At 65.1% G+C, this 56,369-nt stretch carries 52 protein-coding genes (1 of these 52 cut by a window edge); 28 read left to right on the plus strand and 24 right to left on the minus strand.

The window, feature by feature from the left end; translation table 11 throughout:
* Together KYT87_RS27900 and KYT87_RS27905 are read right to left on the minus strand one after the other, a co-directional pair.
* Nucleotides 1-3,930 carry the beginning of a hemagglutinin repeat-containing protein gene (locus tag KYT87_RS27900; RefSeq protein WP_219991348.1) on the minus strand. 10,134 nt of this gene lie to the left of the window's left edge, so only the first 3,930 of its 14,064 coding nucleotides appear in the window; it begins with the start codon at nucleotides 3,928-3,930; the stop codon falls past the left edge of the window.
* A gap of 117 nt (nucleotides 3,931-4,047) precedes the next feature.
* Complete coding sequence (locus KYT87_RS27905) at nucleotides 4,048-5,760, minus strand: ShlB/FhaC/HecB family hemolysin secretion/activation protein (protein ID WP_219991349.1); 1,713 nt, start codon at nucleotides 5,758-5,760, stop codon at nucleotides 4,048-4,050.
* Nucleotides 5,761-6,136: 376 nt separating this feature from the next.
* Between KYT87_RS27905 and rimO the strand changes: the two genes are divergently transcribed.
* Complete coding sequence (rimO, locus tag KYT87_RS27910; RefSeq protein ID WP_046803110.1) at nucleotides 6,137-7,453, plus strand: 30S ribosomal protein S12 methylthiotransferase RimO; 1,317 nt, start codon at nucleotides 6,137-6,139, stop codon at nucleotides 7,451-7,453.
* 79 nt (nucleotides 7,454-7,532) lie between these two features.
* Here the strand turns inward: rimO and KYT87_RS27915 are convergent, their stop codons facing one another.
* A complete protein-coding gene (locus tag KYT87_RS27915) occupies nucleotides 7,533-8,084 on the minus strand; it encodes a bacterioferritin (RefSeq protein WP_046803109.1) in 552 nt (183 codons plus the stop codon).
* A gap of 230 nt (nucleotides 8,085-8,314) precedes the next feature.
* Here KYT87_RS27915 and KYT87_RS27920 point away from each other — a divergent pair, with 230 nt between their 5' ends.
* The 5 genes from KYT87_RS27920 (at nucleotide 8,315) to KYT87_RS27940 (ending at nucleotide 11,424) form a co-directional block, all read left to right on the plus strand.
* Nucleotides 8,315-8,902, plus strand: coding sequence for a TIGR00730 family Rossman fold protein (locus tag KYT87_RS27920; protein WP_219991350.1), 588 nt, complete (start codon nucleotides 8,315-8,317; stop codon nucleotides 8,900-8,902).
* A 42-nt stretch (nucleotides 8,903-8,944) separates the two neighbouring features.
* Nucleotides 8,945-9,511: a hypothetical protein gene (locus KYT87_RS27925; RefSeq protein ID WP_046803147.1), complete on the plus strand. Its 567-nt coding sequence runs from the start codon at nucleotides 8,945-8,947 to the stop codon at nucleotides 9,509-9,511.
* Between the two features lie 32 nt (nucleotides 9,512-9,543).
* Complete coding sequence (locus KYT87_RS27930; protein WP_046803107.1) at nucleotides 9,544-10,170, plus strand: HAD hydrolase-like protein; 627 nt, start codon at nucleotides 9,544-9,546, stop codon at nucleotides 10,168-10,170.
* 21 nt (nucleotides 10,171-10,191) lie between these two features.
* Nucleotides 10,192-10,818 (plus strand): pyridoxamine 5'-phosphate oxidase family protein, encoded by a 627-nt coding sequence (locus KYT87_RS27935; protein ID WP_219991351.1) that lies wholly within the window; start codon nucleotides 10,192-10,194, stop codon nucleotides 10,816-10,818.
* 84 nt (nucleotides 10,819-10,902) lie between these two features.
* Nucleotides 10,903-11,424 (plus strand): class IV adenylate cyclase, encoded by a 522-nt coding sequence (locus tag KYT87_RS27940; protein WP_046803146.1) that lies wholly within the window; start codon nucleotides 10,903-10,905, stop codon nucleotides 11,422-11,424.
* A 65-nt stretch (nucleotides 11,425-11,489) separates the two neighbouring features.
* Here the strand turns inward: KYT87_RS27940 and fmt are convergent, their stop codons facing one another.
* Together fmt and def are read right to left on the minus strand one after the other, a co-directional pair.
* Nucleotides 11,490-12,440, minus strand: a complete 951-nt coding sequence (gene fmt, locus KYT87_RS27945) for a methionyl-tRNA formyltransferase (protein WP_104142652.1) — start codon at nucleotides 12,438-12,440, stop codon at nucleotides 11,490-11,492.
* A 33-nt stretch (nucleotides 12,441-12,473) separates the two neighbouring features.
* Complete coding sequence (gene def, locus KYT87_RS27950) at nucleotides 12,474-12,986, minus strand: peptide deformylase (protein ID WP_046803104.1); 513 nt, start codon at nucleotides 12,984-12,986, stop codon at nucleotides 12,474-12,476.
* Nucleotides 12,987-13,210: 224 nt separating this feature from the next.
* On the opposite strand from def, the gene dprA reads away from it, so the two are divergent.
* From dprA to KYT87_RS27965, 3 genes are all read left to right on the plus strand, one after another.
* On the plus strand, nucleotides 13,211-14,323 hold the full coding sequence (dprA, locus tag KYT87_RS27955; RefSeq protein ID WP_219991352.1) for a DNA-processing protein DprA: 1,113 nt from the start codon (nucleotides 13,211-13,213) through the stop codon (nucleotides 14,321-14,323).
* Between the two features lie 122 nt (nucleotides 14,324-14,445).
* Nucleotides 14,446-15,354 (plus strand): hydroxymethylglutaryl-CoA lyase, encoded by a 909-nt coding sequence (locus KYT87_RS27960; protein ID WP_046803102.1) that lies wholly within the window; start codon nucleotides 14,446-14,448, stop codon nucleotides 15,352-15,354.
* Nucleotides 15,351-15,824, plus strand: a complete 474-nt coding sequence (locus tag KYT87_RS27965) for a hypothetical protein (protein WP_120157202.1) — start codon at nucleotides 15,351-15,353, stop codon at nucleotides 15,822-15,824. The genes KYT87_RS27960 and KYT87_RS27965 overlap by 4 nt, the downstream gene beginning before the upstream one ends.
* Before the next feature lie 51 nt (nucleotides 15,825-15,875).
* Here the strand turns inward: KYT87_RS27965 and KYT87_RS27970 are convergent, their stop codons facing one another.
* Nucleotides 15,876-16,892, minus strand: coding sequence for an amino acid ABC transporter substrate-binding protein (locus KYT87_RS27970; RefSeq protein WP_104142648.1), 1,017 nt, complete (start codon nucleotides 16,890-16,892; stop codon nucleotides 15,876-15,878).
* A gap of 153 nt (nucleotides 16,893-17,045) precedes the next feature.
* Nucleotides 17,046-18,287 carry a PLP-dependent aminotransferase family protein gene (locus KYT87_RS27975; protein ID WP_046803099.1) on the minus strand — a complete coding sequence of 414 codons (1,242 nt, stop codon included), beginning with the start codon at nucleotides 18,285-18,287 and terminating at the stop codon, nucleotides 17,046-17,048.
* A 200-nt stretch (nucleotides 18,288-18,487) separates the two neighbouring features.
* On the opposite strand from KYT87_RS27975, the gene KYT87_RS27980 reads away from it, so the two are divergent.
* Nucleotides 18,488-19,207, plus strand: coding sequence for a YggS family pyridoxal phosphate-dependent enzyme (locus tag KYT87_RS27980; RefSeq protein WP_219991353.1), 720 nt, complete (start codon nucleotides 18,488-18,490; stop codon nucleotides 19,205-19,207).
* Between the two features lie 159 nt (nucleotides 19,208-19,366).
* Nucleotides 19,367-20,335, plus strand: coding sequence for a tripartite tricarboxylate transporter substrate binding protein (locus tag KYT87_RS27985; protein WP_120157204.1), 969 nt, complete (start codon nucleotides 19,367-19,369; stop codon nucleotides 20,333-20,335).
* Between the two features lie 117 nt (nucleotides 20,336-20,452).
* On the opposite strand, the gene KYT87_RS27990 is transcribed toward KYT87_RS27985, so the two are convergent.
* Nucleotides 20,453-24,412 carry an FAD/FMN-binding oxidoreductase gene (locus tag KYT87_RS27990; RefSeq protein WP_219991354.1) on the minus strand — a complete coding sequence of 1,320 codons (3,960 nt, stop codon included), beginning with the start codon at nucleotides 24,410-24,412 and terminating at the stop codon, nucleotides 20,453-20,455.
* 132 nt (nucleotides 24,413-24,544) lie between these two features.
* Nucleotides 24,545-25,081: a YqaA family protein gene (locus KYT87_RS27995; RefSeq protein WP_104142643.1), complete on the minus strand. Its 537-nt coding sequence runs from the start codon at nucleotides 25,079-25,081 to the stop codon at nucleotides 24,545-24,547.
* A gap of 157 nt (nucleotides 25,082-25,238) precedes the next feature.
* Between KYT87_RS27995 and ilvA the strand changes: the two genes are divergently transcribed.
* Complete coding sequence (gene ilvA, locus KYT87_RS28000; RefSeq protein WP_046803094.1) at nucleotides 25,239-26,747, plus strand: threonine ammonia-lyase, biosynthetic; 1,509 nt, start codon at nucleotides 25,239-25,241, stop codon at nucleotides 26,745-26,747.
* Nucleotides 26,748-26,922: 175 nt separating this feature from the next.
* Here the strand turns inward: ilvA and KYT87_RS28005 are convergent, their stop codons facing one another.
* Both KYT87_RS28005 and KYT87_RS28010 read right to left on the minus strand, forming a co-directional pair.
* On the minus strand, nucleotides 26,923-28,035 hold the full coding sequence (locus KYT87_RS28005) for a porin (RefSeq protein ID WP_104142642.1): 1,113 nt from the start codon (nucleotides 28,033-28,035) through the stop codon (nucleotides 26,923-26,925).
* A gap of 468 nt (nucleotides 28,036-28,503) precedes the next feature.
* Nucleotides 28,504-28,887, minus strand: coding sequence for a DUF4148 domain-containing protein (locus KYT87_RS28010; protein ID WP_219991355.1), 384 nt, complete (start codon nucleotides 28,885-28,887; stop codon nucleotides 28,504-28,506).
* 403 nt (nucleotides 28,888-29,290) lie between these two features.
* Between KYT87_RS28010 and KYT87_RS28015 the strand changes: the two genes are divergently transcribed.
* Nucleotides 29,291-30,181, plus strand: coding sequence for a LysR family transcriptional regulator (locus KYT87_RS28015; protein WP_046803091.1), 891 nt, complete (start codon nucleotides 29,291-29,293; stop codon nucleotides 30,179-30,181).
* A 13-nt stretch (nucleotides 30,182-30,194) separates the two neighbouring features.
* Here KYT87_RS28015 and KYT87_RS28020 read toward each other — a convergent pair whose 3' ends face one another.
* The 8 genes from KYT87_RS28020 to purT form a co-directional block, all read right to left on the minus strand.
* Complete coding sequence (locus tag KYT87_RS28020; protein ID WP_046803090.1) at nucleotides 30,195-30,746, minus strand: adenine phosphoribosyltransferase; 552 nt, start codon at nucleotides 30,744-30,746, stop codon at nucleotides 30,195-30,197.
* 54 nt (nucleotides 30,747-30,800) lie between these two features.
* Nucleotides 30,801-32,498 (minus strand): thiol reductant ABC exporter subunit CydC, encoded by a 1,698-nt coding sequence (gene cydC / locus KYT87_RS28025; protein ID WP_219991356.1) that lies wholly within the window; start codon nucleotides 32,496-32,498, stop codon nucleotides 30,801-30,803.
* Nucleotides 32,495-34,345: a thiol reductant ABC exporter subunit CydD gene (gene cydD / locus KYT87_RS28030; protein ID WP_219991357.1), complete on the minus strand. Its 1,851-nt coding sequence runs from the start codon at nucleotides 34,343-34,345 to the stop codon at nucleotides 32,495-32,497. The genes cydC and cydD overlap by 4 nt, the downstream gene beginning before the upstream one ends.
* On the minus strand, nucleotides 34,342-34,467 hold the full coding sequence (gene cydX / locus KYT87_RS28035; protein ID WP_046803087.1) for a cytochrome bd-I oxidase subunit CydX: 126 nt from the start codon (nucleotides 34,465-34,467) through the stop codon (nucleotides 34,342-34,344). The genes cydD and cydX overlap by 4 nt, the downstream gene beginning before the upstream one ends.
* Nucleotides 34,468-34,480: 13 nt before the next feature.
* Entirely contained in the window at nucleotides 34,481-35,635 is a 1,155-nt protein-coding gene (gene cydB / locus KYT87_RS28040; RefSeq protein WP_104142637.1) for a cytochrome d ubiquinol oxidase subunit II, read from the minus strand.
* 14 nt (nucleotides 35,636-35,649) lie between these two features.
* Nucleotides 35,650-37,224 carry a cytochrome ubiquinol oxidase subunit I gene (locus KYT87_RS28045; RefSeq protein WP_046803085.1) on the minus strand — a complete coding sequence of 525 codons (1,575 nt, stop codon included), beginning with the start codon at nucleotides 37,222-37,224 and terminating at the stop codon, nucleotides 35,650-35,652.
* Between the two features lie 128 nt (nucleotides 37,225-37,352).
* Complete coding sequence (locus tag KYT87_RS28050; RefSeq protein ID WP_104142636.1) at nucleotides 37,353-37,898, minus strand: GbsR/MarR family transcriptional regulator; 546 nt, start codon at nucleotides 37,896-37,898, stop codon at nucleotides 37,353-37,355.
* Nucleotides 37,899-38,325: 427 nt separating this feature from the next.
* Nucleotides 38,326-39,543 (minus strand): formate-dependent phosphoribosylglycinamide formyltransferase, encoded by a 1,218-nt coding sequence (purT, locus tag KYT87_RS28055; RefSeq protein WP_219991358.1) that lies wholly within the window; start codon nucleotides 39,541-39,543, stop codon nucleotides 38,326-38,328.
* A gap of 105 nt (nucleotides 39,544-39,648) precedes the next feature.
* On the opposite strand from purT, the gene KYT87_RS28060 reads away from it, so the two are divergent.
* The 9 genes from KYT87_RS28060 (at nucleotide 39,649) to KYT87_RS28100 (ending at nucleotide 47,095) form a co-directional block, all read left to right on the plus strand.
* On the plus strand, nucleotides 39,649-40,638 hold the full coding sequence (locus tag KYT87_RS28060) for an SIS domain-containing protein (RefSeq protein WP_046803082.1): 990 nt from the start codon (nucleotides 39,649-39,651) through the stop codon (nucleotides 40,636-40,638).
* The gene (locus tag KYT87_RS28065) at nucleotides 40,635-41,243 is read left to right on the plus strand and encodes an HAD hydrolase family protein (RefSeq protein WP_082134343.1); all 609 of its coding nucleotides are present in this window, start codon (nucleotides 40,635-40,637) and stop codon (nucleotides 41,241-41,243) included. The genes KYT87_RS28060 and KYT87_RS28065 overlap by 4 nt, the downstream gene beginning before the upstream one ends.
* A 37-nt stretch (nucleotides 41,244-41,280) precedes the next feature.
* Nucleotides 41,281-41,913, plus strand: a complete 633-nt coding sequence (lptC, locus tag KYT87_RS28070) for an LPS export ABC transporter periplasmic protein LptC (RefSeq protein ID WP_046803080.1) — start codon at nucleotides 41,281-41,283, stop codon at nucleotides 41,911-41,913.
* Nucleotides 41,910-42,527 (plus strand): lipopolysaccharide transport periplasmic protein LptA, encoded by a 618-nt coding sequence (gene lptA / locus KYT87_RS28075; RefSeq protein ID WP_046803079.1) that lies wholly within the window; start codon nucleotides 41,910-41,912, stop codon nucleotides 42,525-42,527. Before lptC ends, lptA begins: the two co-directional genes overlap by 4 nt.
* A 33-nt stretch (nucleotides 42,528-42,560) precedes the next feature.
* Nucleotides 42,561-43,355 carry an LPS export ABC transporter ATP-binding protein gene (lptB, locus tag KYT87_RS28080; protein WP_046803078.1) on the plus strand — a complete coding sequence of 265 codons (795 nt, stop codon included), beginning with the start codon at nucleotides 42,561-42,563 and terminating at the stop codon, nucleotides 43,353-43,355.
* A gap of 222 nt (nucleotides 43,356-43,577) precedes the next feature.
* Complete coding sequence (hpf, locus tag KYT87_RS28085; protein ID WP_006216296.1) at nucleotides 43,578-43,916, plus strand: ribosome hibernation-promoting factor, HPF/YfiA family; 339 nt, start codon at nucleotides 43,578-43,580, stop codon at nucleotides 43,914-43,916.
* Between the two features lie 321 nt (nucleotides 43,917-44,237).
* Nucleotides 44,238-44,693, plus strand: a complete 456-nt coding sequence (locus KYT87_RS28090) for a PTS sugar transporter subunit IIA (RefSeq protein WP_046803077.1) — start codon at nucleotides 44,238-44,240, stop codon at nucleotides 44,691-44,693.
* 19 nt (nucleotides 44,694-44,712) lie between these two features.
* Nucleotides 44,713-45,639, plus strand: coding sequence for an HPr(Ser) kinase/phosphatase (hprK, locus tag KYT87_RS28095; protein WP_006216298.1), 927 nt, complete (start codon nucleotides 44,713-44,715; stop codon nucleotides 45,637-45,639).
* Nucleotides 45,640-45,661: 22 nt separating this feature from the next.
* Nucleotides 45,662-47,095 carry a PLP-dependent aminotransferase family protein gene (locus KYT87_RS28100; RefSeq protein WP_046803076.1) on the plus strand — a complete coding sequence of 478 codons (1,434 nt, stop codon included), beginning with the start codon at nucleotides 45,662-45,664 and terminating at the stop codon, nucleotides 47,093-47,095.
* A gap of 17 nt (nucleotides 47,096-47,112) precedes the next feature.
* Here the strand turns inward: KYT87_RS28100 and KYT87_RS28105 are convergent, their stop codons facing one another.
* Both KYT87_RS28105 and KYT87_RS28110 read right to left on the minus strand, forming a co-directional pair.
* On the minus strand, nucleotides 47,113-48,396 hold the full coding sequence (locus KYT87_RS28105; RefSeq protein WP_219991359.1) for a cytochrome c: 1,284 nt from the start codon (nucleotides 48,394-48,396) through the stop codon (nucleotides 47,113-47,115).
* Nucleotides 48,397-48,409: 13 nt separating this feature from the next.
* Nucleotides 48,410-49,168: a c-type cytochrome gene (locus KYT87_RS28110; RefSeq protein WP_219991360.1), complete on the minus strand. Its 759-nt coding sequence runs from the start codon at nucleotides 49,166-49,168 to the stop codon at nucleotides 48,410-48,412.
* A 187-nt stretch (nucleotides 49,169-49,355) separates the two neighbouring features.
* Here KYT87_RS28110 and rapZ point away from each other — a divergent pair, with 187 nt between their 5' ends.
* Both rapZ and KYT87_RS28120 read left to right on the plus strand, forming a co-directional pair.
* Entirely contained in the window at nucleotides 49,356-50,228 is an 873-nt protein-coding gene (gene rapZ / locus KYT87_RS28115; protein ID WP_046803145.1) for an RNase adapter RapZ, read from the plus strand.
* Nucleotides 50,225-51,187, plus strand: a complete 963-nt coding sequence (locus KYT87_RS28120; RefSeq protein ID WP_046803073.1) for a septal ring lytic transglycosylase RlpA family protein — start codon at nucleotides 50,225-50,227, stop codon at nucleotides 51,185-51,187. The genes rapZ and KYT87_RS28120 overlap by 4 nt, the downstream gene beginning before the upstream one ends.
* Before the next feature lie 20 nt (nucleotides 51,188-51,207).
* Here the strand turns inward: KYT87_RS28120 and KYT87_RS28125 are convergent, their stop codons facing one another.
* Both KYT87_RS28125 and rsmI read right to left on the minus strand, forming a co-directional pair.
* Nucleotides 51,208-51,792 (minus strand): methylated-DNA--[protein]-cysteine S-methyltransferase, encoded by a 585-nt coding sequence (locus KYT87_RS28125; RefSeq protein ID WP_046803072.1) that lies wholly within the window; start codon nucleotides 51,790-51,792, stop codon nucleotides 51,208-51,210.
* A gap of 4 nt (nucleotides 51,793-51,796) precedes the next feature.
* Nucleotides 51,797-52,732: a 16S rRNA (cytidine(1402)-2'-O)-methyltransferase gene (gene rsmI / locus KYT87_RS28130; RefSeq protein WP_219991361.1), complete on the minus strand. Its 936-nt coding sequence runs from the start codon at nucleotides 52,730-52,732 to the stop codon at nucleotides 51,797-51,799.
* Between the two features lie 65 nt (nucleotides 52,733-52,797).
* Here rsmI and KYT87_RS28135 point away from each other — a divergent pair, with 65 nt between their 5' ends.
* The 4 genes from KYT87_RS28135 (at nucleotide 52,798) to KYT87_RS28150 (ending at nucleotide 55,278) form a co-directional block, all read left to right on the plus strand.
* Nucleotides 52,798-53,352, plus strand: a complete 555-nt coding sequence (locus KYT87_RS28135; RefSeq protein WP_219991362.1) for a YraN family protein — start codon at nucleotides 52,798-52,800, stop codon at nucleotides 53,350-53,352.
* Between the two features lie 101 nt (nucleotides 53,353-53,453).
* Nucleotides 53,454-54,047 (plus strand): phosphoheptose isomerase, encoded by a 594-nt coding sequence (locus KYT87_RS28140; RefSeq protein WP_006216307.1) that lies wholly within the window; start codon nucleotides 53,454-53,456, stop codon nucleotides 54,045-54,047.
* Nucleotides 54,044-54,787, plus strand: a complete 744-nt coding sequence (locus tag KYT87_RS28145) for a BON domain-containing protein (RefSeq protein WP_046803069.1) — start codon at nucleotides 54,044-54,046, stop codon at nucleotides 54,785-54,787. Before KYT87_RS28140 ends, KYT87_RS28145 begins: the two co-directional genes overlap by 4 nt.
* Entirely contained in the window at nucleotides 54,784-55,278 is a 495-nt protein-coding gene (locus tag KYT87_RS28150) for a peroxiredoxin (protein WP_046803068.1), read from the plus strand. The genes KYT87_RS28145 and KYT87_RS28150 overlap by 4 nt, the downstream gene beginning before the upstream one ends.
* Before the next feature lie 166 nt (nucleotides 55,279-55,444).
* On the opposite strand, the gene KYT87_RS28155 is transcribed toward KYT87_RS28150, so the two are convergent.
* Nucleotides 55,445-56,233 carry a MetQ/NlpA family ABC transporter substrate-binding protein gene (locus tag KYT87_RS28155; protein ID WP_046803067.1) on the minus strand — a complete coding sequence of 263 codons (789 nt, stop codon included), beginning with the start codon at nucleotides 56,231-56,233 and terminating at the stop codon, nucleotides 55,445-55,447.
* Nucleotides 56,234-56,369: the final 136 nt, after the last annotated feature.

Raw genomic sequence — 56,369 nt, forward strand, 5'->3', positions numbered from 1 at the left:
GCCGCTTGCCGACGCGGTGCTGTCCACGCGAACGTCGCGGCCCGCAGCCAAATCGATGGCGCCGCGCGACCCCATCGTGCCCGCCGCGTGAAGGTCACTGCCCGCCTGCGCCGAAATGCCTGCCCCTTGCGTGCCGCTGGACGCGCCCAGCCGCAGCGCGTTGCCCGCGCTCATGGCCAGTGCGCCGTCATACGCTCGCGCCGTGCCATCGATGCGCAAGTCGCTACCCGCGTCCAACGTAATGCCCGCGTTGGCCAGCGCTTCGCCCGCCAAGGCCGAATCCTTGCCGGCCGACACGTTGATGGCGCCTTCCGATTGCAAGCGCGCAGCCGCGCTCGCCGTCACCTTGCCGACGGCATCAAGCAACAGGTTGCCGCCCGCCAACAGCTTGCCGTCTACCCAGGCGTCACGCGCGACCTGCGCCGTCAGCGCCGCCATGGACGACACCGTGCCCGCCGCGCTCAGTGCGCCGCCGACACGCAAGGCCACCGGCCCCGCCGCGTGCACGTGGCCACTGGCACCCATGGACAGGTCGCTGCCGGACGCCAGGGATACGGCGCCCTGCACCGCACCAACGGCGCCAGTGATATCCAACTTGCGCGCCGCGTCCACCTGCGTGCCCAGGTTGCTGCGCAGGCTACCTGCCAGCGCAACCTCTTCGCCGCCCGACAGGGACGCACCGCCCGTCGCTTCGAATGCGCCGGTAAGCTGGGCCGTGCCCGCCGCCCGCAGCGTCAGTTCGCCATCGGCCGCGAGCTTGCCGCCCAGCACTGCGCGATCACCCGCCGTCAGCAGCGCGGAGCCTTCGGCAAGAATTTCGCCCTGGGTATGAAGGTCACGCGACGCAGCCACTGCCACGCCTACCCCTTGCGCCTGGCTGCTTGCACCCAGGCGTAGATCCTTGCCGCTCTGGAGCTCAAGTGCGCCCCCGTAGGCCAGCGCTGCGCCGTCCACATTCAGATCGCGCACCGCGTGCATCGCCATGGAACCATCACTGACTGCCGTGCCCGCCAGATTCGCATCGCGGCCGGCGTTCAGCGTTGTGGTCGTGGTGGATTGCACTTGCGCGGCCGCGCCAATACCCAGGTCTTGACCGGCGCGCAATGACAGCGTGTCGCCGGACAGCAGTTGGCCGCCTATCGCAATGTCGCTCGCCGCCGTCAACCTCTGTGCATTCCTGCTGGACAGCGCCCCGTCTACCGTCAACGCGCCGCCGCTTTGGCCTAGCAATGTGCCGCCCGCCAACGCCTTGCCGTGCTTGCCGACCAACAGATCACCGCCCGCCAACAGTTCAAGCGCGCCTTGCGCCGCAGACGTTTCGCCGCCCAGGCGCAATGCGCCCCGGGCTTCGACACGGTTGCCTTCGTTGCTGCGCAGCGCGCCGGCAATCGCGATGCCTTGCCCCGCCGTGACGGCCACGCTGCGTTCCGCATCCACGCTTGCACCCTTCGCAATCGTGACGTCACCCGCGCCGTGCAAATCCAGCTTGCCCGTGGCTTGCGCCTGGCCGCCGACGCGCACGTCCCGGCCCGCCGCTACTGCCATGTCGCCCCGTGAAGCCATCGAGCCATCAGCGACCAAGTCGCCGCCCGCCAGCACGGATACGCCGTCGCCCTGCACGCGGCTGGTCTTGCCCAGCTGCAATGCGTTGTCGGCGTTCAATGCAACCGCGCCGGTGTAGGCGCGCGCCGCGCCGTCGATGCGCAGGTCACGCCCGGCGTTCAGCTTCAAGGTCGCATTGGTTTCGGCTTCGCCTGCCAAGGACAGATCCTGCCCGGCCAGCAGCGTCATTGCCCCTTCCGATTGCAGACGCGCGTTCGTGTCCGCCACCACATCGCCCGCCGCCTGAAGCCGCATGGGGCCGCCCGACAAGAGCTTGCCGCTGACCTTGGCGTCACGCGCTGCTTGGGCCGTCAATGCAGCCATGGACGACACCGTGCCCGCTGCGTTCAACGCCCCCTTGGCGTGCAACGCGACCGGACCGCGCGCTTGCACGCTGCCACTGCCGGTAACCGAAAGGTCAGCGCCCGACGCCAGCGTCACGGCGCCTTGGTCGGCGTCCGCCGCGCCGGAGACACTTAGCGCGCCACCCGTCCGCGCCTGTATGCCTTGCTTGCCACTCAGCGTGCCCGCCAGCAGCGCACTGCCGGCCGCCTTCACGTCAACGGTTTCCCCGGACACCATGTCACCGCCGACGCGGACATCTCCACCGGCGTCCACCACGATGCCCGCGCCTTGCGCGCGGCTGGTCTGACCCAAACGCAAATCGTTGCCGCTCTTTAGCGCCAAGCCGCCGCCGTAGGCCAGCGCGCTGCCGTCCATGCGCAGGTTTCGCCCTGCGCCGATCGACAGCGCGCCGTCCGTCAAGGCCGCGCCAACCAGATTGGCATCCACGCCTGCGCGCATCGTCATGCCCTTGGCCGACTGTGCCTGCGCGCCCGCTTCCGAGACCATGTTGGCGCCGGCTTGGGCCAACAGCGTGCCGGACGTGTATATCTGTCGCGGCAGCACCAGGTCGCGCCCCGCTTGAAGCGTGATGCCGGACTTGGCGGAGATGACGCCGGACGCTTGCGACGCGCCGCCGGCCGATGCGCCCGCTGCGAGCGCATCGACAATCGCGTTGGCGTTGGCGTTGGCGTTGCCAGTGCCATTGCCAGCGCCACTGCCGTCGCCGATGCCGATGCCGTTACCGATGCCGTTACCGTCGCCATTCCCCACACCCGGGCCCGGCTGAACACCGGCAAGCGGCAAGCCCGCCATCTTCAAGTTGCGGCCCGCCACCGCGATGATGTTCTGATCAGCCGTCAGCAAGTGACCCGACAGCGCCAGATCCTGGCCTGCCGTCACGCGCAACGCGTCTTGGGTACGCAGGCCCCCTTGCGAGCCAACAATCACGCCCTTTCCCGCCGTCACGTTCAACGACCCACCGGCCGCGACTGCGCCTTGAATGTCTGCATCGCGGCGCGCGGCCAACGTGGTCGCGCCCGCTGCCTGCGCCACGCCTTGCACGGCAAGGTCCCGGCCGCTATCCACGCGCAGCGCGCCGGCTGCTTGCACCGTGCCGCTGGGCGTAATGCGCACGTCTCCCGCCGCGTTCACATGCAGGTCGCCCGTCAGCGCCACCAGGTTGCCGCCGATGTTCACGCCCACCCCGGCTTCGGTGCCGATCAGCCGGATGCTGTTTGCATACATGCCGCCCAGCGCAGCCGTGTCCAACGCCACGTCGGGCTTGGCGCCTTGCCCGCTTTGCGCGGTGACGATGCCGGTGTCGTAGTCGACGCGCGCGGCGCCGGCCGTGACGTTAAGCCGATCCGCCCACACGCCGGCGTTGATTTCCAAGCTGCGGGCCAAGAGGTCGACCTGACCAAGGTTGGCGCCGTTCAAGCCGGCGCCATCCACGCGGATGTTGCCCGATGCGATGTCAAAGCCGATACGCCCGTCAGCACCAATCAGCGGACGGCCGGTCGTCAGCGTGGCGCGGTCGGCGTTCAAGAAGCCGCAGCCGTTGCAGGTGATGCCGGCGGGGTTGGCGACGATGACGTTGGCCCGGTTGCCGGCCACTTCCAGCGTGCCCAGCAATTGCGACGGGTTCGGCGCGGTCACCTGGTTAAGGATGGTGGTGGCGCGCTGGTTGCCCAGCATGATGTTGCCGCCCACCTGCCCTGCCAACTGGGTCTGGCTGGCGCCGCCGCTGTTGTTCAGCACCGCGCCGGAAGGTCCCACGTTGAACTGCGTGTAGCGGTTGTTGGACACCCCGCCCGCCGTGGGCGGCGCGATATTGATTACCGGCACGCCATTGGTTGCGCCGACAGAAGGCTTGGCGCCCGCAACGCTCTTGTCGACGGTTATCGGCAACGTCTGCGCCAGCACCGGCGACCAGACCTGCAAGAAAACGACGGACCAGACAATCATCGAACGAAGCTTGGACATCATGCGTACCCGGGTAACGTAAAGGTCGACGGCGGCGCAAGCGGCGCAGCACCGGGGCAAGCCCGGCGTCTTGTCGACCAGATCAATCAGGAAGGCCGGCGGAGCAATGCCGCGGGATCAGAACTCGAACATCACGGCTGCGGCGAACACGGTGGATGCCGTCTTTAACGATTCCGGCTTTTTCAACGGCCAGCCGGCAGACAGGTCATAGCTGGCATCGACATAGGGGATGGATAGGCGGCCGCGCAGCCCAGCCACCGCGCCCACCAACGTGCGCCCGGTCAGCCATCGCGCCGACTCGCCGCCCACGCGTCCGGCGTCCAGACCGGCATACAGTTGATGACCGGGGCCGCCAAGCAGCTTGTCCAGGCCCAGCGACAAATCGTTGCGCAGCGTCCAGCCGTCTTCGGCCGCCAGCGTCATCTGGCCGTCAAAGCCGCGCACCGCATAACGACTGCCGATGGTGAAGTAGTCCGACGGCACGACCGGTGTCTTGGCGTGCTGGATCTGCCAGCTGACGTGGTACGCCCAGGGCTGGTCCGCCAATTGAAACGGCAGGTAGAGCCCGGCATTGGCCAGCGCGATGGTGCTGCGGCCATTCCAGTCGGGGTCGCCGTAGACGAAGCCGGGTTGGTCGGACAGGCCGGCCAGCGTGCCGCGCAGGCCCACGCCGGCATCCAGCACCGCTCGGCCCACATAGTGACGGTGCGCCACGTTGATGTCGTAGCCCGTCACGTCGCGCCGCTGGACTTCAATGGCGACGTCGTTCAACGTGCTGCCGACGCGCTTGCGCAGCACGGCCATCGTCGCCGTGCCCTTGTAGTCGGTACCGCGATAGGGCACCACCGACACGCCCGCCTGCAACTGCTTGGTGGTGCCGCCGTAGACGATGGGTTCGTCAAAACCGGCCACGGTTTGGCGATAGGTGGATTTGCTGGCGCCGGCAAACGCCGTCCAGTAGCCAAAGGGGATGCTGTAGTTGATGGACGCGGCCCGCGTGTTCGAGTCCGCATCGCGCCAGCGCGCATTGCTGTTCCACGACACAGACAGCTGGTCATAAAGGAACAAGGGGGAATCCAGGGTCAGCCCGGCGTTGACCTGATACTTGCCGATGGCGTCCAGGCCGCCGTTGTCGCTGCCCACGTAGCCATGCCAACGCTTGCCCGTGCCCGGACGCAGAATGATGTCGGAGTCACCAAGTTCGGGGCCGGGCCCGACATCGATGGTGGCGTCCGCCTGGCCACGAAGCCGGCGGATATTTTCCAGCGCCTGGTCCAGATCGCGCTGATTCAGTTCGCTGCCAGGGCCGGTGGGCAAGGCGGTGCGCCACCATCCAACGGTATTGGCGTCTTGCACGCCCGAGATGCGGCCGGGCAGAAAGCGCAGCGTCAGCGCGCCTGACGCCAGCGATTGTTCAGGCACCACCACGCGTGCCGTGATCTGGCCATCCTGGATCAGCCAGGCGTTCAGATATTCCTGAAACGCCCGCAGCCCTTGTCCCCCGACGCATTGGCCGATGACAGCGCGAGCGGCTCCGGCCAAGGCTGAAGGGGGTGGCGCGTCGTCCCAGCTCAGGTCACCGATGACAAAGCAAGGCGATTCAACGGGCAGGTGCAGCTCGCTTTTGCTGCGCGCGGCATCGGGCGACAAGACATCCGGGCGCTCGGCCGAGCGGGCGCGCTGGGCGTCCAGCTCTTGCTCTTGCCTGCGTTCAATTTCGGAAGGGCGCGATACCGCCTCGGGCGGGGTCTGCGCGAAGGGTTCGGTAGGGCAGGCGCCCGCCGCGATCAATACCACTGCGGCGACTCGCCGGCACCAATAGGAATTCATAACGGTTTCGCGCCCGCGGCAAGCCGAAGGCGCGTTCTATCTCGTTGAAACTAAATGTTGAGGCAGTTTGCGTGACGAGATAGTCAAAAACAATGGAAACCGGCGCGAATAAGCAAAATCTGATTTTTACTAGAATTTGAACGCCGTATTAATGTCGTTGGCCGGCGTTATAAGATTTTAGTAACTATCTGATTTTTGACCGCTGAATTCGTGAACTCTTCGACGGCAATACGTGACCGACGCAAAGCAGCACGCACGCGACACGCCAGGCTATGAATGCGCCGCGTTTCCCCTAAAATAACGGCCCCCGCTCCGCCGCGCTAAAATTGCGCACGTTTTGATCATTGGCGCCGGCTCGCGCCCACCGAGGTATTCCATGTCTTCCCCCAAAGTCGGCTTCGTCAGCCTGGGCTGTCCTAAAGCCCTGGTCGACTCCGAACGCATCCTGACCCAACTGCGCACCGAAGGGTACGAAGTCACGCCCGAATACAACGACGCGGATGTTGTCGTCGTCAACACCTGTGGGTTCATCGACAGCGCCAAGGCCGAATCGCTTGAAGCGATTGGCGAAGCGCTGGCCGAGAATGGCAAGGTCATCGTGACCGGCTGTATGGGCGTCGAGGAATCGGTGATCCGCAAGGTGCATCCCAGCGTGCTTGCGGTGACGGGCCCCCAGCAATACGAAGAGGTGGTGCGCGCCGTGCATGATGCCGCGCCGCCCAAGCAGGACCACAACCCGTACCTGGACCTGGTGCCGCCGCAAGGCATCAAGCTGACGCCGCGCCACTACGCTTATCTGAAAATTTCGGAAGGCTGTAATCACCGCTGTAGCTTCTGCATCATTCCGTCGATGCGCGGCGACCTGGTCAGCCGTCCGGTGGGCGACGTGCTCAGCGAAGCCGAACGCCTGGTCAAGGCTGGCGTGAAGGAACTGCTGGTGATTTCGCAAGACACCAGCGCGTACGGCGTCGACGTCAAGTACCGCAGCGGTTTCTGGAACGGCCGCCCGGTCAAGACGCGCATGACGGAACTGTGCCTGGCGCTGTCCGAAATGGGCGTGTGGACGCGTCTGCACTATGTGTACCCGTACCCGCACGTGGACGAAGTGATTCCGCTGATGGCCGAGGGCAAGATCCTGCCGTACCTGGACATTCCGTTCCAGCACGCCAGCCCGCGCATTCTGAAGGCCATGAAGCGCCCGGCGTTTGAAGACAAGACGTTGGCGCGCATCAAGCGCTGGCGTGAAATCTGCCCCGATCTGACCATCCGTTCCACGTTCATCGTGGGCTTTCCCGGCGAGACCGAGGAAGACTTCCAGTATCTGCTGAACTGGATGCAGGAAGCGCAACTGGATCGCGTGGGCTGTTTCCAGTATTCGCCGGTGGAAGGCGCGCCCGCGAACCTGCTGGACAATCCCGTGCCCGACGACGTGAAGCAAGACCGCTGGGAACGCTTCATGGAATTGCAGCAGGGTATTTCCACCGCGCGCCTTGCCCGCAAGGTGGGCCGCGAGATCGACGTGCTGATCGATGAAGTGGACGAAGACGGCGCTATCGGCCGCAGCAGCGCGGACGCGCCGGAGATTGATGGCTGTGTGTACGTCAGTTCCGACAAGCCCTTGAAAGCGGGCGATCTGGTGCGCGTGCGCGTCACCGAGTCGGATGAATACGATCTGTGGGGCGAAGCCCTCTGAAAAAGCAAGGGCGCCTGAGTTTCAGGCGCCCTTGCTGTGTGGCCGATACCGCCTGGCCGATACCGTGTAGCGGCCAGTCTTACAGGAAGTCCGCCAGATCGTCGGCGTGTTCCTCTTCAACCGCCAGGATCTCTTCCAGCAAGCGGCGGGTGGTCGAGTCCTGTTCGCCGATGTATTCGATCATCTGGCGATAGCTGTCGATGGCGATGCGTTCGGCGATCAGGTTTTCCTTGATCATGTCTTGCAGGGATGACCCTTCGACGTATTCCGAATGGCTGCGCTCTAGCAGGCCCTTGGGAGACAGGTTCGGTTCGCCCCCCAGCTGAACGATGCGTTCAGCCAGACGGTCGGCGTGTTCCTGTTCTTGCGTGGCGTGTTCGGCGAATTCCGCCGCCACCGGCTCGGCGTTTAAGCCGCGAGCCATGAAGTAATGGCGCTTGTAGCGCAGCACACAGACCACTTCGGTGGCCAGCGCCTCGTTCAGCAGCTTCAGCACGGTTTCCCGGTCTGCGCGATAGGTGTCCGTAACAGCGCCTGATTCGATGTCCTGGCGCGCCTTGGCGCGGATCGCCTTCACGTCCATGTCGAATGGGCGGCTGGCCTTCTCGGGGGTTCGGGTCGTTTGTTCCATATCGTTCGCTCCTCTGTTAGTGAAAGCCCTACGACGCTGGATTTCCAGTCGTACCGAACGACTCAGTCTACCGATCGCAGCAGAAGTTGCTGTGTCCAAACATTGCTCCTGCCACCAATTTGCACGGCGCCCAAGCCCCAAAACGCGCCCGCTGACGTTCTCGTAAACTATCGACTTCCCGGAACGCCCGTGACGCAATCTGTAACGGGCCCGGCCATCACGAACCTGTTATGAACCTGAAGAACATCTGCGTATATTGCGGCTCGAACCCCGGCACCCGCCCGGACTACATCGAGCAGGCCCGCGTGCTGGCCCGCGAATTGGTCAAGCGCGACCTGGGACTGGTGTACGGCGGATCGGTCGTCGGCATCATGGGCGTGGTGGCCAACGAAGTGCTGGCCGCCGGCGGCCGCGTGATCGGCGTCATCCCCGAACTGCTGCAAAAGAAAGAACAGGCGCATCGTGGCCTGACCGAATTGCACCTGGTGCAGAACATGCACGAGCGCAAGGCAATGATGATTGAGAAGTCGGACGGCTTCATCGCATTGCCTGGCGGTGCGGGCACGCTGGAAGAGTTTTTTGAAGTGTGGACGTGGGCGCAGCTGAACATGCATCAGAAGCCCTGCGGCCTGTTGAATGTCGCGGGATACTACGACGCGTTGGTGCAGTTTGTGGATCACGCCGTCGACGAAGCCTTCGTCCGACCGCAGCATCGCGACATGCTGGTGGTCGAAGAAGACCCCGCCCTGCTGCTGGATCGCTATGCCATCTACGAGCCGCCCAACGTCTCGAAGTGGTTCGACCCCATCACGGCCTGATGGCCCTCTTGCCCTGTTGAGCCCATGACGCCCGTTCTTGAAATGACTTCCGATTCCTTATCCCCCGCCAGCACCGAGTCCGTGCTGCGCGACTATTTCCACGCCAAGGATGAGAACCGACCGCATCATCTGGCGCGGGCATTCGCGTCGGACGCGGTGCTGAAAATGGCCTTGCGCACGCAAGCCATCGCGTTTCCGCCCGAATCCCACGGGGTCGCGGCCATTGCGGACACCCTGGTGCGCAAGTTTGGCCAGACCTACGAAAACGTCTATACGTTCTACCTGTCGCGTCCCGCGCCCGACGCGCGCTTGCCCGACTACCAGTGCGACTGGATCGTTGGCATGACCGAAAAGGCCACCGGCAATGTGCGCGTAGGCTGCGGCCGCTACGACTGGAAATTCCAGGCGCAACCGTATCGCGCCACGGACCTGACCATCACCATCGAAACCATGGTCACGCTGCCGCCCGGCGACATGCCCGCCGTGTTCGGCTGGTTGCTGGGCCTGGACTACCCGTGGACCAATGCCGCGCGCGTGGTGGCCAGCGCGCCGCCGCTTGAAGCGCTGGCTCCGGTCGTGCACTATTTGCTTCACCCCAACGGCTTGTAGCCCCGCCAGAAGCCGGCAAACGGACTGATTACTTGAAATACGACATCGCTGCATTCGACTTTGACGGAACCTTGGCGGACACCATGCCCTGGTTCAATTCCATCCTGAACACGGTGGCCGACAAGTACGGCTTTCGCAAGATCGACCTGACCGAACGCGAAAACCTGCGTCACCGCGAGGCCTCGGAAATCCTGAAGTACCTGGGCATCCCGTTGTGGAAACTGCCGGCCATCATGACGCACGTGCGCACGCTGATGCAGGACATCGATCCCAGCGTGCACCTGTTCGATGGCATTGCCGACGCGGTGGCGCGGATCAAGGCAGGCGGCGTGCGCCTGGCGGTGATCAGTTCGAATTCCATTGAAAACGTGCAGCGCGTGCTGGGCGCGGACACCTGCGCGCTGTTCGACGACTATGAATGCGGCACCGACCTGTTCGGCAAGGCCGCCAAGATCGACCGCTTGATGCGGCGCCATGAAGTCGCCCCCGAACGCTTCCTGCTGGTGGGCGACGAAATGCGCGACATCGACGCCGCCCGCAAGGCCGGCGTGCGCGTAGGGTCGGTCGCCTGGGGTTATAACCATGTGGACGCCCTGCGCGAACGCAAACCCGACGAACTCTTTTTGACCGTAGCCGACCTGCCCGCCATCCTGGCCTGACCCTGCCGACCGGAACCCGCCATGCACATCGATCCCGCTCATCTCGTCACCGACGCCGCCGCGCTGCAAGCGTTGTACGGCGCGCCCGGCGAGGCCTCGCTGAAGAAGGAAGTGGATCACGTGCATCCGCATTACCGCGCGTTCATTGAAGCGGCGCCGTTTGCGATGTTGGCAACATCGGGGCCAGACGGATTGGACGCATCGCCGCGCGGCGATCCCGCCGGTTTTGTCGTGGTGGAAGACGAAAAAACGCTGCTGCTGCCCGACCGCCGGGGCAACAACCGCGTGGACAGCTTGCTGAACGTGTTGGCTGATCCGCGCGTGGCGCTGTTGTTCCTGGTGCCGGGCGTGGGTGAAACGCTGCGGGTGAACGGCACGGCGCGCGTCAGTGTCGACCCCGCGCTGCTTGAGCGTTTTGCGATGGACGGCAAGCAGCCGCGCTCGGTGCTGATCGTGGACGTGCAGACGGTGTACTTCCAGTGCTCGCGGGCGCTGCTGCGATCGCGCCTGTGGGACCCGGCCACGCAGGTGCCACGCAGCGCGCTGCCCAGCACCGGGCGCATTCTGTCTGACCTGACGGCCGGTACTTTCGATGGCGCGGCTTACGACCGCGACCTGCCCGCGCGGGTGGCGGATACGCTGTATTGATGCGGTATTGATGCGGTATTGATGCGGCGCGGTATCGGTGCGGTATCGGTGCCGTCTGCATTCACCTTGCGCGAGGGTAACGCCATGGCTCGCAACGTTGAAATCAAGGCACGGGTCGACAACCTGGCCGTGCTTGAACCCCTGGCCGCCGCGCTGTCGGGGCAGGAACCGGTGATTCTTGACCAGGACGACACCTTCTTCACGTGCACGCATGGGCGCCTGAAGCTGCGCGCCTTTGGCGACGGCACCGGCGAGCTCATTTTTTATCGTCGCTCGGACGAAGCCGGCCCCAAGGAGAGCTTCTACGCCATTTCACCGACCGATTCGCCCGACACCCTGCGCCAGACGCTGACGCTGGCCTACGGCGCAATCGGCCGCGTGAAAAAGCACCGCACCGTATTCATGGCCGGACGCACGCGCATCCATCTGGATCGGGTCGAGGGGCTGGGGGATTTTCTGGAACTGGAAGTGGTGCTGCGCGATGGCGAAAGCCTGGACGCCGGCAGCGAAGAAGCCCGCACGCTGATGGCGGGGCTGGGGGTCGCGCCCACGCAGTTGGTGGCGGGCGCTTATCTGGACTTGTTGGCGGCAACGCCGCGTCCGTGACCGGCGCGGCGCACAAGCCGGGGCGGTGATCCGCCCGGCGCGGCGCAGCGAGGCGCAAGCCGCCGTCAGGCCGGTTGCCAGCCCCGCACGAACACGTCCACGGGCTGGCGCTTGCCGCCGGCTTTTTGTAATTCCAGCAAGCGCAGCACGCCGTCGCCGGTGGCGATGTCGATGCCATCCGCCTCGGCGCGCAGCACGCTGCCGGGCTCGACCGCCGTGGCCGCCGACGCGTCTTCTAGCGCCTGCGCGCGCCAGACCTTGACGGGGTCGGGCAGGCCCGGCAGCCGGATGCTGGCGCCGGGCACGGGGTTGAACGCGCGCACGCGGCGCGCCAGCAATGCCGCGGGTTGCGTGCAGTCCAGCGCGGCTTCGGCTTTATCCAGCTTGGCGGCGTACGTCACGCCGGCCTCGGGTTGTTTGGTCGGCGTCAGGCCACCTTGTTCCAACGCGTTCAGCGCGTCCACAATCGCCTGCCCGCCCGCCAGCGCCAAGGCGTCGTGCAATTGCGCGGCGTTGGTCTCGGCCGAGATGGGCACCACGCGTTCCAGCAGCATGTCGCCCGTGTCCAGGCCCTGATCCATCTGCATGATGGTCACGCCCGTTTGGGCGTCGCCGGCTTCGATGGCGCGCTGGATGGGCGCTGCGCCGCGCCATCGGGGCAACAGGCTGGCGTGGATATTCAGGCAACCCAGGCGCGGCAAGTCCAGCACCCATTGCGGCAAAATCAACCCATACGCCGCCACCACCATGACGTCGGGCGCCACCTGTTCCAACAACGCGCGCGCGTCGGCGGCCTCGTCGGGATAGCGTCCGTCCAGCCTCAGGCTGCGCGGTTGGGCAACGGGTATGCCGGCGTCAAGCGCGGCCTGCTTGACCGGGCTGGGCGTCAGCTTCAAGCCGCGCCCGGCGGGCCGGTCAGGCTGGGTCATGACCAGGGCGATGTCGTGACCGGCGGCCCGCAAGGCGTCAAAGGCGATACGGGCAAATTCCGGCGTGCCGGCAAAAACTAGGCGCATGGGGTTCAGACCAAAAAGTCAAAAAAACGGGAATCAGTCGCGCAGCGCTTCGCGCTCGGCCTTCTTCAGCTTGGTCTTGATACGGTTCTGCTTCAAGTTGGACAGGTATTCGACGAAGACCTTGCCTTCCAGGTGGTCCAGCTCGTGCTGGACGCACACGGCCAGCAGGCCGTCGGCTTCGAATTCAAAGGGTTTGCCGTCGATGTCCAGCGCCTTGCACCGGATGCGCGAGGCGCGTTCGACTTCGTCGTAGATGCCGGGCACCGACAGACAGCCTTCTTCGTAGATTTTGTAGTCGTCGCTGCGCCAGGTGATCTCGGGGTTGATCAGCGCGAGCAGGTCGTTGCTGTCTTCGGACACGTCGATCACGACCACGCGTTCGTGCACGTCAACCTGGGTTGCGGCCAGGCCGACGCCCGGCGCGTCGTACATGGTTTCGGCCATGTCGCGTACCAGTTGACGGATGCGGTCGTCGACTTCGGCTACCGGCTTGGCTTTCTTGTGCAAGCGCGGGTCCGGATAGCGAAGGATAGGAAGTAAAGCCATTGAAAAGGGATCGCCAGTAATTGATGCGTAGGCAAGAGTTTAATTCATTAGAGTATTGATTTCTAATAGTTTTCGGCTAAATGGAGCATTACCAGAGCGCTGCGTCCCCGCTTCTTTGGCTGGCAGGCAAGCAGACAAGAGAGATCAAAACGCCACCCATGCATCGGCGCCTGTTGCGCCTTGCATGCGACACTTGCCACCCTTGACGCCATCGCGCCCGCCTCATGCCGCTTACGCATACGTCCGCCGAACTGTCCGCCTGGTTGCGGCTGTCCCTGGAACCCAACGTGGGTTCCGCTACCGCCTGTACGCTGCTGAGCGCGCTGGGCCTGCCCGAGCAGATCTACGCCCAGCGGGCGACTGCCCTCGCGCGCCACTTGCCCGATGCGCTGGCGCGCCAGCTGGCCGCCGCCATGCCGGCCGACATGGCGGCGCAGGTGAACGCCGCGCTGCAATGGGTGGATGCGCCCCACCGCCACATCGTGACGCTGGCGGACCCGACCTATCCCCAAAGCCTGCTGACCATCGCCGACCCGCCCATTCTGTTGTACGTGGTGGGCGATCCGGCCTATCTGCAAGGGCCATCGCTGGCCGTGGTGGGCGCGCGCAATGCCACGCCCGGCGGCCAGGAAACCGCGCGCGCGTTTGCCCGCCACCTGGCCGGCCACGGCTGGCGCGTCGTCAGCGGCCTGGCGCTGGGCATCGACGCGGCGGCGCACGAAGGCGCGCTGGACGCCGGCCCCGATGGCGCGGGCACCGTCGCCGTCATGGGCACCGGCATTGACCGCATCTACCCCGCCCGCCACCGCGACCTTGCCCACCGCATCGCCGGCAACGGCGCGCTGGTGTCTGAATTCCCCCTTGGCACGGGCGCCTTGCCGCCCCACTTCCCCAAACGCAACCGCATCGTGGCGGGCCTGGCTCGCGGCGTGCTGGTGGTGGAAGCGGCCAAGCAAAGCGGCTCGCTCATCACGGCGCGGCTGGCCGGCGAAAGCGGGCGCGAAGTGTTTGCCATCCCCGGCTCGATCCACTCGCCGTTGTCGCGCGGTTGCCATGCCTTGATTCGGCAGGGCGCAAAGCTGGTGGAAACCGCGGCTGACATTACCGATGAACTGGGCGGCGGGCCCACGCCCGCCAGTCGCCGCGCGCCGCCCCCGCCACCGTCATTGCCGGACCACCCCGTGCTGGATGCCATGGGTTACGACCCGCTGCACGTGGATGCCATCCAGACGCGATCAAACATCGCCATCGGCGACCTGCAGGCGCAGCTGGTTCAGCTGGAATTAGAGGGCCGGCTCGCCCGTCTGGATGACGGCCGCTACCAACGTTTGAAATAGGGTCATCCCATGGCCCGACACCCGGCCCCGCGCACAAGCCCGGCGCGCGGCGATGGCGCTAATATTGTCGATGGCGCCGCAGCGTTGCGCGACGCGTCACCCAAATCGAACCAGGAAGAGACATGGCTTTGCCCTCCCGCGTGAAGATCGTCGAAGTGTCGCCCCGCGACGGTCTGCAAAATGAAAAGGAATTCGTGCCGACCGACATCAAGGTCGAGCTGGTCAACCGCCTGTCCGCCGCGGGCTTCCCCAATGTGGAAGCCGCGTCGTTCGTGTCGCCCAAGTGGGTGCCGCAGATGGCCGACGGCGCGGACGTCATGGCGCGCATCGAACGCCGCCCGGGCACGATCTATTCCGTGCTGACGCCGAACATGAAGGGCTTTGAAGGCGCGCTGGCCGCCGGCGCGGATGAGATCGTCATCTTCGGCGCCGCCAGCGAAGCGTTTTCGCAAAAGAACATCAACTGCTCCATCGCGGAATCCATCGCCCGCTTCGAACCCGTGGTGCAAGCCGCGCGCGACGCCGGCATCCGCGTGCGCGGCAGCATCAGCTGCGCGCTGGGCTGTCCGTATCAAGGCGAGGTTCCGATTGCGTCGGTGGTGGACGTGGCGCAGCGCTACCTGGCAATGCAGGTGGATGAAATCGACGTGGCCGACACCATTGGCGTAGGCACGCCGCAGCGGGTGCGCGACGTGATGACGGCCGTCACCCGCGTGGTCGATCCGGCGCGCGTGTCCGGCCATTTCCATGACACCTACGGCCAGGCGCTGGCCAACATCCTGGCCGCGTTGGAAACCGGCATCTCGATCTTCCATACGTCGGTTGCCGGCCTGGGCGGCTGCCCCTACGCCAAGGGCGCCACGGGCAACGTCGCCACCGAAGACGTGCTGTACATGCTGCGCGGGCTGGACATCGACACGGGCGTGGACTTCGACGCCGTGGTCGATATCGGCCAGTGGATGTCGGCCAACCTGAACCGCAAGGGTTCCAGCCGCGCGGGCAATGCCATCGCGGCCAAACGGGCGGCATGACCTCGCCTGGCCCCGCCCCGACTCTTGAAGATCGCGCGGCCCTGCTGCGCGAGATCGGCCCGTTGCCGTTGTCGGGTCAGGCCTGGCCCGACTGGGTCCGCATTCTGGCCTGGGTGATCCTGGCGGTGCTGGGCGTGCAGGTGGTCACCACCGCGATTCGCGCGCCCGCGCAGCCGTTCGACACGGTGCTGGCGGTGGTCGTGGTGCTGTGCTTTGTGGGGCTGCTGTTCGTGTCCTGGCACATGCAGACGTCGATCACCACGATCGACGATCGTGGCCTGCGCCAATCCTGGTTCACGCGTCGCGAAGTGGCATGGGAAGACGTGCGCTATGCACGCTTTGTGCCCATGCTGTTTTCCAAGCGCCTGGTGATATTCACGCACCGAGGCAAACCCGTCATCATCCAGGGCGGCACGCGCGAACTGCGCGCGGCCTTTGTGAAGATCGCGCAGCTGTATCGGCGCGGATGACGGGCTGGGAAGGCAGGGTGCGGCGTTGCCGCAACCCTGTAACCCGGCCGATCAGCGGATCGGCAGCGCGTACATCAAGCCGCCTTGCGTCCATTGCGCATTCAGGCCGCGCTTGATCTTCAGCGGGCTGCCTTCGCCCACGTTCCGTTCAAAGCTCTCGCCATAATTGCCCACCTGCTTGACGATGTTGTAGGCCCATTTTTCGTCCAGGCCCAGGTTCGCGCCGCTGCCGGGCGTGACACCCAGAATGCGCTTGATGTTCGGGTTGGCGCTTTTTAGCTGCTCGTCCACGTTCTTGGACGTGACGCCGTATTCCTCGGCTTCGATCATTGCCGACAGCGACCAGCGCACGATGTTCAGCCACGTATCGTCACCCTGGCGCACGAATGGGCCCAGCGGTTCCTTGGAAATGATCTCGGGCAGCACGACGTAGTCGTCCGGATTTTGCAGCTTGGAGATACGGATCGACGCCAGGCCCGACGCGTCCGTCGAGAACACGTCGCAACGACCCGCCGCGAAGGCGTTGACCACTTCGTTGAACGTTTCGATCACCACCGGCTTGTACGTGACGTTGTTGGCGCGCGCCCAGTCGGCCAACGTGTTCTCGTTGGACGTGCCCGTTTGCAGGCAGATGGTTGCGCCGTTGATGTCCTTGGCGCTTTTCACGCCCAGCGACTTGGGCACCAGAAAGCCCTGGCCGTCGTAGAAATTGATGCCGGCGTGGATGATGCCCAGTGCCGTGTCGCGCTGCTGCGTGACGGTGGTGTTGCGGGTCAACACGTCCACTTCGCCGGACTGCAACGCGGTGAAGCGCTGCTGCGAATTCAGCGGCACCACCTTGATCTTGTTGGCATCGCCAAAAACCGCTGCGGCGATGGCGCGGCAAAGGTCCACGTCCAGCCCTTGCCACTTGCCTTGCGCGTCGGGCGCTGAAAAGCCGGCAAAGCCCGTGGTCGTGCCGCAAGCCACGGCGCCGCGCTGGCGCACGACGTCTACCGTTGCCGCTTGCGCGCCCTGCGCCGCCGCTACCAATAGCGCCGCGCCCACCAACCCTTTTGCAATGTTCATGACCTGGATTCCTGTTGTACCGGGCGCGCGGACGCGCCGAGGCAAGAAGCTTATAGACATGAAGCGCCCGCGCCAAATAACAAGCGCTTATTTAGGTATGCGCAGCGCCGCCCGCTGGTGGGGTTGCGCCGCGCCGCCCGGTTACCGGGTGCCCTACGCCGCCAACGAAATCGACACCGGCTCGTTCGCTTCGCACGCGTCCAGCGCGCGACCCAGGCGCACCATGCCCTGGGCAATTTGCGCTTCGTTCATGGTGGCAAACGACATGCGCATGGCAAACAGGTCGGCCTGTTCGACATTGGCGTAGAACGCCTTGCCGGGTACATAAACCACTTCGTGTTCAATCGCATACGGCAACAGGCGCGTGGCGTCCACATCGCCCGTCAGCCGCGCCCAGAAGAACATGCCGCCTTCGGGCTTGCTGAAGCTGACGCGGCCGTCCAGTTCGCGCGCCAACGCCTGGGCCATCGCGTCGCAGCGCAGGCCATAGGCGGCGCGAATGCGCGGCACGTGTTCGTCGTAGCGGCCGTTGGCCAGGTACTGCGCCACCACTTCCTGGATCCACGCCGACGAGGCCATATCGTCGGCCGCCTTGGCGCTGACGCAGCGGCGGCGGATTTCCGGCGGGGCGATCAGCCAGCCGATGCGCAGCGCGGGCGCCATGGTCTTGGACATGCTGGCCAGGTACACCGCCCAGTGGCGGGCTTCGCCTTCCGCCAGGGCCGCGATGGGCGGCACGGCTTCGCCGGCAAAGCGCAGTTCGCTGTACGGGTCGTCTTCAACGATCAGGAAGCGATGCTTGACCGCCAGTTCCAGCAAGCGCAGACGGCGCTGGCGCGAGATGGTGGCGCCGCAAGGGTTCGAGAACGAGGCCACGACGCAGACCATCTTCGGCTTGACCCGCGCGGCCAGTTCGTCCAACGCGTCCACGTCGATGCCGTCCGGGCCGGATGCCACGGTGTGCACGGTGGCGCCCGTGTAGCGCAACGCCTGCACGGAATTAGGGAACGCGGGCGATTCAATGATGGCGTGGTCGCCGGGTTGCAGCATCACGCGCGTCAGCAGCGCCAGCGCCTGCTGCGACCCGCCCGTCACAACCAGCTCGGTGTCGGCATTGCAGTGCAGGCCGCGTGCGGCGGACAGGCGCGCCAGCTCGTTACGCAGGCTGGCTTGGCCATCGATGTTGGAATATTGCAGGCAGGCGCCCAGCCGCGACATGACCTGGGTGGACGCCACCGACAAGCCTTCGACGTCAAACAGCTCCTGAGCGGGGTAGCCGCCGGCCAGCGAAATGGTGCCGGGACGCAACGCGTAGGGCATCAAGGACCGGATGGGGGAAGCGGGGGGATTCAGGAAAGGCGTGGCAAAGGCGTATTCTGGCGCAGCGCTGGACATGGCGGGAGACTGGGGAAGGTGGGAAACCGTGTCGCCCGCTGGGGCGGCGTCGGAGGGCATAGAACATTGAAATATAAACAAATCTCCGCAAATTCTAAGCCTGCGTATTACGCAGGGTCAACGACTGGCGCGCATCGTGTGGCGAAACGAGCGCGCGCAGTCCTACACTATGGGACATCCTGTTCCTGCAAGAGAGCTGCATGACCGTCGAAGACACCATGGCCGGGCGCATTGCCCACATCCACCAACGCATCTCCGACGCCTGCGCGCGGGCCGGGCGCAGCCCGGACAGCGTGGTGCTGCTGCCCGTCAGCAAGACCTTCGAGGTGGACGCGATCCGCGAAGCCATGGCGCTGGGCATGACGCGTTTTGGCGAGAACAAAACGCAGGAAATCCGACAGAAGGCGGCAGCGCTGGCCGGCCAGGGCCTGCAATGGGTGCTGATTGGCCATTTGCAGACGAACAAGGCCAAGGACGCCGCGCGCGACGCCACCGAAGTGCAATCGCTGGACCGCGTCGACCTGGCCGAAGCCTTGCATCGCCGCCTGCTGACCGAAGGCCGCACGCTGGACGTGCTGATCCAGGTGAAAACGTCTTCCGAGCCCAGCAAGTTCGGCATGGCGCCTCAAGACGTGTCGGCGTTCCTGCGGCGCATCGCGGCGGAATTTCCTACGTTGCATGTCAAGGGACTGATGACGCTGGCCGTCAACTCGCCCGATCCGGAACCAGTGCGGGCCTGCTTTCGCGCCCTGCGCACGCTGCGCGACAGCCTGCGCGCCGAAAACATCGAGGGCGTGTCGCTGGACCGCCTGTCGATGGGCATGAGTGGCGATTTCGAATTGGCTATCGAGGAAGGCTCGACCGAAGTGCGCATCGGCACGGCGATATTCGGCGCCCGTACCTACCCCGACCCACAGTAACGGGCCACGTGATGCGGGAGAACGGGGGGCCGGACGGCCCCCTTTTCGCGTCGAACGCGAGCATAATAGCGGCGCAAAAAATAGCGACGCGAACCGACGGCGCAGAACACGACCGCCCGCGTCGCGCTCAAACTTTGATCCCGCACGAGGAGACACCCCATGCAACATTCCGCACGGCGCCTGTTGGCGCTGGCCACCCTGTCGTTGGCCGCCGCCACGGCATCCGCCCAATCGTGGCCCACGCAACCCGTCCGCTGGATCGTGCCGTACCCAGCCGGCGGCGGCACCGATGTGGTGGCGCGTACGGTCGCCAGCAGCCTGGAAAAATCGTTGGGCCAGACCATCGTGGTGGAAAACCGCCCCGGCGCGGCCACCATCATCGGCGCCACCGCCATCGCCCAGGCCGACCCCACCGGCTACATGGTGGGCACGGCGGACTCGGGCACCCTGGCGTTCAACTCGTCGCTGTACGCCAAGTTGTCCTACGACCCGGCCAAGTTCACCTACATCGGCGGCATTGCCAAGTTTCCGCTGCTGCTGGCCGTGAACGTGAATTCGCCGTACAAGTCGGTGCAGGACGTGCTGGATGCCGCCAAGAAAGAGCCGGGTAAGCTGACCGCCGCATCGGCCGGCGCGGGTTCGCCGCACCATCTGGCGCTTGAACTGTTCAAGCAGCGCACCGGCGCCAACCTGCTGCACGTGCCCTACAAGGGCGCGGCCCCCGCCATTCAGGACCTGCTGGGCGGACAGGTGGACGTGATGTTCATCGACCTGGCCTCGGGCCTGCCCAACGTCAAGGCCGGCAAGCTGCGCGTGCTGGCCGCCGCCACGCCGGAACGCGTGTCGGTCTTGCCCGACACGCCGACCATGGCGGAACAGGGCGTGGCCAACTTCACGGCCTACGCCTGGCAAGGCCTGGTAGGCCCGGCCGGCGTGCCGGAAGCGGTGGTGAAAAAGCTGTCGGCCGATCTGGACGCCACGCTGAAAAGCGCCGCCGTGTCGCAAAAGATGCTGGACATGGGCGTGATCCCGATGCCGATGTCCGCGCAGGACTTCAAGGCCTATGCCGAACAAGAGCGCAGCGCCTGGGCCGACGTGATCAAGAAGGCCAATATCAAGCTGGAGTAATCCGCAATCCGTGATCTGCGATCCGTGATGCGTGGATTCGTGGATTCGGCAAGGCAATAAAAAACCCGCGTTCAGCGATGAACGCGGGTTTTTTCATGGGGCCAGGCGCTGGCCGCCTTACACCAGCACGCGCTCGATGCCGCCGGCGTTGGCGCGTTTCACGTAGTCTTCCATCCAGCCTTCGCCCAGGATGTGGCGGGCCATTTCGACAACGATGTAGTCGGCTTCCATCTTGACGTCGCCTTCATAGCGCGACAAGCCTTGCAAGCACGACGGGCAGGACGTCAGCACCTTCACGTCGCCCGCGAAGCCGTCACCACGCAGCGCGGCGTCGCCCTTGAGCAGCTCTTCCTGTTTGCGGAAGCGCACCTGCGTGGAAATGTCGGGCCGGCTGACCGCCAACGTGCCCGACTCCCCGCAGCAGCGGTCGCTCTTGATGGCGTCGTCGCCGACCAGGGCGCGAACCGTCTTCATCGGCTCTTGCAGCTTCATCGGGGTGTGGCAGGGGTCGTGATACATGTAGCGCACGCCCTTGGCGCCTTCCAGCTTGATGCCCTTTTCCAGCAGGTACTCGTGGATGTCGATCAGGCGGCAACCCGGGAAGATCTTGTCGAATTCATAGCCCGACAGCTGGTCGTAGCAGGTGCCGCAGCTGACCACCACGGTCTTGATGTCCAGGTAGTTCAGCGTGTTGGCGACCCGGTGGAACAGCACCCGGTTGTCGGTAATGATCTGCTCGGCCTTGTCGGTCATGCCGTTGCCGCGCTGGGGGTAGCCGCAGCACAGGTAGCCCGGCGGCAAGACGGTCTGCACGCCGGCGTGCCACAGCATGGCTTGCGTGGCCAGCCCCACTTGCGAGAACAGGCGTTCGGAACCGCAGCCGGGGAAATAGAACACGGCTTCGGTGTCGGCGGTCGTGGCCTTGGGGTCACGAATGATCGGCACGTAGTTGGCGTCTTCAATGTCCAGCAGCTTGCGCGCCGCCTGCTTGGGCAACCCGCCGGGCATCTTCTTGTTCACGAAGTGAATGACCTGCTCGCGCAGCGGCGGCTTGCCCACGGTGGCCGGCGGCTTGGCCGTCTGCTTTTTCACCAGGCCGGAGAACAGGTCGTGCGCCGCGCGCTGCACCTTGTAGCCCACGCCCACCATCGCCTTGCGCGTGGCGTTGATGGTGGCCGGGTCCTTGGCGTTCAGGAAGAACATGGCGCTGGCCGTGCCCGGGTTGAACGACTTGCGGCCCATGCGGCGCAGCACGGCGCGCATGTTCATCGACACGTCGCCAAAGTCGATATCGACCGGACAGGGGTTGTAGCACTTGTGGCAGACCGTGCAGTGGTCGGCCACGTCTTCGAATTCTTCCCAGTGCTTCAGGCTGACGCCGCGTCGAGTCTGCTCTTCGTACAGGAAGGCTTCCACCAGCAAGGAGGTGGCTAGGATCTTGTTGCGGGGCGAATACAGCAGGTTGGCGCGCGGCACGTGGGTGGCGCACACCGGCTTGCACTTGCCGCAACGCAGGCAGTCCTTGATGGATTCCGAGATGGCGCCGATGTCGCTTTGCTGCATGATCAGCGACTCGTGGCCCATCAGGTTGAAGCTGGGCGTCCAGGCGTGGCGCAGGTCGGCGCCCGGCATCAGCTTGCCGGCGTTGAAGTGGCCGTTGGGGTCGACGCGACGCTTGTAGTCCTGGAACGGCGCCAGTTCGGCTTCGGTCAGGAATTCGTACTTGGTCAGGCCGATGCCGTGTTCGCCCGAGATCACACCGTCCAGGTCGCGGGCGATCTGCATGATGCGGTCGACGGCCTGATGGGCCTCGCGCAGCATTTCGTAGTCGTCCGAGTTGACCGGGATGTTGGTGTGCACGTTGCCGTCGCCGGCGTGCATGTGCAGCGCAACGAACACGCGGCTTTTCAACACGCGGCCGTGGATGGCGATGAGTTCGTCGACGATCTTCTTGTACGACGCGCCCGAGAACGTGCGTTGCAGGCCGGCCAGCACTTCGGTCTTCCAGGACACGCGGATGGTGCGGTCCTGCACCACGTCGAACACGCGCGCGGTGGGCTGCGCGGCCAGGCGGTCGGTCAGCGTGGCTTGGACGTCGCCCAGGCCCAGTGCTTGCAGTTCGGGCAGCGCCTGCGCCAGCGGCAGGTCCAGGTTGTCCAGCAGCCATTGCCAGCGCTGGCGCACGCTGCCCAGCAGCTCAAGGGCCTGGCGCGTGCGGTCCGCCAGCACTTCGGCGCGGGTGCTTTCGATATCGGCGTCGTCGGCCTTGCCCACCGGCAGCGGCGTGCACAGGTAGGCATCCAGCGCGCCCAGCAGCTTGAGCTTGTTGCTGGTCGATAGTTCGATGTTGATGCGTTCGATGTGATCCGTGTATTCGCCCATGCGGGGCAGCGGGATCACCACGTCTTCGTTGATCTTGAAGGCGTTGGTGTGGCGCGCAATCGCGGCGGTGCGCGAGCGGTCCAGCCAGAACTTCTTGCGCGCCTCGGGGCTGACGGCCACGAAGCCTTCGCCATGGCGCGTGTTGGCCAGGCGCACGACTTCGCTGGCGGCAGCCGCCACGGCGTCGTCATCGTCGCCAACGATGTCACCGATCAGCACCATCTTGGGCAGCACGCCGCGCTTGCTCTTGGTGGCGTAGCCGACCGCGCGCAGATAGCGCTCGTCCAGGTGTTCCAGGCCGGCCAGGATGGCGCCGCGCGCCTTGCCTTCGCCGTCCAGATAGCCCTTGACCTCGACAATCGACGGGATGGCGTCGCGCGCCTGCCCGAAGAATTCCATACAGACCGTGCGCGTGTGGCGCGGCATGCGGTGCAGCACCCAGCGCGCCGACGTGATCAGGCCGTCGCAGCCTTCTTTCTGAATGCCGGGCAAGCCAGCCAGGAACTTGTCGGTAACGTCCTTGCCCAGGCCTTCCTTGCGGAACACCCGGCCCTTGATTTCAAGCAGCTCGGTTCTCAGCAGGCGCTCGCCGGGCTTGCCCTTGCCGTCGAACCACTTGAGTTCGAAGCGCGCCGTTTCCACGTCATGGATCTTGCCCATGTTGTGTTCCAGGCGGGTGACTTCCAGCCAGTTACCGTCCGGGTCCACCATGCGCCACCAGGCCAGGTTGTCTAGCGCGGTGCCCCACAGCACGGCCTTCTTGCCGCCCGCGTTCATGGCGATGTTGCCGCCCACGCACGAGGCTTCGGCCGAAGTCGGGTCCACGGCGAACACGAAACCGGCGGCCTCGGCCGCTTCGGAAACGCGCTTGGTGACGACGCCGGCGCCAGCATGGATGACGGCCACGGGCTCGGTCAGGCCCGGCAAGATACAGGACTCGACCTTGCCCAGCTTGTCGAATTTCTCGGTGTTGATGACGGCCGACTTCCAGGTCAGCGGGATGGCGCCGCCCGTGTAGCCGGTGCCGCCGCCGCGCGGCACGATGGTCAGGCCCAGTTCGATACAGGCAGTGACCAGCGCGGCGATTTCGTCTTCGGAATCGGGGGTCAGCACCACGAACGGGTATTCCACACGCCAGTCGGTGGCGTCCGTCACGTGGGATACGCGCGACAGGCCGTCGAACTTGATGTTGTCGCGCGCGGTGATGCGGCCCAGCACCTTCTGCGCCTGCTTGCGCATCATGGTGGTCTGGTCGAATTCGCCTTCGAAGGCGGCAATGGCGGAACGGGCGCGGGCCAGCAGGCCGACGACCTTTTCATCGCGATGCGGGTCGTGGCCTTCTTCCGTGGGCGAGCCCGGCTCGCGGCGGCGATCGATTTCACTCAGGCGGTGATGCAGCGCGTCGATGAGCTGCTTGCGGCGCTTGGGGTTGTCCAGCAGGTCATCCTGCAAGTACGGGTTGCGGCGCACCACCCAGATATCGCCCAGCACTTCGTACAGCATCCGCGCAGAGCGGCCGGTGCGGCGTTCGCCGCGCAGGTCGGACAGCAGGCTCCAGGCGTCATCGCCCAACAGCCGGCCGACAATCTCGCGGTCGGAAAACGACGTGTAGTTGTAGGGGATTTCGCGCAATCGCGCGGGAGCGGCGGGCGGCATCGCCCCGTTCAAGATGTGGCTAGCGAGTGGGGCGTTCATGGCGGCAAGAGGGGCCCATAAAAAATTATTTTATGCCATTGGCCGGACTTGACCCCTAATACCCTTAGGAAGCCGGCCAATGGCGCGGGGAAAACGATATCTACCGTCCCCGATTAAATTGAAAGTCGGTGCTTAGATCTGGCCTGGGAAGAACCACAGCAGGCTGGCCGTCATGGCCAGGTAGCGCAGGAATTTGCCGATGGCCATATAGAGCACGCACGGCCAGAACGACAAGCGCAACCAGCCGGCCACGGCGCACAGCGGATCGCCCACGGCGGGCAGCCACGACAAGAGCAGCGCGGGAGGACCCATGCGGTGCAGCCAGTCATGCGCGCGCTCGTTCCAGCGGCCGCGCATGCGCCCGCCCTCGGTGGCGTCCGGATGCGGGTGCGGGTGCTTTTCCTTCCACCGTTGCACGGCTTTTTCGGCGCCCACGCCCATCCAGTAGCTGATCGCCCCACCCACGGTGTTGCCGGCCGTGGCCACCAGGATGGCGGGCCAGAACATGTCGGGCGCCAACTTGATGAAGCCGAACACCGCCGGCTCGGAGCCCAGCGGCAGCAAGGTGGCGGATATCAGCGACACCGTGAAGATGGCGGACAGGCCCACCGAGGGCAGCGCCAACATTCCCAGCAACCAGTGAACAGCGGATAAGAGGCTTTCTTCCATGAGGAGCGAGTGTAGCCGCGCGCAGGGAAATGACGATCAGGAATCGAACCGGCCCGCGCGTCCACGTCGCGGCATCGCAACCAGAAACCTGTCGGGCGACGCGGCTTTCCCTGCAATAATCTCGCCCAATCCTCACTTTTGCTTCTGTGCGCGGCCCATGTCCACTGATTATCTGAAACGCATCCTGACTTCGAAGGTTTACGACGTGGCGGTGGAATCGCCGCTGGAGGTGGCGCCCCAGCTGTCCGCGCGCATGTCGAACACGGTGCTGCTCAAGCGTGAAGACACCCAGGCTGTGTTCAGCTTCAAGCTGCGCGGCGCCTATAACAAGATGGCCAACCTGCCGGCCGCCGCGCTGAACCGCGGCGTGATCGCAGCGTCGGCCGGCAACCATGCCCAGGGCGTGGCGCTGGCGGCCAGCCGGCTGGGCTGCCGCGCGGTCATCGTCATGCCCACGACCAGCCCCCAAGTGAAGGTGGACGCGGTGCGCCGCCTGGGTGGCGAAGTGGTGCTGGCCGGTGAAAGCTTCACCGATGCCTTCGCACACGCGCAAACCCTTGAGAAGAAAGAAAAGCTGACCTTCGTCCACCCCTTTGACGACCCCGACGTGATCGCGGGCCAGGGCACGGTGGGCATGGAAATTCTGCGCCAGCACCCCGGCCCCATCGACGCCATCTTCGTGGCCATCGGCGGCGGCGGATTGATCTCGGGCGTGGCGGCCTATATCAAGCAGTTGCGCCCCGAAATCAAGATCATCGGGGTGCAGACCGAAGACTCCGACGCCATGCTGCGCAGCGTGCGCGCCGGCCGCCGCGTGCAGCTCAATGACGTCGGGCTGTTCTCGGACGGCACCGCCGTCAAGATGGTGGGCGCCGAAACCTTCAAGCTGACGCGTCAATACGTGGACGACTTTGTCGTGGTCAACACGGATTCGATCTGCGCCGCGATCAAGGACGTCTTTCAGGACACGCGCAGCGTGTTGGAACCGGCGGGCGCCATGGCCGTGGCCGGCGCCAAGCAATACGCCGCCGAACACCACCTGAAGGGCAAGACGCTGGTAGCGATCGCCTGCGGCGCCAACATGAACTTCGACCGCCTGCGCTTTGTGGCTGAACGCGCCGAAGTCGGCGAAATGCGCGAAGCCGTCTTCGCCGTAACCATGCCCGAGCAACGCGGCAGCTTCCGCCGCTTCTGTGAACTGGTGGGCGAACGCAGCGTGACCGAGTTCAACTACCGGATTTCCGATGCGGACCGCGCGCATGTGTTCGTGGGCATCCAGGTGTCCTCGGCCGCCGAGCCCGACAAGATCGCCGCCAATTTCCGCCGCCACGGCTTTGACACGCTGGACCTGACGCACGACGAAATGGCCAAGACGCACTTGCGCCACATGGTGGGCGGCCGGTCGGCGCTGGCGCGCAACGAACTGCTGTACCGCTTTGAATTCCCCGAGCGCCCGGGCGCGCTGATGCGTTTTTTGAACGCGATGAATCCGGACTGGAACATCAGCCTGTTCCACTATCGCAACCAGGGCGCCGACTATGGCCGCATCCTGATCGGCATCCAGGTGCCGCCCGCCGACAAGAAACAGTTCCGCGCTTTTGTGGCCGAACTGGGCTATCCCCACTGGAACGAGACCGAGAACCCGGCCTACAAGCTGTTCCTGTAGACGACGCGCTACCCCGCAACACGCTGCCCACAATGCGAGAGGGCCTCCATCTGGAGGCCCTTCCCTTCTGTCCGTCAAAGACGCCCGGCCGAACCCCAAGGGGGGCTCGCTGTCACTCGGCGGCCTACGGAGATAAGCCGCGCATTCAGCAGGGTTCAGCCAGGCGTCCCGCCGATTAGAAGCGGTGGCGCAAGCCCACGGCGACGGCGGTGTCGCGTGCGTCGTGCTGGAACGCGTAGTTGTCGCCGTAGGAGGCGTACGCGTACAGGTTGGTGCGCTTGGTGAAGTCGTAGGTGTAGCCCAGGCTGTACACGTTGAACGTGGCGTCATCGCCCGTCAGCTTGTCGTTGCCGGGGGTGGCGCGCTGCCACGAACCGAAGATGGCGTGACGGCCCAACGGCACGGTGGCGCCGATCATGTACGAGTTGGCGCGAAAGCCATCGGCCAGCTTGAACGAACCCAGGTTGTTCATGCCTTCCGGCGTGGTGCCCATGTTCTGGCCCACGAACCAGCCGTCGCGCGTCTGGCCAAATGCGGCAGCCAGCTTCACGACTTCAAAGTCGTACGAACCACCCACGATGTATTCCTGGATGCGCGCGGCGCTCTTGCCGCCAACGCGATCGTTGGTCGGGTCGAAGCGGTCGTATGCGGCGGCCAGGTTCAGCGGGCCATTCACGTACTGCGCGCCAACGGTCAGCACGCGGTTGTTGTTGCCCGTGGCAAAGCCGGTCTGCGTGGTGTCGCTGACGGTGTCATCCGCGCTGAACGAATAGCCGACGCCGGCCTTGAAGCCGCCCAGGCTGGGCGTTTGATACAGCACCATGTTGTCCAGGCGCATCGTGTTGGCGCTGCCGAACGTCGTACCCATGTTGGCGGTGTTGTAGCTGATCGAGAACGGGTCGATGGAGCCAAAGTACTTCGAGGCCAGGTTCGTTTGACGACCGAATTCCAGGCGACCCCAGGAATCGCTGTCCAGGCCCACCGTGGCTTGACGACCGAACAGGCGGCCGTTCTGGGCCGACTTGCCGTTCATCGGGCCAAAGCCGCCTTCCAAAGTGAACACGGCGCGCAGGCCGTCGCCCAGGTCTTCCGTGCCGCGCAGGCCGAAGCGCGAGCCACTGCTCACGCCCTGCACGCCGCCGATACGGCTTTGCTTCACACCGTTGAACTTCACTTGTTCGTAGCCGATACCGGCGTCGATCAAGCCGTACAGCGTCACGGAGTCGGCGGCTTGCGCGGCACTGGCAAAGCCTGCCAGCAACGCGACGGCCAATAGCGTCTTCTTCATAACAGTTACCCCAAAATGGCGAGATGAAAAGGCATGCGCAACGGCCACGCCCAAACGGCGGGCCTGCTGCGTGCCGCTGCGATTCGCAAGCGGCGTCTGCACTGACGCTAGTGTCCGGCGTGCTGCAACGCGAAGTAACACGGATTTCGACGAACTACTTTCCATGGTTGGGATAATGCGGCCGCGACGGCGGTGCAGCGCAGTGCGGCGGTGCGCTTAAGGCCTTGAAAATAAATGCGAATGTTTGCTCGCCATTGAGTGGCGCGCCGCGCATCGATGTTCAATGCGCCAGAATTTCCCGACAGCACTTGTTGTGCGCACCGACCAGTTATGCGGCAAAAACGCCACACTGGACGGGGCTTTGGACGTGCCGACACGAATGACCGGCGAATAAAAAACCCCTTGGCGTCTCAAGGGGTTTTTTCGTGACCAGCGGGTACGGGTGGTGCAACAAATCGATCGGCGGGCTTACTTGCCCTTGGGCGGGTAGTCCAATTCGCCAAAGGTGTATTCGCCGCGCGCCTTGGCTTCGGCCAGTTCCTGGCGGACCTGCTCGCGCGTCTTGCCACCGGATTGCGACACGGTGGCGCGGGGCGGGTAGTCCAGTTCAGCGGTGGTGACTTGGCCGGCGGCCTTGGCGCTTTGCAGTTCTTGCTGAACCTGCTCGCGCGTCAGACCGGTTTGCTGCACCGTGGCGGGCGGGTAGTCCAGTTCACCAAACGTGACCTGGCCGGCGGCCTTGGCGGCTTGCAGTTCTTGTTGGACCTGTTCACGCGTCTTGCCATCGGCGTGGGCGGCGGTCATGCCAACCAGGGTTGCGGTAACCATGAGTGCGGTTGCTAGGGCTTTCATTGTGATGACTCCATCCTAAACCTTGCACAGCGTCCGGCGCCAGAATGGCAGCCGCGATGTGACTGTTTGATTGCTGGGACGAAGTATCTGGAAAATCCGGCTTAGTAAAAACCCTTAATTTGGTGAACATATTTGCACGGATGGGACAATCGCCTGATGCACTGGGCGGCAGCGGTGCAATATTTGAGCAATCGTGCCCGCAGTCTTGGGACGTCACAGCGGCGCAGGGCGTGGCAAGCCTTGCGGTCGTTCAGCTTGCCGCAAGCCGGCGGGGCAAAACCGGACAGCACGAACCAGGAAGCCGATATTCAGCGCAAGGAAATAGACATTTCAGCTGGCGGGACAATAAATCCATTTATCATACAAACCTGCCAGAAATGGAATTTACAGAGTCGAGGACCCCATGGATATCCAGCTTAACGACATCGCGCTTTTTGTCGAAGTCGCCAAGCGCAAGAACTTCAGCCACGCCGCCGAAGCCTTGAATATTCCAACGTCCACGCTGTCGCGCCGTGTCAGCGAACTGGAACGCAGCGTGGGGATGCGGTTGCTGAACCGCAGCACGCGCAAGATCGACCTGACCGAAGCCGGCGCGATCTATTTCGAACGCTGCCGCCATATTGTTGAAGAAGCACGCATTGCGCACGACCAGTTGCTGGACATGGCGGTGCAGCCCAAGGGGCGGTTGCGTATCTCGCTGCCAACCAGCCTGGCTCAGCTGTTCCTGCCGGCCGTCATCAGCGAATTTCGCGAGCAGCATCCCGATATCGAATGCGATTTCGATCTGAGCATGCGTCCGATCGACCCGATCAGCAATCCGTTCGACCTGATCCTGCGCTTTGGGCAGCAACCCGATTCCAGCCTGATTTCGCGCAAGATCGTGCTGATGGCGCACCAGTTGTACGCGTCGCCGGATTATCTGGCGCGCTATGGCGAACCGCGCGTGCCGGGTGACCTGACGCACCACGAATGCCTGCGCCCCACCATGCGCGAGGAATCGTCGTTCTGGATGCTGCATTCGGGAGACAAAGTGGAACGCGTGCAGGTATCGGGCAGGCTGTCAGCCAACAACGTCGGCATGTTGGGGCGGCTGGCCAGCCAGGGGCTGGGCATTACGCCGCTGCTGGTGTTCGACGCGATGGAACGCGCCATCAAGCAGTCTGGGCTGGTGCGGGTGCTGCCCGACTGGAGCCTCACGCCGCTGCCGTTGTTTGCGCTGCTGCCCTCGCGCATGTTGCCCGCCAAGACCAAGGCGTTTCTGGATTTCATCCAGCCCAGGCTGTCGGATTCCTAAGCGCGAGCGGCGGTTACGGCGTGGCCGCGCCGTACTGACAGACGGTGAAAAGCGGCGTGCCGGTTTCGGCCACTTTGGTCGAGCCGCCCAGATCGGGCAGGTCGATAATCGCGGCGGCCTCGACCACGTTGGCGCCCAGTCGCTGCAACAGCTTGATGGCCGCCAGCATGGTGCCGCCCGTGGCGATCAGGTCGTCGACCAGCAGCACGCGCTGGCCGGTGCGCACGGAGTCCGTGTGCATCTCGACGGCGGCATTGCCATATTCCAGCGAATATTCCTCGGCCACGGTGCGGAAAGGCAGCTTGCCCTTTTTGCGCACGGGCACAAAGCCCAGGTTCAGCTCGTAGGCCAGCACGCTGCCCACGATGAAGCCGCGCGCGTCGATGCCGGCCACCAGGTCAAGGCGTTGGCGCATATAGCGGTAGACGAACAGATCGATCAAAACCCGGAACGCCCGCGGGTCCTGCAGGACGGGCGTGATGTCGCGGAAGATGACACCAGGTTGGGGCCAGTCCGGAACGCTGCGGATGGTGCGCCGGATGGTCTCGGCGTTGTCGGTCTGCATGAAAGGCGGGCCTGAAGAATTGAAGCAAGGCGAACTATAACCCTGCCACCGCGCTTAAGCCAGGAATGCCGGCAGCGATGACAGGTCATGTAATTGACCATTGCACAATTGCAGGCTGCGGTGCACGGCGCCGGGGGGTAGCGCGGCGTGCGTCACCAGCACCACCGACCGGCCGGTCACCGCGCGTTCCAGGTCGTTGAAGAAGCTGGCCTGGGCGGCGGCGTCCAGCCCGGCGGTGGGTTCGTCCAGCACGATAAGGGCCGCCGGCGACAACAAGGCGCGCGCCAGACACAGGCGGCGCGCCTGCCCGGCCGACAACTGCGACCCCGTTTCGCCAACCCAGGTGTCCAGCCCTTCCGGCAGCGCGCGCACAAAGTCGCCCAGGCGGGCGGCATCCAGCGCGCGCCACAACGCCGCGTCATCGGCGTCGGCGTCGCCGATCAACAGATTGGTGCGCAGCGTGCCCAGGAATACGGGGGCATCTTGCGACAACAAGGCAATCCGGCGGTGCCAATCCCGCTGCGTGCACGCGCGGGCGTCGACGCCGCCAAAGCGCACCTGCCCGGCTTGCGGATCTTCCAGCCGCAGGATCAGGTGCAACAGCGTGGACTTGCCCGCGCCGCTGGCGCCCAGAATGGCCACGCGTTCACCCGGGTCGACATGCAACTGGATGCCGTCCAGCACGGTGGGACTGGGGTCCGCCGACCGCGCCGGGTAGCGAAACGTCACCCCGTCCAGCTCCAGCGCGCCGCTTTGGGGCAAGCCGCGCGGGTGGGCGGGGTCCTGCATGTCGGGTTGGGCCTGCGTGACTTCACGGATGCGCGCGGCGGCAGTCATGGCAGAGCCCATGCGTGACGCGCCTCGCATGATGGGGCCGGCCACCTCAAAAATGCCTATCACCGCCAGCAGTAGCCCGACCAGTACGGGGCCGTCGATACCGCCCGCTTCGTGGGTGCCCAGGCCGAACCACAGCAATGCCAGCACCGACACACCCGCGGCGACCTGCAAGAACCACTGACCGCGTGCGGCGACACGCGCCTGGCTGCGTCGAGCGCGCGCGCTGGCCTCGCACAGGTGCTGAAAATGTTCGGCGGTCTGCGCCTGCGTGTGCAGCGCGACCATATCGGCGTGACCTTCCACGGCGTCCAAGGTCGCCGCGCGCAGCCCGGCGGCGCTTTCCTGGGCGGCCGCGCCGGGTTTTTTCGCGGCGCGCAGCAGCCACAGCGGCACCAGCACGCAGGCGGTCAGCAAGGCCAGCGCAAACGTCAACGCCGCTGCCGGCACCCACATTCCCAAAACGGCGGTCAAGACGGCGCCGGCCAACACGGCCGTCGCCAAGGGTGCCAGCACAAAGAGGAATACCGTGTCCAATGCGTCGACGTCGCCCGTCATGCGCGCGACCAGATCGCCGCTGCGATAGCGGGCGAGTTGTCTCGGGGTCAAACGGATCAACGCGCCAAACACCATGGCGCGCAGGTCGGCCAACAGGCGCAGCGTGGCGGAATGCCCGACCACGCGATCGGCGTAGCGGGACACGATGCGCAGGAACGACAGGCCGCGCACCAGCGCGGACGGGGCAAACAGGTTGAACACACCGCCCGCCCCCGCCAAGGCCGCGCCCGTCAGGAACCAACCCGACACGCCCAGCAAGCCGACGCCGGCAGCAACGGTAGCCAACGCACAGAACAATGCGAGCAAAAGCCCGCTTTTTCGGCGTGCGTATAGCGGCAGCAGCAACAGCAGATTCTTCATGCGTCTTCCAAGCCGCCGTTGGCCAGCCGAAGCACCCGGCCGACGCGCGCGGCCACGGCCGGCGAATGCGTGGCCAGCAACAAGGTCCGGCCGCCGGCAAATTTCAGAATTTCCTCAAGCACGCGCGCCTGCGTCGTTTCGTCCAGATGCGCGGTGGGCTCGTCCAGCAGGATCAGCCCCGGGTCGCGCAGGAACAAGCGCGCCAGCGCCACGCGCTGCGCCTGCCCGCCTGACAAGCCATGGCCACGGCTGCCCAGCAGCGTATCCAGGCCTTGCGGCAAGGCGTCGGTAAACGTCAGCGCGCACGCGCGGCGCGCGGCTTCGTGCACGTCGGCATCGGACGCGGCCGGGCGGCCCAGGCGGATGTTGTCGGCGATGGACCCGGCCAATAGCTGGGGCGTCTGGCCGATCAACGCCACGCGCCCGCGCAAAGCGGCTTCGTCCCATGCCTCAAGCGGCCGACCGTCGACGAGGATGTGGCCCTGGTAGGGGCGCAGGCGGGCGATGGCCTCGATCAGCGTCGACTTGCCGATGCCGCTGGGACCCATCAACGCGGCGTGTTCGCCGGGCGCCAGCGTTAGCGAGGCATCAGACAGCACCGGTTGCGCGCGGCCCGGCGCCAGCACGGTCAGCGCAGACACCGACAGTGCCGCCGCCGACAAGTGCGATCGGGCGGTGGCGTAGGGGGGGCTTTGCGGTGGCGGTTGCGATGGCGAGTGCGGTTGCGAATGCGGCTGCGGCTGCGGCTGCGGTTGCAGTTGCAGTTGCGGTTGCGGTTGCCCTTGGACCCGCCCCGGTTCGGCGGCATCGTCCATGGGCAAGCCGTCGAACAGCACCGCGATTTGCGTCACGGCGGCCAGCGCGGTGGCGCGGTCGTGATAATGCGCGGCAAACTGGCGCAGCGGTGCGTAGACTTCGGGCGCCATCAGCAGGCAGAACAAGCCCGCCTGCAACGTCAGGGGCGACCAGCGCACATCCAGGAAGCCCAGGTACGTCAAGCCGATGTACACGGCCACGCCCGCCACGCCCAGCGCGGCGAAGAATTCCAGTACGGCGGACGACAGGAATGCGATGCGCAGCACCGACATCGTGCGCTGGCGCAGCGCGTCGCTGGCGGCCACGACCGAGGCGGCTTCGGCGTCGGCGCGGCCATACAGTTTCAGTGTCGACAAGCCGCGCAAGCGATCCGCGAAGAAGCCCGACAAGCGGGCAAAGGCGCGCAAATGGCGGCGGCTGGCGCCTTGCGCGCCCCACCCCACCAGCGCCATGAACAAGGGAATCAGCGGCGCCGTGATCAGCAGCACCAGGCCGGCCACCACGTCCACCGGCAGCAACACCACCGAAAACGCCACGGGCAATAACGCCGCGGCGGCCATGGCGGGCAGGTATTTGGCAAAGAAGCCGTCCAGGGCTTCCACCTGGTCCACGACCGCGCTGGCCAATTCGCCCGAGGCCTTGCCCCGGGTCCAGTAAGGCCCCTTGGCTACCATTCGTGAAAACAAGGACTGGCGCACGTGACGCTTGATGCGTTCAGCGGCATCGGCGCCGGCGCGTTCGCCCGCCCAGGTGATGGTGGCGCGCAGCAGCATCAACGCCGCGATAGCCAGGATGCTGGCCAGCAGTTGCTGGCGCGGCGCGTGCTGAACGATTGCGGCGTCCAGCACACGCGCGAGCAACCACGCCTGCACCACCAGCAACGCGCCGCTGACCAGCGGCGCGGCGCCGGCGAGCATCAAGCCGGGCCTGGCCGCCTTGGCCAGCGTCATCAACCACCGCGATTGTTCGCGCGGCGGCTTCTGCAAACTGGCCGACGGGTCATGCTCCAGGCTGCTGGCGCCGCCGCTCACTCGTCGTTACGGCTGACGCGCGGGTCGTGCGAGTGACCTTCGCGCAGCTCGAACCACATGGCGTTGAGGATGGCAAAAGCGCATGCCAGGCCCAGGCCGAGTATCCATGAGAAATACCACATGAGGCGGCTCCTTTTAGTACGAATTGGGCGTGCCGCCCACGGATTCATGGGTGACCTTGCCGCGCATGACGCGATACACCCAGGCGGTGTACAGCGTCACGATCGGCAGGAACACAGCCACGGCAATCACCATGATCCACAGCGTCAGGTGGCTGGACGAACCGTCCCAGATGGTCAGGCCGGCTTGCGGCTTGGTCGAGGACGGCATGACGAACGGGAACAGCGCAAAACCCACCGTCAGGATGACGCCCGTGATCGACAACGCCGATGCCAGGAACGCCAGCATGTTGGCGCGCGCCGTCAACAGCAGCACCACCAGCAGCGCGCCGCCCACGCCCAGCGCGGGCGCAATCCACATCAACGGCCACGTCGCGTAGTTGGCCATCCACGCACCGGACTGCACCGCCACGGTCTTGAGCATGGGGTCGGACGGGCCGCCCATGTTGACCGCGCTGGTGATGGTGTGGCCGCCTATACCGCCGGCCACCCAGAAACCACCCGCCACGAACAGCGCCGCGGTCAGCAGGCCGGCCAGCCGCCCCCAATTGCGGGCGCGCGAGGACACGGGATCGTCCGTGCGCCAGGCCAGCAGCACCGCGCCGTGCATGGCCAGCATCACCACGCTGAGCACGCCGGCCAGCAAGGCGAACGGCGCGAACAGCTGATAGAAGTGCCCTTCGTAGATGGGCCGCAACGTCACGGGGTCAAAGGTGAACGGCACGCCCAGGATGATGTTGCCCATCGCTACACCGAACACCAGCGAGGCCACCACGCCTGAAAAGCACAGCACGCCATCCCAGCTGTTGCGCCAGCGCGTGCCTTCCATCTTGCTGCGGTACTTGAAGCCCACGGGGCGCAGGATCAGCGCGATCAGCACCAGCATCATCGCCAGGTAGAAGCCGGAAAAGGATGCTGCGTACAACAACGGCCACGCGGCAAAGATGGCGCCGCCCGCCGTGATCAACCACACCTGGTTGCCTTCCCAGACCGGGCCGACAACGTTGATGACGATGCGGCGTTCGGCGTCCGTCTTGGCCACCACGGGCAGCAAGGCGGCCACGCCCAGGTCAAAGCCGTCCATGACGGCAAAACCGATCAGCAAGGCGCCCAGCAGCACCCACCAGATGACACGCAAGGTGCCGTAATCAAAAGGAATCAGGGTATCCATGTGCTTGTCTCCGCTTAGGCGCGCACGGCGGCGCGCACAGGATCGGCGGCGGCGTCGCTTGCCACCGGCCCATCGGATTTCGGACCCGCCTTGATGGCGTGCAACATGACCTTCACGCCGATGATCAGCAAGACGGTGTACAGCACCAGGAAAATGGCAAGGCTGATGGCCAGGTCGGCAATCGTCAGGCCGGATGCCGCGTAGTACGTCGGCAGCACGCCTTCAATCACCCAGGGCTGGCGGCCATACTCGGCCACGAACCAGCCGCTTTCAATGGCGACCCACGGCAGCGGCAAGCTCCACAGCGCCACCTTCAACAAGCCACGGCGACTGTCCAGGCGGCCGCGCGAGGCCAGCCAGAACGCCACGCCGAAGAACAGGATCAGGTACATGCCCACCGCGACCATGATGCGGAACGCCCAGAACAACGGCGCCACGTTTGGCACGGTGTCGATCGCGGCCTGCTTGATGTCGGCCTCGGTCACCTTGGTCATGTCTTCTTGATAGCGCTTGACCAGCAGCGCGTAGCCCAGGTCCGGCCAGGTCTTGTCAAAGACCATGCGCGCGTCCGTGTCCTTGGGGTTGGCGCGGATCTTCTGCAAGGCTTCATACGCCACCATGCCGTCGCGGATGCGGTTTTCGGCGCGCAGGATCAGGTCGTCGATGCCCAGCAGCGGCGTGGTCAGCGAACGCGTGCCGATGATGCCCATGACGTACGGGATCTCGATGGCGAAGTCGTTCTTGCGTTCGGCCTGGTTGGGTATCGCGATCAGGTTGAAGGACGCGGGCGCGGGCTCGGTATGCCACATGGATTCCATGGCCGCGATCTTCATCTTCTGATGCTCGGTGGTCAGGTAGCCGCTTTCGTCACCCAGCACCACCACCGACAGCGCGCCCGCCAGGCCGAAGCTGGCGGCCACGGCCATCGAGCGCTTGGCCAGGTCGGTATGACGGCCCTTCAGCAGGTACCAGGCGCTGATCGACATCACGAACATGGCGCCCGCGACGTAGCCGGCGCTGACCGTGTGCACGAACTTGGCCTGCGCCACCGGGTTGAAGATCACCGCGGCGAAGTCGGTCATCTCCATGCGCATGGTGTCGGGGTTGAAGATGGCGCCCACCGGATTCTGCATCCAGCCGTTGGCGATCAGGATCCACAGCGCCGAAAAGTTGGTGCCGAACGCCACCAGCCAGGTCACGACCAGGTGGCTGACCTTGGACATGCGGTTCCAGCCGAAGAAGAACAGGCCGACGAAGGTGGCTTCCAGGAAGAAGGCCATCAGCCCTTCCAGCGCAAGCGGCGCGCCGAAAATATCACCCACGTAGTGGCTGTAGTAGGACCAGTTCATGCCGAACTGGAACTCCATCACCACGCCGGTGGCCACGCCCAAGGCAAAGTTGATGCCGAACAGCGTGCCCCAGAACATCGTCATCCGTTTCCAGATGGGGCGACCGGTCATGACGTACACGCTTTCCATGATGGCCAGCATGAACGACAGGCCAAGCGTGAGGGGGACGAACAGGAAATGGTAAAGCGCGGTCGCGGCAAACTGGAATCGCGACAGGTTGACGACGTCTAGATCAATCATTGGGGCGCTCCCAAGCAGTCAAGACACCGTGGCAACCGGCGTGGTTCCCAGGCCGACTCTGGCGCCATGTTACGGGCGATGGATACAACTTCATAGCAGTTTCCTGAAAAATCGGGGCGCATGGCAGCTCAATCCTTGCCCCGCAATTTGCCGGCGAAGCCCAGCACTTTCTGCACTTGCGAACCCAGTCGCATGAGCTTCTGCACGGTCTCCGGGGGCAGGCGTTGAACCTCGTCGAACCATCCAGACGACAGTTCGATGAGTTCCAGCATTTCGGTCATGCGTTGTTGCGCGTAGGCGTCGTTGGGCCCCGACGGGGTCTCCAGGAGGGTGTCGCGCAGCAGGGTCATCGTGGGATTGATTTCGCGCTTGCGCTTTTCTTCCATCAGGATGCGGAAGATTTCCCAAACGTCTTTGGGCGTTTCGAAGTAATCGCGCCGGTCACCGACTTGGTGGACCAGCTTGACCAGGCGCCACGATTGCAACTCCTTCAGGCCCAGGCTGACGTTCGAGCGCGAAAAACCCAGCGTCTCGGCAATTTCGTCGGCATTCAGGGGATCCGGGTGCAGGAACAGCAGCGCGTAGATCTGGCCAACCGTGCGGTTCACACCCCAACGGCTGCCCATTTCGCCAAAGTGCAAGACGAAACGTTCGTTTTGAGGGGTAAGAACCATGTTTTTATTGCGCCGAAGGACTAGAGCGCGGCGATCTGGAGAAATCCAGTTACACCGCTTTCAGAAATTTCTGAAATTATCGAACAAACTGTGCGATTGCGCAAACCACAATATCGGCAGGGGCAAAGACGCAAGCGACGCTTCTTGGCTGGAATACGACGGGCTGAGATGACAAGGGGGGAAACGACCGGGTGGCAACCACGGTCAGGGGTGCGGGTGACAGGCAACGACAACAGCCACCGGCCTGAAGGGCGCGGCGGCTGTGAAGGTATGGAAAAACCTGCGGCTATTCAGGCTATCTAATAGAGCCTGCCCCGAGAGCCTGCCCGGACAGCCTGTCCTGAGAGCCTTCCCCAAGAGCCGGCACCGGGCCACATCAAGAGGCCCAGGCGTGGGGAAAGCCTGAGGAAATGGGATGCCCGAGCTTTTAGCCCGCCTTGACGGTCACGGCGGCGGAAACGCGCTTGGCCTTGGCGCGGGCGGCGGCCACGTCGTCGGCCACGGCCAGGCCCACGCCCATGCGGCGCTTGACGAAGGATTCGGGCTTGCCGAACAGCCGGATGTCGGTGCCCGGTTCGGCCAGCGCTTCAGCCACGTTGTGAAAGGACACGGCGGCGGCGTCCACGCCGCCATAGATCACGCTGCTGGCGCCGGGCTGGCGCAGGCTGGTGTCCACCGGCAGGCCCAGCAAGGCGCGGGCGTGTAGTTCAAATTCGTTCTGGGTCTGGGTAATCAGGGTGACCATGCCGGTGTCATGCGGACGCGGGCTGACTTCCGAGAACCAGACCTGGTCCCCCGCCACGAACAGCTCGACACCGAAGATGCCCAGGCCGCCCAGATCCGACGTGACGGCCAGCGCGATTTCTCGGGCGCGTTCCAGCGCGGCGGGCGACATGGGATGCGGCTGCCAGCTTTCAACGTAGTCACCGTCAACCTGCTTGTGGCCGATGGGCTCGCAATAACGGGTTTCGACCTTGCCGTCGGCGCCGCGCGCGCGCACCGTCAGCAGGGTGATTTCGTAGTCGAAGCGGATGAACCCTTCAACAATCGCCCGGCCCCCGCCTACCCGGCCGCCTTCCTGGGCATAGCGCCAGGACTGGGCGACGTCATCCGCGCTTTTGATGACGGATTGGCCCTTGCCGGACGAGGACATCACCGGCTTGATGACGCAGGGGTAGCCGATGCCGCCGTCAATGGCGGCGCGCAATTCTTCTTCGGTGTCGACAAAACGGTAGGGAGAAGTGGGCAGGCCCAGCGTCTCGGCCGCCAGGCGGCGGATGCCCTCGCGGTTCATGGTCAACTGGGCGGCGCGCGCGGTCGGCGTCACGCGGGCCACGCCCGCCGCTTCCAGCTCGACCAGCAAACTGGTGGCAATGGCCTCGATTTCGGGGACAATAACGTGCGGCCGTTCCTGCTGGATGATCTTTTTCAGGGCGTCCGCGTCGGTCATGGACACCACATGCGCACGGTGCGCCACCTGATGGCCCGGCGCGTCGGCGTACCGATCCACCGCAATGACTTCCACGCCCAGCCTTTGCAGGGCAATGATGACCTCTTTGCCCAATTCGCCCGAACCGAGCAGCATGACTCGGGTGGCCAGGGGGGACAGGGGCGTGCCAAGGACGGGGCTGGAAATGCTGGACATGGAGCGGGCCTGGATAAGAAGAATTGAAAGCCGTTGAAAAGAGCCGCCAGAATGCCATACGGCCCTGGCGGGGGCAAACCCGCCCACTGATATTAAAATCCCCGCATGACTGATCATCCCATCACTTCGTCCGATGCCGCGCTGGCATCCGCCCGCCGCACCTTGCAAGTCGAAAGCCAAGGCCTGCTGGACCTGTCCGCGCGGCTGGACGATTCGTTCTCGCAGGTTGTCGCGCTGCTGCTGGCCTGCCGGGGCCGCGTCGTGGTCACCGGCATCGGCAAGACCGGGCACATCGCCCGCAAGATCGCCGCGACCTTCGCCTCGACGGGCACGCCCGCCTTCTTCGTGCACGCCGCCGAAGCGGTGCACGGGGATCTGGGCATGATCACGAAAGACGACGTGGTCATCGCCATCTCTTATTCAGGGGCCGGGCAGGAATTGCTGACCATCCTGCCGGTGGCGCGCCGCATGGGCGCCAAGCTGGTGGCCATTACCGGCAACCCGCAATCCGAACTGGCGCAGTTGGCCGACGTGCATCTGGACGGCAGCGTGGCGCAGGAAGCCTGCCCCTTGAATCTGGCGCCCACCGCCAGCACCACGGCGGCGCTGGCGCTGGGCGATGCCCTGGCGGTTGCCTGCCTGGAAGCGCGCGGCTTCAGTCCACAGGATTTCGCGCGGTCCCACCCTGGTGGCGCGCTGGGCCGCCGCCTGCTGACGCTGGTGCGCGACGTGATGCGCCAGGGCAACGCCCTGCCCATCGTGCTTGCCGGCACGCCGGTGTCGCAAGCGCTTGAGGTGATGTCCGCCAAGGGCATGGGCATGACCGTCGTGACGGACGCGCAACACCGCCCGCTGGGCATCTTCACCGACGGCGACTTGCGCCGCCTGATTGCCCGGCACGGCGATATCCGCAGCTTGACCGTGGAGGCGGGCATGACCCGATCGCCACGCAGCATCCCCCCCGACGCATTGGCCGTCGAGGCCGCGCAGCAGATGGACGAGCTTCGTCTCAGCCAGATGCTGGTGTTGGACGCAGACGGCGCGCTGCTGGGCGCCTTGCACATGCATGATCTGATGGCCGCTAAAGTGGTATGACTATGACTCTTCCTGCTTCCGTGACTCACCCGGCCGAAGCGCTGGTTCTTGCCCGCATCCCCGCTACCGTGCGCGACCGCGCCGCCGCCGTGCGCCTGATGGTGTTCGACGTGGACGGCGTGTTGACCGACGGCAGCCTCTATTACGGTGAAGGCGGCGAACTGCAAAAGCGCTTTCACGCCCTGGACGGCCACGGCCTGCGCCTGTTGATGGAAGGTGGCCTGACGGTGGCGCTGATGACGGGCCGCTCGGGCCCCATCGTTGCCCGCCGCGCCGCCGAACTGGGCATCTCGGAAGTGATGCAGGGCGTGCGCGACAAGGGTTCAGCACTGGCAGAACTTGCGCAGCGCTCGGGTGTCCAACTGAATCAAACCGGCTACATGGGCGATGACATCATCGACCTGCCGGCCATGCAACGCGCGGGTTTCGCAGCCAGCGTGCCCAACGCGCCCGGCTATGTCAGCCAGGCCGCCCACTGGGTTTCCACGCAGGCCGGCGGCAGCGGCGCGGTGCGCGAATGCTGCGACCTGCTCTTGGCCTCCCAAGGACGCCTGGGCGCGTTCCTGGCGGCGCCCGGCCTGCTGGGCCCCGGCGCCATCCAATGACGGCCACGAACTTCGACACGCCCTGGCGGCGACACTGATGAAAGAACGTTTTCCTTCCCTGATTGCGCTGTTCCTGCTGCTGGTGCTGGTCACCAGCTCGTGGTGGGCCGCCGATTACGCACAGCGGGCGATCCAGGTCGACCCGCCGCGCCGCATCACCCACGAAATGGACGCCTGGTCGCGCGATTTCGTCATGCTGCGCACGGACCCGACGGGCCGTCCGATCAATCGGCTGGAAGGCGAATACGCCGAGCATTTCCCCGACGACGATTCGTATCACATCACCGCGCCCCGCGCGGTGGGCCAACGCGAAGCCAACCCCGTGACGGTAGGCGTCTCGAAAACCGCCGTGATGGAACAAGGCGGCAAGCGCATCGTCATGAATGGCGACGCGCACGTGCATCGCCAGCCCGACGCCAACAACGACGTGCTGGATGTACGCAGCCAGCAGTTGATCATCCTGCCCGACGAAGACGTGGTGTATACCGACCTGCCGGCGGAAGTGCTCAAGGGCCGCTCGCGCATGAACGGCAAGGGCATGCACTACAACAACAAGACGCGCCAATTGCAGGTGTCCGCGTCGACGGATGTTGAAATTGCCGGTTCCGAAGGCAAGCAACAGCGCCGCACCGAGATACCCGCCAACAACACTGACCAAAAGAAACCATGACCGACCTTCGGACTCTCTTTGCCCCGACGACTCGCCTGCTTGGCGCCGTCCTGCTGACGGCCTCGGTGTTTGCGCCCGCCCACGCGGCCGAGCCCGCCAAGCCGGCTGAAGAGCCCAGCACCCTGATCCTGTCGGACACGCTGCACTATGACGACGTAAAGAAACAAAGCGTTTTCACTGGCAACGTCAACATGACGCGCGGCCTGATGACGCTGACTTCCGACACGCTGGAAATGCACGAAGACGCACAGGGCGGGCAGTACGGCACGGCTACCGCCAACAAGGGCAAGGTCGTGACCATCCGGCAAGAGCGCCCCGAGACGTTCGAGCTGATCGAAGGCAAGGGCCTGCGCGCGGAATACGACGGCACCAAGAGCACGTTCGACCTGATCGGCCAGGCCGTTGTGGTCCGTTACGTCTGTGGCAAACCGTTCGACACGATTCGCGGCGAACGGGTACGCTACAACGAAAAAACCGGCACCTATGAAGCGCAGGGCGGTCCCAATTCCGCCGCTGCCGGCGGTCGCGTGCGTTCGGTTGCCGAACCTCGCGCCAAGTCCGATGCCGCCGTGGCCGAATGCCGCAAGCAGCAAGCCGCCAAGAAAGGACGCTAAAGCGTCCCCCATGCAACACCACTCGCAGCCACGATGAACCAACCTTCTGTGCCCACACCCGTGACCTCCGCCCCCTCGGGGGTCAAGCAGGGCAGCCTGCGCGCAACCGGCTTGCGCAAGACCTATAACGGCCGGACCGTGGTGCAGGATGTGTCCCTGTCCGTGGTCAGTGGCGAAGTGGTGGGCCTGCTGGGCCCGAACGGCGCCGGCAAGACCACCAGCTTCTACATGATCGTGGGCCTGGTGCCCGCGGACGCCGGACGCATCGAGATCGACGGCGCCGTGATCACGGCGATGCCGATCCACAAGCGCGCGCGCATGGGCCTGTCGTACCTGCCGCAGGACGCATCCGTGTTCCGCCGCCTGACCGTCGAGCAGAACATCCGCGCCGTGCTGGAATTGCAGTTGGGGCCCGATGGCCGCGCGCTGTCCACGGCCAAGATCAACGAGCAGATGGAATCGCTGCTTGAAGAGCTGCAAATCGGTCACATTCGCAGCAATGCCGCCATTTCGCTGTCGGGCGGCGAACGCCGCCGCGTGGAAATCGCACGCGCGCTGGCCACCAGCCCGCGCTTCATCCTGTTGGACGAACCCTTTGCCGGCGTGGACCCCATTGCCGTCATCGAGATCCAGCGCATCGTGCGGTTTCTGAAGGGCCGCGGCATCGGCGTGCTGATCACCGACCACAACGTGCGCGAAACGCTGGGCATCTGCGATCGCGCCTACATCATCAGTGAAGGCAAGGTGCTGACCGACGGTCACCCGGACGAAATCGTGGGCGATCCCGCCGTGCGCCGCGTGTACCTGGGCGAGCACTTCCGCATGTAACGGGCACCCTGGGGAAGACCCCTAGTCGCCTCTCGGGCGAAGGCAAATACGCCCTAGGGGTTCAGCCATAAAAATGCCATGTTCTTGCGCTAGGTCAGCTTGTTTTCTCGGCCCGAGTCTATACACTAGTACTAAACGCACCCACCAATCCAAGGAGAACGCCTAACGACCTCACCGCGCATTTTGCGCACCCATTTTTCTCTTTTAGAAGGAGAGCACACTATGAACCTGAGCATCTGCGGTCGTCACCTCGACGTCACCCCGGCAATCCGGGAATATGTCATGAACAAACTGGCGCGAGTGCTGCGGCATTTCGATCACGTCATCGATACCCAGGTCATGCTCTCAGTAGAGCCCCTGCGGCACAGAGCCGAAATCACCATGCGTCTAAGCGGTAAGGATATTCATTGTGAAGCGACCGATGAAAATCTCTACGCAGCCATAGACCTTCTTGCTGACAAAGTCGACCGTCAGGTCATCAAGCACAAGGACAAGGTACGAAGTCACTCAGCGGAGTCCGTGAAGCGGCAAGCGGCGAGCCTCTCGCCACCCCAGCAGTAATGCGCTTCATGATCACTCGCCCTGCGCGATAAGCTAAACAGCGATTGTAAAAATCCTGCCTAAGTCCCGGTGTCCCGCTAGACGTCAGTCCAGCCGGGGCATCGGCAAAACTCCCCGCTCTACCCCCTCTCCCGCATTCCCCAATCCCCCTGTTTTTGCCGTGCCTGGCCATGTCCACGGGCTGGACGCTGTGTGTGAACGCCCACAACGCGCCGCGATCAGACTATGCTGTCGCTCTTGCCACGCCGTTCGCCGCCTGTCCACCGGGCGGGGCGCCAGGCCAATTTATTGCACTGCGTCATATAACCATATAATGATCCGATGAATCATTTGTCGCGCATCCTACCCGCCGGCAACGTCGTGCTCGATATGCTCGCAACGAGCAAGAAACGGGCGTTCGAACAAGCTGGCCTTCTCTTTGAAAACAATCATGGCTTGGCACGCGCGCTCGTGTTCGACAGCCTGTTTGCCCGGGAACGTTTAGGCTCCACTGCCCTTGGGCAGGGCGTGGCCGTTCCGCATGGCCGCGTGAAGGGGCTTGAGCAGGCGTTGGCGGCGTTCATCCGCTTAAGCCAGCCGATCTCGTTCGACGCGCCCGACGGGCAACCGGTGTCGATGCTGCTGTGCCTGCTGGTGCCGGAAACGGCTACGCAACAGCACTTGGACATCCTGGCCGAATTGGCGCAGCTGATGTCGAACAAGGCATTGCGCGAGGCCCTGGCCACCGAACCCGACGCGGCCATCGTCCACCGCATGCTGACTACCGGCCAACTCTGACCCTCGCGGAAACGCTGCCATGCTCACGGTGCAGGAACTCGTCGACGACAACGCCGACAAAATCCCCTTTAACTGGATTTCGGGCCAAGGCGCCGCTGACCGCGCCATTCCCGATGACGGCATGGCGGCCGCCGATCTTGTCGGCCACCTGAACCTGATCCACCCGTCGCGCATCCAGGTGTTCGGCCAGGAAGAACTGGCGTATTACACGCGCTTCGACCTGCGGCGCCGCATGCACCACATGGACGAGCTGCTGATTGGCGGCGTGCCGGCCATCTTGCTGGCAGACGGCCTTACGCCGCCGCAAGACCTGGTGGACCAGTGCGACCAGCATCAGGTGCCGCTGTTGTCCACGCCGGTCGCTGCCGCGCAGCTGATCGACCTGCTGCGCATCTACCTGGGCAAGAAGCTGGCCCCCACCACCACCGTGCACGGCGTGTTTCTTGATGTGCTGGGCCTGGGCGTGTTGATTACCGGCGAGTCGGGCCTGGGCAAAAGCGAGCTGGCGCTGGAATTGATTTCACGCGGCCACGGCCTGGTGGCCGACGATGCGGTCGAGTTCTCGCGCACGGCGCCCAACATGATCGAAGGCCACTGCCCCCAGCTGCTGCAAAACCTGCTGGAAGTGCGCGGCCTGGGCCTGCTGGATATCCGCACCATCTTTGGCGAGACCTCGGTACGCCGCAAAATGCGCCTGAAGTTGATCGTGCATCTGGTGCGCGCCACCGCGCAAGACAAGTTCGAACGCCTGCCCCTGCAAGACATCACGCAAGACATGCTGGGCCTGCCCGTGCGCAAGGTGATGCTGCAAGTGGCCGCCGGCCGCAATCTGGCGGTGCTGGTCGAAGCTGCCGTGCGCAACACCATACTGAAGTTGCGCGGCATCGATACGCTGGGCGAATTCATGGAACGCCAGGCCATGGCGATCCTGCAAAGCAGCAAATGAACGCACGCGGTCTCGCGGCATCGTGAGCCTGTACGAAACCCTGGCCGACGAGATCGCCAAATCGATCCGAGACGGCGTCATGCGCGCGGGCGACAAGCTGCCCTCGGTGCGTGAAGCGTGCGCGGCGCGCGGGGTCAGCCCGTCCACGGTATTCCAGGCGTACTACCTGCTTGAAGCGCGCGGCCTGATCCGCGCGCAGCCACGTTCGGGCTACTACGTGCACGCCCCCGCCGAATCCCGGCCGCCTGAACCCGGCACATCCAGCCCGGACGGCGAGTCGACAGAACTGGCCATCAGCGAACGCATCTTCGACATCCTGGGTTCCGTGCGCAATCGCGACGTGACGCCGCTGGGGTCTGCCTTTCCGTCGCCCCTGCTGTTTCCGCTGCCCCGCTTGGCGCAGGCCATGGCCGCGCACCTGAAACGCCAGGACCCGCTGGATACTGTCGAAGATCTCAGCCCCGGCAATCCCGGCCTGCGGCGGCAGATCGCCTTGCGCTATCTGATTGGCGGCATGAACGTGCCGGCCAGCGACATCGTCGTTACCAACGGCGCGCTGGAAGCGTTGAACCTTTGCCTGCAAGCCGTCACGCAAGTGGGCGACACGGTGATGGTCGAAGCCCCAACGTTCTACGGCGCCTTGCAAGCCCTGGAGCGCCAGGGCCTGAAAGCGTTGGAAGTGCCGACGCATCCGCGCACGGGCGTGGACCTGGCCGCCATGGAGGCCGCCATCAAGCGGCACGCGCCCAGCGCCTGCTGGCTGATGACGCAATTCCAGAACCCGCTGGGCAGCCTGATGCCCGACGACAAGAAGCGTCAGTTGGTGGAAATGCTGGCGCGCCACGGCATTCCGTTGATCGAAGACGATGTTTACGGCGAACTCTATTACGGCGCCGCGCGGCCCGTGCCGGCAAAGGCCTACGACACCGAGGGGCTGGTGCTGCATTGCTCGTCGTTTTCCAAATGCCTGGCGCCCGGATACCGCATTGGTTGGGCGTCGGCGGGCCGCTACTCGCGACAGGTGCAGCGGCTGAAACTGTCGTCGACGCTGTCCGCGTCGGGCCCCGCGCAAGGCGCTATCGCCGAGTATCTTGAGCAAGGCGGATACGATCGCCATCTGCGCCGGTTGCGGCAAACGTTGCAGACGCAGCAAGACCGTATGGCCGACGCGATTGCACAAGAATTTCCCGCGGGCACGCGCGTGACGCGTCCGCAAGGCGGCTTCTTTTTGTGGGTGGAACTGCCGGCGGCGGTGGACGCGCTGGCCCTGCATCGCGATGCGCTGGCGCGCGGCATCAGCGTGGCGCCCGGCCCGATTTTTTCAGCCAGCAGCCAGTTCGCCAGCGCCCTGCGCTTGAATTACGGGCATCCCTGGGACGCCGCGCACGAAGACGCCATCCGCGTGCTGGGCGAACTGGCCCGCCAGGCTTGCGCGCGGGCCAGCGCGAAGCGATAGACCCGCGGCAATCGGCATCAGTTCAGCGTTGACGCCGCACGCGCGCGCTTGACGTCCAGCGCGGTCACGCTGCCCGCTTCATTGCCCCAGCTATTGCGGATGTAGGACACCAGCATGGCGATATCACTGTCGTTCAGGATCTGGCCGAACGGCGGCATGCCGTGCGGCCGGGGATTGGCTGCCGTGGCGGGTGCGTACCCGCCATCGAGCACCATGCGGATCACGTTGGTGGGCACAGGTGCCGTCACGGTCGGGTTGCCCGCCAACGCCGGCCAGGCCGTACCGCTGCCCTGCCCTTGCGGCTGGTGACACTTCGCGCATTGCTGGCTGTAGATCTTGCTGCCCAGTTCCATGGCCGCCGGCGCCGCCGCGGATTGCTGGCGAGGCGTAGAGGCCGGCGTGGCCGGCAAGGACTTGATGTATACGCCGATAGCCAGCGCATCGTCATCCGTCAGGTGCTGCGTGCTGCCCAACACCACTTCGGCCATCGGGCCGCTGGCGCTGGAATGCGCCGAGATACCTGTCTTGAGCAACGCGGCGATATCGGCCGCCGTCCAGCGGCCCATGCCGGTCTGCATGTCGTTGGTGAGCGGCGGCGCGTACCAATCCAGCACCGGGATCACGCCGCCCGTCAGCGCCTCGGACGTCTTGGTGGCGCCCAGACGATTGCGGGGGGTATGGCAGGCCGCGCAGTGCCCCAGCCCTTCAACCAGGTAGCGGCCGCGATTCCATTGCACCGACTGCCCCGCGTCGGCCTCTTGCACGCCGGGCTTGAAGTACAACGCGCGCCAGGCCGCCAATAGCTCGCGCTGGTCGTACGGAAACGCCATGTCGGCCGGCCGATTCGCTTGCTCGACCGGCGGCACGCTACGCAAGTAGGCGTACAAGGCATCGGCGTCCGCGCGGCTGACGCGGGTGTATTCCGTGTACGGAAACGCGGGATACAGCAAGGTGCCGTCCTTGGACTTTCCGTTGTGCAGCGCCTGCCAGAAATCGTCGACCGTCCACGAGCCGATGCCCGTCTTGTCGTCGGGCGTGATGTTGGGCCCGTAGACGGTGCCGAACGGCGTCGGTATGGGCGTGCCGCCCGCCAGCGCCTTGCCGCCCCGGCTGGTGTGGCAGGCCATGCAGTTGCCCACTTGCGCCAGGTAGCGCCCGCGGTCGATCAGCGTGGCCGCGTCGGTCGTGGTGGCGGCTGGACCCGTGCTGGTGTCATCGCGCGTGCCCAGCCAATACAGGCCGCCCACCGCAACGATCAGCGCAACGAGGACGAAGGTCAGAGTTTTCTTGAACAGTTTCATGGTGGCCCCCGTGTCAGCGTTGCGCCTGGCTGCCGCATTGCGCGGGCAAGGTCAGCGAGCCCGCGGCGTCGGGCACATAGGGCTCGATCACGGGTTGCGACGACAGCCACGCCGCCAGGGCGCCGATGTCGGTAGGGGTAAGCTTTTGGGCGATGTCGGCCATGCAATCAGGCGCCGCCGCGCGACGCAGCCCGTTCTTCCAGCTGCCGATCTGCGAACCGATGTAGTCGCGCGGCAGGCCGAGCAAGCCGGGAATGGCGGGCATCAAGCCGCCCAGCGCGGCGCCATGACAGGACGCACAGGCGGGCAAGCCGCGCGCCGCGTCGCCCTGCAAGGCCAGCACGCGGCCCGCTTCCAGCGTGGCGCTGGAGACGTCCGCGCGGGTGGGCGGCGGATACGGCACATGCTGCTGCGAAAAATACTGGGCCATCTCGCGCAGGTAGTCGTCGGGCAGGCCGACCAGCAGATGCGACATGGGCCGGTACTGGCGGCGCTCATCGCGAAAGTTCAGCAGCTGATGATAGAGGTAGTCTTGAGGCTTGCCGGCCAGGCGGGGGTAATAGCCGTCGGTGCCGGCCCGGCCCTGCGCGCCGTGGCAGGCCGTACAGGCCGCGACGCGTGCCGCCATGGTGTCGGGGCGCAGGCCATCGGGCGCTGCCGGCTGGGCCTCTGCAACGCTTGTCGTAAAGACAACAGCGGCAGCCGCGAGCACGCGGAAAATCGCCCTGAACCGCGGCAGTGAAACACTACGAATGGAAATGAGGGCTAACATCTACGTCGAATTCCTATCCCCCGAAAGCATGACGGCGGGGGTGTCGTAAGTGAATCGAACCAGTATCCGACCCGCAAGCTTACGCGACGGGGCAAGAAAGGGTACAGAACCAGATTCCCGAATTGCAGCCATATCAGATGCCATCCCGCCCGCATCGTCTCGGAAAAAGCGTGCCACAATCATGTCCATGTTGAAAGTCGTCCTTGTCACCGGCATCTCAGGTTCAGGCAAATCCGTTGCGCTTCGCATGCTGGAAGACGCCAGCTACACCTGCGTCGACAACCTGCCCGTGCGATTCCTGACGGAGTTCATCGCCAATGCGCGCGACGAAGGCCTGGAACGCGTGGCCGTGGCCATCGACGTGCGCTCGCCCGGCGAACTGGCTGAACTGCCAGATGTGGTGACCGCGCTGCGCGCCATGGGCACCAGCCTGCGCGTGGTTTTCCTGGACGCCAACACCTCGACACTGGTGCAGCGCTATTCCGAATCGCGCCGCCGCCATCCGCTGACCGACCGCCTGCAACGCGGCGGCACGCCGCCATCGCTCACTGACTGTATCGCGCTTGAACGCGAACTGCTGGCGCCGTTGCGGGAACAAGAACACGTCATCGATACGTCGGACCTGACGCCCGGCCAATTGCGTGCCTGGATCCGCGACCTGATCCAGGCCGACCGCGCGCCGCTGGTACTGACGTTCGAATCCTTCGCCTACAAACGCGGCGTGCCCGGCGATGCCGACCTGGTGTTTGACGTGCGCTGCCTGCCCAACCCCCACTACGACCGCAACCTGCGCCCCTTGACCGGCCGCGACGAACCCGTCGCCACCTGGCTGGCCGGGTACGAACAGGTGGGGCAGATGATCGACGACATCGCCGGCTTCTTGAACCGCTGGTTGCCGCTCTACACCCAAGACACTCGCAACTACCTGACCGTGGCGATCGGCTGCACGGGCGGCCAGCACCGTTCGGTCTATGTGGTCGAACAGCTGGCGCTGCGCTTTGCCGACCACGATCCCTTGCTGGTGCGCCACCGAAACCAACTGCCCACCGAATCCGCATGACCCTGCCCCGCCCGCTCCACCTGATCCTGATGTTGCTGCTGGCCATTGCCGTGGCCGGCTGCTCTTCTACCGGGGGTCGCAAAAAGGGCGGCGGGTACTACAAGGACGACGGGCCGGACGCCAATCCGCCGGCAAACCTGGACCAGGTGCCGGATGCGGTGCCGCGCATCGAACCCTATGCCAGCGGCGCGAACCGGCCCTACGTGGTGTTTGGCCAGCGCTACGTGCCCGACACCAGCGGCCAACCGTACAAGCAGCGCGGCATTGCGTCGTGGTACGGCAAGAAATTTCATGGCAATTCCACGTCCATCGGTGAGTCCTACGACATGTACGCCATGACGGCCGCGCACACGACGCTGCCGATTCCCAGTTATGCGCGCGTCACCAGCCTGGTCAACGGCAAGACGATCGTCGTGCGCGTGAATGACCGGGGGCCGTTCCACAGCGACCGCATCATGGATCTGTCGTACGTGGCGGCCTATAAGCTGGGCATCATCGGGCCGGGTAGCGGTCAGGTCGTAGTCGAGAGCATTCCGCAAGAAGAGATCCGCCGCCTGGCCTCGCAAGGCACGCCTGCCGCACCCCCGCCGGAACCGGCTTCGGCCACCGGCTCGCTGCCGATTCAGGCGCCCGTGTCCGCGGTGCCGGTCGCGCTGACGGCCGAACCGATCCCCGGCCCGGCGGCCGGATCAGCCCCGGTACGCCAAGCGCCGGCCGCCGGCATTGGCAGCGTGTATCTGCAAGTGGGCGCATTCAGCCAGCCCGGCAATGCGCAGTCGCTGGTGGCCCGCATCAATTCGCAGCTGAGTTCGGCGGGCGCCCCGCCCGCGCAGGTCGAGCAATCAAACAACCTGTATCGCGTTCGGATCGGCCCCTACCCCGACCGCCAAAGCGCCTTGAACGCGGTGCCGCTGGTGTCGGACCGCATCGGCATCCTGCCCAGCATCGCTACGCAGTAGACCCGTAAGCCCGGCCGCCCCTACCAGGGCAGCTCTGCCTGCCCGTCGCAAATCCGCCGAGCCCGCGCGGTGCGGCTGACGTAGCGGTTGCCTTCGTGCGCCAGCAGCGCCTGCTTGCGCGGCAGGCCGCCACCAAACCCCGTCAATGAGGTATCGGCGCCAATCACCCGGTGGCACGGGATGATGATGATGATGGGGTTGCGCCCCACCGCGCCGCCCACCGCCTGCGCCCCCTTGGGCCGCCCCACGGTCCGGGCAAGATCGCCATAGCTTGCAAGCTTGCCGAATTCCAGCGCGCATAGCGCGTGCCAGACCTTGTGCTGGAACGTGGTGCCGATGGGGTCCAGCGCCACGTCGAAGCCGCGGCGCTTGCCCGCGAACCATTCGTCCAGCTCACGCCGCGCCTGCTCCAGAATCGGGTCGGCATCGGCGTGCGTCCAGCCTTCAGAAGACGGCAGCAATTCCTGGTCGGTAAACCAGGCGCCACGCAGGCCCTTGGGGCTGGCGACCAGGCGCAATTCGCCCAGCGGGGTCTCGATGTCGCGGTACGCAAGCGGCTCCAGCGGGTCGGCCGGCTTGTTCGACACAATGGTTGAATACGCCATGGCTTTACTCCGCCGACTTCTTGCGCGACAGCGCCCGGTTGTACAACACGTCGCGCGCCTGGCCCGTGACCTTGGCGGCGACCCTGGCAGCATCGCGCACGGACATCGATTCCAGCAGCGCGTCCAGCAGCACGTCGGTGCGCGGGTCGGCGTCCTCGTCAATTTCCTGCGCCACTTCGGCATGGGCGATCAAGACGAATTCGCCTTGCTCGCGATGCGCGTCGGCGGCCAGCCAGGCGGCGGCTTCACCCATCGTCAGCGTGGCGATTTCTTCAAAGCGCTTGGTCAGTTCACGCGCCACCGTCAGTTGGCGGTCGGGCCCGCAGACTTCCAGCAGATCCGCCAGCGTGGCGGCCAGCCGATGCGGCGATTCGAACATCACCACGGGCGCGGGCAAGGCGCACCATGACCGTAGCCATCGCTGGCGAGCCACGGCCTTGGGCGGCGGGAAGCCCGCGAAGGCGTAGGCGGGGTTTTCATCGGTGGTGACGCCGCTGCCCATCAGCGCGGCGATGACCGCGCTGGGGCCGGGCACCGGCATCACGGCGAAGCCGGCTGCGCGCACGGCGCGCACAACACGGGCGCCGGGGTCGCTGACCGCGGGCGCGCCCGCATCCGACACCAACGCCACGCGCTGACCTTGGGCCAGGCGTTCGCAGATGGCTTGGGCGGCGGCGGCCTCGTTGTGGCGGTGCGCGGCCATCAGCGGCGTATTGACGCCCCAGGCGTCCAGCAGGGTGCGGCTGGCGCGCGTGTCTTCAGCGGCGATCACGTCGGCGCGTTGCAGGGCGTGCCAAGCCCGCAGCCCCAAGTCGCCCAGGTTGCCGATTGGCGTGGCCACGACGTACAGCGTCGAAGCGGGCCAATGCTGCCCGGCAACGCGATCCGCCACGCGGCTCCAGGCGTCGCCGGCGGGCGGGGGTGAGACATTTTGATTCATTGCAGCCTACTGACACGGAAAACCATGTCAGTGTAGCCGCCAACCTCGCCATACCAGGAGCCCGCATGACGGATGAGACCTTGCGCCTGGCCTGCGATCTGGCACTGGCTGCACGACACCGCGCGGACAAGCGCCGTCGTCGGGCGGGCTCTCGGCGCCCGGCTGCCGGGCGGCGCGCTGACCGAGGTGTCGACCGGGGTGTCGACCCGGGCGCCGACCCGCACGGCGGCATGCCCGCAGACACGCCGCAGCGCCGCTCGCCCATGCAGCGCAAGGGCGATCAGCACGAAGACGCGGCGTTGCGCTGGTTGCAGGCGCGCGGCCTGGTGCTGCTGGCGCGCAACCTGTGGACGCGCGCCGGCGAGCTGGACTTGGTGATGCGCGACGGCGGCACGCTGGTCTTTATCGAAGTGCGCGCGCGTGCCCTGTCCCGTTTTGGTGGCGCCGCCGCCAGCATCGGCCGCGCCAAGCAAGCCCGGCTGGCGCGCGCGGCGGCGCACTGGCTGCCCGAACTTGCCCGCCGCCATTTCCAGGGCGTGACGCCCCCCGCCCGCTTTGACGCGGTGGTGTTCGACGCCGGCCGGCCGCAATGGCTGCAAGACGCTTTTTCCCTTCCCTAGACACTGGCGGCGCCAGCGCGACCCGGGCCCGGTAACGGCCTGCCGCACAGTCGTTACGCCTGGACAGAACAGCGCGACTGCCGCGTGAGATAATCGCGCCCATGGATATGACCTCTCGTATGACGTCGCACTTTCGCGACGCCATGGCTGCGTGCGAACAAAGTATGAACGTCCTGGCGGAACCGCTGGCAGTGGCGGTCGACGTGCTGTTCGGCGCCCTGGCGAACAACGGCAAGATTCTGGCTTGCGGCAACGGCGGCTCGGCAGCCGACGCGCAGCATTTCATCGCCGAACTGGTGGGCCGCTTCGAACGCGAACGCCTGCCACTGGCCGGCATCGCGCTCAATACCGACACCTCGATCCTCACCGCCGTCGGCAACGACTACGGCTTTGACGAGATCTACGAACGCCAGGTCAACGCGTTCGGCCAAGCCGGCGACGTGCTGGTTGCAATTTCCACCAGCGGCAATTCGCCCAACGTCGTGCGCGCCATGGAAGCCGCCAGCTCGCGCGAAATGCACGTGCTGGCCCTGACCGGCAAGGGCGGCGGCGTCATGGGGGAACTCATCACGCCGATGGACGTCCATCTATGTGTTCCCAGCGACCGCACCATGCGGATCCAGGAAGTCCATATTCTGCTGCTGCACGCACTGTGCGACGGCATTGACGCTCTTTTGCTTGGAGACACCGAATGATTTCTGACGTCAGAACCGCGGTTCGCCCCCTGATGCTCGCCGCGGCGCTGTCCACCGCGGCGCTCTCGCTGACGGCCTGCGCGCCCCTGATCGTAGGCGGCGCGGCCGCCACCACGGCGGTCGTGGTCACGGACCGCCGCACTTCCGGTATCCAGCTTGAAGACCAGAACATGGCCTTCAAGGCGCAAAGCCAGATCTCGCAAAAGCTGGGCGACACCGCCCGCGTCAATGCCATGGCCTATGGCGGCCACCTGTTGCTGACGGGCGATGTGCCCACCGAGCAGGCCAAAGCCGAAGCGACCACCATCGCCCAGGGCATCGAGAACGTCAAACAGGTCATCAACCAGCTGAACGTCGGCCCCATCGCCTCGTTTGGCACGCGTTCGAACGACACGTGGCTGACCTCCAAGGTCAAGACCGCGCTGATCAACACCAAGTACGTGCCGTCGGGCACCATCGCCCTGACCACCGACCACAGCGTCGTCTACCTGATGGGCAAGGTCACCCAGGCCGAAGGCGAATACGCCGCCAACGCCACGGCGGATGTGGGCGGCGTGGCCAAGGTGGTTAAACTGTTCGAGACCATCAGCCGCGAAGAAGCCATCCGGCTGTCCAACAGCAGCACCCGGGACGCCTCCACAGAAACCAAAGCGCCTATCCAAAGCGGCGCCGGCGCAGCACCCAGCGACAACAACGCGGCCGGCACCAGCAATGGCGTTGAAGCCATGCCTATCAAATGAAAAAAGCCATCGTAGCCCTCGCCGTCCTGGTGGCGGTTGGTATCGGCGCCTGGTTCGTCTGGCGCCCTGCCCAGACCGCCCCCGACGTCTCGTTCACCACGCTGGAAGGCAAAACCTTCTCGATGCAGGACTTGCGCGGCAAGGTCGTGCTGGTCAAGTTCTGGGCGACCAGCTGCGTCACCTGCGTGAAGCAGATGCCGGAAACCATCGCCGCCTATAAGGAATACGCCGCCAAGGGCTACGAGGCCATCGCGGTCGCCATGAACTACGATCCGCCCAATTTCGTCTTGAACTTCGCGGACCAGCGCAAGCTGCCGTTCCCGGTGGCGCTGGACACCAAGGGCGACATCGCGCGCGCCTTTGGCGACATCCGGCTGACGCCCACGGCGTTCCTGATCGACAAGCAGGGGCACATCATTAAGCGCTATCTGGGCGAATACGATGTGGCTGAGTTCCACGCCACCGTGGAAAAGGCGCTGGCGGCGGGCTGATCGCCCGGCTCTGCGGCCTTCCCCGGCCTGAATAAAAAACCGCCCACGAGGGCGGTTTTTCATTGGCGCGGTTTCATTGGCGGTGGCTTGCTTGCGGCCAGCCGAACCCATTCGCTCGGCCGGCAAACCTGGAACCTGCAACAGAACCAGGAGCCGCCTCTCCGGCTTAGAACGCCGGAATGACCGCGCCCTTGTACTTTTCCTGGATGAATTTCTTCACATCCGCCGAGTGCAGCGCGTCGACCAGCTTCTTGATTCCCGGCGCGTCCTTGTTGTCGGAACGGGTGACCAGAATGTTGGCGTAAGGCGAATCGGCGCCTTCGATGAACAGCGCGTCCTTCGTGGGCACCAGGCCGGCTTCCAGCGCGTAGTTGGTGTTGATCAGCGCCAGATCCACGTCGTCCAGCGAACGCGGCAGCATGGCGGCTTCAAGTTCGCGGAATTTCAGCTTCTTGGGGTTGTCGACCACGTCGGCGGCCGTCGCCAGGATGTTGGACGCGTCCTTCAGCTTGATGATGCCCTGCTTTTGCAGCAGCACCAGCGCACGCCCACCGTTGGACGGATCGTTCGGGATAGCGACGGTGGCGCCGTCCTTGAGGTCGGCCAGGCTCTTGATTTTCTTGGAGTAACCGCCGAAGGGCTCGACGTGCACCAGCGCGACCGGCACCAGCGTGGCCTTGCGGTCTTTGTTGAACGTGTCCAGATACGGCTTGTGCTGGAAGAAATTGGCGTCCAGCTGCTTGTCCACCAATTGCAGGTTGGGTTGCACGTAATCGCTGAACACCTTGATGTCCAGCTCGACGCCCTGCTTGGCCAGCTGCGGCTTCACCACTTCCAGGATCTCGGCGTGCGGGACCTGCGTGGCGCCCACCACCACTTTTTCTGCATGGGCGGCGTTGGCTGCCACCAGGAAGGCCGATGCCGCCAGGGCGGCGCGGACGAAGTTCAAACGCATGGCTTGCCTCTTTTATGGAAATAAAATGGGGGCTGATACCCCGACCGGTGCGGATTTGCCCCCCTTTTGCGGGGGCTCGCGTCTCGAAAACGCCCCAATTTACCTGAATGCCGGTTATTTGTCGGGCATATGGACA

This window comes from Achromobacter sp. ES-001 (assembly GCF_019448355.1).
GTDB lineage: Bacteria > Pseudomonadota > Gammaproteobacteria > Burkholderiales > Burkholderiaceae_B > Achromobacter > Achromobacter spanius_B.

Coding starts and splice junctions, on each gene's coding strand:
- lptC (WP_046803080.1), top strand. CDS start 41,281: ATGAAAGAACGTTTTCCTTCCCTGATTGCGCTGTTCCTGCTGCTGGTG.
- KYT87_RS27975 (WP_046803099.1), bottom strand. CDS start 18,287: ATGTCCAGCGCTGCGCCAGAATACGCCTTTGCCACGCCTTTCCTGAAT.
- KYT87_RS28060 (WP_046803082.1), top strand. CDS start 39,649: ATGACTGATCATCCCATCACTTCGTCCGATGCCGCGCTGGCATCCGCC.
- KYT87_RS27915 (WP_046803109.1), bottom strand. CDS start 8,084: ATGGAACAAACGACCCGAACCCCCGAGAAGGCCAGCCGCCCATTCGAC.
- KYT87_RS28120 (WP_046803073.1), top strand. CDS start 50,225: ATGACCCTGCCCCGCCCGCTCCACCTGATCCTGATGTTGCTGCTGGCC.
- KYT87_RS28150 (WP_046803068.1), top strand. CDS start 54,784: ATGAAAAAAGCCATCGTAGCCCTCGCCGTCCTGGTGGCGGTTGGTATC.
- KYT87_RS27935 (WP_219991351.1), top strand. CDS start 10,192: ATGCACATCGATCCCGCTCATCTCGTCACCGACGCCGCCGCGCTGCAA.
- KYT87_RS28140 (WP_006216307.1), top strand. CDS start 53,454: ATGGATATGACCTCTCGTATGACGTCGCACTTTCGCGACGCCATGGCT.
- KYT87_RS28015 (WP_046803091.1), top strand. CDS start 29,291: ATGGATATCCAGCTTAACGACATCGCGCTTTTTGTCGAAGTCGCCAAG.
- KYT87_RS28155 (WP_046803067.1), bottom strand. CDS start 56,233: ATGCGTTTGAACTTCGTCCGCGCCGCCCTGGCGGCATCGGCCTTCCTG.
- def (WP_046803104.1), bottom strand. CDS start 12,986: ATGGCTTTACTTCCTATCCTTCGCTATCCGGACCCGCGCTTGCACAAG.
- rimO (WP_046803110.1), top strand. CDS start 6,137: ATGTCTTCCCCCAAAGTCGGCTTCGTCAGCCTGGGCTGTCCTAAAGCC.
- fmt (WP_104142652.1), bottom strand. CDS start 12,440: ATGCGCCTAGTTTTTGCCGGCACGCCGGAATTTGCCCGTATCGCCTTT.
- dprA (WP_219991352.1), top strand. CDS start 13,211: ATGCCGCTTACGCATACGTCCGCCGAACTGTCCGCCTGGTTGCGGCTG.
- KYT87_RS27970 (WP_104142648.1), bottom strand. CDS start 16,892: ATGAACATTGCAAAAGGGTTGGTGGGCGCGGCGCTATTGGTAGCGGCG.
- lptB (WP_046803078.1), top strand. CDS start 42,561: ATGAACCAACCTTCTGTGCCCACACCCGTGACCTCCGCCCCCTCGGGG.
- KYT87_RS28010 (WP_219991355.1), bottom strand. CDS start 28,887: ATGAAAGCCCTAGCAACCGCACTCATGGTTACCGCAACCCTGGTTGGC.
- KYT87_RS27985 (WP_120157204.1), top strand. CDS start 19,367: ATGCAACATTCCGCACGGCGCCTGTTGGCGCTGGCCACCCTGTCGTTG.
- KYT87_RS27920 (WP_219991350.1), top strand. CDS start 8,315: ATGAACCTGAAGAACATCTGCGTATATTGCGGCTCGAACCCCGGCACC.
- KYT87_RS27965 (WP_120157202.1), top strand. CDS start 15,351: ATGACCTCGCCTGGCCCCGCCCCGACTCTTGAAGATCGCGCGGCCCTG.
- KYT87_RS27990 (WP_219991354.1), bottom strand. CDS start 24,412: ATGAACGCCCCACTCGCTAGCCACATCTTGAACGGGGCGATGCCGCCC.
- cydB (WP_104142637.1), bottom strand. CDS start 35,635: ATGGATACCCTGATTCCTTTTGATTACGGCACCTTGCGTGTCATCTGG.
- KYT87_RS28110 (WP_219991360.1), bottom strand. CDS start 49,168: ATGTTAGCCCTCATTTCCATTCGTAGTGTTTCACTGCCGCGGTTCAGG.
- KYT87_RS27960 (WP_046803102.1), top strand. CDS start 14,446: ATGGCTTTGCCCTCCCGCGTGAAGATCGTCGAAGTGTCGCCCCGCGAC.
- hpf (WP_006216296.1), top strand. CDS start 43,578: ATGAACCTGAGCATCTGCGGTCGTCACCTCGACGTCACCCCGGCAATC.
- rapZ (WP_046803145.1), top strand. CDS start 49,356: ATGTTGAAAGTCGTCCTTGTCACCGGCATCTCAGGTTCAGGCAAATCC.
- KYT87_RS27980 (WP_219991353.1), top strand. CDS start 18,488: ATGACCGTCGAAGACACCATGGCCGGGCGCATTGCCCACATCCACCAA.
- KYT87_RS28125 (WP_046803072.1), bottom strand. CDS start 51,792: ATGGCGTATTCAACCATTGTGTCGAACAAGCCGGCCGACCCGCTGGAG.
- cydC (WP_219991356.1), bottom strand. CDS start 32,498: ATGAAGAATCTGCTGTTGCTGCTGCCGCTATACGCACGCCGAAAAAGC.
- KYT87_RS28005 (WP_104142642.1), bottom strand. CDS start 28,035: ATGAAGAAGACGCTATTGGCCGTCGCGTTGCTGGCAGGCTTTGCCAGT.
- KYT87_RS28090 (WP_046803077.1), top strand. CDS start 44,238: ATGAATCATTTGTCGCGCATCCTACCCGCCGGCAACGTCGTGCTCGAT.
- KYT87_RS28020 (WP_046803090.1), bottom strand. CDS start 30,746: ATGCAGACCGACAACGCCGAGACCATCCGGCGCACCATCCGCAGCGTT.
- KYT87_RS28065 (WP_082134343.1), top strand. CDS start 40,635: ATGACTATGACTCTTCCTGCTTCCGTGACTCACCCGGCCGAAGCGCTG.
- KYT87_RS27925 (WP_046803147.1), top strand. CDS start 8,945: ATGACTTCCGATTCCTTATCCCCCGCCAGCACCGAGTCCGTGCTGCGC.
- KYT87_RS27905 (WP_219991349.1), bottom strand. CDS start 5,760: ATGAATTCCTATTGGTGCCGGCGAGTCGCCGCAGTGGTATTGATCGCG.
- KYT87_RS28045 (WP_046803085.1), bottom strand. CDS start 37,224: ATGATTGATCTAGACGTCGTCAACCTGTCGCGATTCCAGTTTGCCGCG.
- KYT87_RS28145 (WP_046803069.1), top strand. CDS start 54,044: ATGATTTCTGACGTCAGAACCGCGGTTCGCCCCCTGATGCTCGCCGCG.
- KYT87_RS28050 (WP_104142636.1), bottom strand. CDS start 37,898: ATGGTTCTTACCCCTCAAAACGAACGTTTCGTCTTGCACTTTGGCGAA.
- hprK (WP_006216298.1), top strand. CDS start 44,713: ATGCTCACGGTGCAGGAACTCGTCGACGACAACGCCGACAAAATCCCC.
- cydX (WP_046803087.1), bottom strand. CDS start 34,467: ATGTGGTATTTCTCATGGATACTCGGCCTGGGCCTGGCATGCGCTTTT.
- rsmI (WP_219991361.1), bottom strand. CDS start 52,732: ATGAATCAAAATGTCTCACCCCCGCCCGCCGGCGACGCCTGGAGCCGC.
- KYT87_RS27995 (WP_104142643.1), bottom strand. CDS start 25,081: ATGGAAGAAAGCCTCTTATCCGCTGTTCACTGGTTGCTGGGAATGTTG.
- KYT87_RS28135 (WP_219991362.1), top strand. CDS start 52,798: ATGACGGATGAGACCTTGCGCCTGGCCTGCGATCTGGCACTGGCTGCA.
- purT (WP_219991358.1), bottom strand. CDS start 39,543: ATGTCCAGCATTTCCAGCCCCGTCCTTGGCACGCCCCTGTCCCCCCTG.
- ilvA (WP_046803094.1), top strand. CDS start 25,239: ATGTCCACTGATTATCTGAAACGCATCCTGACTTCGAAGGTTTACGAC.
- KYT87_RS27940 (WP_046803146.1), top strand. CDS start 10,903: ATGGCTCGCAACGTTGAAATCAAGGCACGGGTCGACAACCTGGCCGTG.
- KYT87_RS28105 (WP_219991359.1), bottom strand. CDS start 48,396: ATGAAACTGTTCAAGAAAACTCTGACCTTCGTCCTCGTTGCGCTGATC.
- lptA (WP_046803079.1), top strand. CDS start 41,910: ATGACCGACCTTCGGACTCTCTTTGCCCCGACGACTCGCCTGCTTGGC.